The 56,936-nt window shown below is 64.1% G+C and carries 54 protein-coding genes (2 of these 54 cut by a window edge); 27 read left to right on the forward strand and 27 right to left on the reverse strand.

All coding sequences use genetic code 11. The features are described 5' to 3' along the window. Window positions 1-80 carry the end of a lactoylglutathione lyase gene (gloA, locus tag RO07_RS22000; protein ID WP_039405791.1) on the forward strand. Its footprint begins 322 nt before the window's first position, so only the last 80 of its 402 coding nucleotides appear in the window; its start codon lies off the left edge, out of view; its stop codon occupies window positions 78-80. A gap of 111 nt (window positions 81-191) precedes the next feature. Here the strand turns inward: gloA and RO07_RS26785 are convergent, their stop codons facing one another. Next, window positions 192-629: a rubredoxin gene (locus RO07_RS26785; RefSeq protein WP_072637230.1), complete on the reverse strand. Its 438-nt coding sequence runs from the start codon at window positions 627-629 to the stop codon at window positions 192-194. A 238-nt stretch (window positions 630-867) separates the two neighbouring features. Between RO07_RS26785 and RO07_RS22010 the strand changes: the two genes are divergently transcribed. Next, window positions 868-1,758, forward strand: a complete 891-nt coding sequence (locus RO07_RS22010; protein ID WP_039405794.1) for a DMT family transporter — start codon at window positions 868-870, stop codon at window positions 1,756-1,758. Here the strand turns inward: RO07_RS22010 and rsmA are convergent. The 4 genes from rsmA to RO07_RS22030 are packed head-to-tail and all read right to left on the reverse strand — an operon-like array spanning window position 1,733 to window position 7,355. Further along, window positions 1,733-2,575, reverse strand: a complete 843-nt coding sequence (rsmA, locus tag RO07_RS22015) for a 16S rRNA (adenine(1518)-N(6)/adenine(1519)-N(6))-dimethyltransferase RsmA (RefSeq protein ID WP_039405795.1) — start codon at window positions 2,573-2,575, stop codon at window positions 1,733-1,735. The genes RO07_RS22010 and rsmA overlap by 26 nt on opposite strands. Window positions 2,576-2,584: 9 nt before the next feature. Beyond that, window positions 2,585-3,643: a 4-hydroxythreonine-4-phosphate dehydrogenase PdxA gene (pdxA, locus tag RO07_RS22020; protein WP_039405798.1), complete on the reverse strand. Its 1,059-nt coding sequence runs from the start codon at window positions 3,641-3,643 to the stop codon at window positions 2,585-2,587. Between the two features lie 42 nt (window positions 3,644-3,685). Further along, the gene (locus tag RO07_RS22025; RefSeq protein WP_052266798.1) at window positions 3,686-5,053 is read right to left on the reverse strand and encodes a peptidylprolyl isomerase; all 1,368 of its coding nucleotides are present in this window, start codon (window positions 5,051-5,053) and stop codon (window positions 3,686-3,688) included. Then, entirely contained in the window at window positions 5,046-7,355 is a 2,310-nt protein-coding gene (locus RO07_RS22030; RefSeq protein ID WP_052266799.1) for an LPS-assembly protein LptD, read from the reverse strand. Before RO07_RS22030 ends, RO07_RS22025 begins: the two co-directional genes overlap by 8 nt. A 214-nt stretch (window positions 7,356-7,569) precedes the next feature. On the opposite strand from RO07_RS22030, the gene RO07_RS22035 reads away from it, so the two are divergent. From RO07_RS22035 to purH, 7 genes are all read left to right on the forward strand, one after another. After that, window positions 7,570-8,655: an aminoglycoside phosphotransferase family protein gene (locus RO07_RS22035; RefSeq protein WP_084072753.1), complete on the forward strand. Its 1,086-nt coding sequence runs from the start codon at window positions 7,570-7,572 to the stop codon at window positions 8,653-8,655. Between the two features lie 19 nt (window positions 8,656-8,674). Then, a complete protein-coding gene (gene murU / locus RO07_RS22040; protein WP_039413289.1) occupies window positions 8,675-9,418 on the forward strand; it encodes an N-acetylmuramate alpha-1-phosphate uridylyltransferase MurU in 744 nt (247 codons plus the stop codon). A gap of 51 nt (window positions 9,419-9,469) precedes the next feature. Continuing rightward, window positions 9,470-10,801, forward strand: coding sequence for an aminopeptidase P N-terminal domain-containing protein (locus tag RO07_RS22045; protein ID WP_039413291.1), 1,332 nt, complete (start codon window positions 9,470-9,472; stop codon window positions 10,799-10,801). Then, complete coding sequence (locus tag RO07_RS22050) at window positions 10,801-12,156, forward strand: UbiH/UbiF/VisC/COQ6 family ubiquinone biosynthesis hydroxylase (RefSeq protein WP_039405805.1); 1,356 nt, start codon at window positions 10,801-10,803, stop codon at window positions 12,154-12,156. The genes RO07_RS22045 and RO07_RS22050 overlap by 1 nt, the downstream gene beginning before the upstream one ends. Window positions 12,157-12,760: 604 nt before the next feature. Next, window positions 12,761-13,741, forward strand: a complete 981-nt coding sequence (gene dusB, locus RO07_RS22055) for a tRNA dihydrouridine synthase DusB (RefSeq protein WP_052266801.1) — start codon at window positions 12,761-12,763, stop codon at window positions 13,739-13,741. Next, on the forward strand, window positions 13,738-13,971 hold the full coding sequence (locus RO07_RS22060) for a Fis family transcriptional regulator (protein WP_039405807.1): 234 nt from the start codon (window positions 13,738-13,740) through the stop codon (window positions 13,969-13,971). The genes dusB and RO07_RS22060 overlap by 4 nt, the downstream gene beginning before the upstream one ends. A 148-nt stretch (window positions 13,972-14,119) precedes the next feature. Continuing rightward, window positions 14,120-15,685, forward strand: a complete 1,566-nt coding sequence (gene purH / locus RO07_RS22065; protein ID WP_039405810.1) for a bifunctional phosphoribosylaminoimidazolecarboxamide formyltransferase/IMP cyclohydrolase — start codon at window positions 14,120-14,122, stop codon at window positions 15,683-15,685. A gap of 205 nt (window positions 15,686-15,890) precedes the next feature. Here the strand turns inward: purH and RO07_RS22070 are convergent, their stop codons facing one another. The 7 genes from RO07_RS22070 to RO07_RS22100 form a co-directional block, all read right to left on the reverse strand. Beyond that, window positions 15,891-16,508, reverse strand: a complete 618-nt coding sequence (locus RO07_RS22070) for a HutD/Ves family protein (protein WP_039405812.1) — start codon at window positions 16,506-16,508, stop codon at window positions 15,891-15,893. Between the two features lie 13 nt (window positions 16,509-16,521). Continuing rightward, window positions 16,522-17,790, reverse strand: coding sequence for a glutamate-5-semialdehyde dehydrogenase (locus RO07_RS22075; protein ID WP_039405815.1), 1,269 nt, complete (start codon window positions 17,788-17,790; stop codon window positions 16,522-16,524). Between the two features lie 228 nt (window positions 17,791-18,018). Further along, a complete protein-coding gene (gene holA, locus RO07_RS22080; RefSeq protein WP_039405816.1) occupies window positions 18,019-19,098 on the reverse strand; it encodes a DNA polymerase III subunit delta in 1,080 nt (359 codons plus the stop codon). 9 nt (window positions 19,099-19,107) lie between these two features. Then, window positions 19,108-19,623, reverse strand: a complete 516-nt coding sequence (locus tag RO07_RS22085; protein ID WP_039405819.1) for an LPS-assembly lipoprotein LptE — start codon at window positions 19,621-19,623, stop codon at window positions 19,108-19,110. A gap of 94 nt (window positions 19,624-19,717) precedes the next feature. Further along, complete coding sequence (gene leuS, locus RO07_RS22090; protein ID WP_039405822.1) at window positions 19,718-22,312, reverse strand: leucine--tRNA ligase; 2,595 nt, start codon at window positions 22,310-22,312, stop codon at window positions 19,718-19,720. A 264-nt stretch (window positions 22,313-22,576) separates the two neighbouring features. Next, a complete protein-coding gene (dapB, locus tag RO07_RS22095; protein WP_039413296.1) occupies window positions 22,577-23,374 on the reverse strand; it encodes a 4-hydroxy-tetrahydrodipicolinate reductase in 798 nt (265 codons plus the stop codon). A gap of 31 nt (window positions 23,375-23,405) precedes the next feature. Then, the gene (locus tag RO07_RS22100; protein WP_072637130.1) at window positions 23,406-24,059 is read right to left on the reverse strand and encodes an outer membrane protein assembly factor BamE; all 654 of its coding nucleotides are present in this window, start codon (window positions 24,057-24,059) and stop codon (window positions 23,406-23,408) included. A 165-nt stretch (window positions 24,060-24,224) separates the two neighbouring features. On the opposite strand from RO07_RS22100, the gene fur reads away from it, so the two are divergent. Next, window positions 24,225-24,656, forward strand: a complete 432-nt coding sequence (gene fur, locus RO07_RS22105; protein ID WP_039405824.1) for a ferric iron uptake transcriptional regulator — start codon at window positions 24,225-24,227, stop codon at window positions 24,654-24,656. A 173-nt stretch (window positions 24,657-24,829) separates the two neighbouring features. Beyond that, on the forward strand, window positions 24,830-25,699 hold the full coding sequence (locus RO07_RS22110) for a Wzz/FepE/Etk N-terminal domain-containing protein (protein ID WP_084072756.1): 870 nt from the start codon (window positions 24,830-24,832) through the stop codon (window positions 25,697-25,699). A gap of 40 nt (window positions 25,700-25,739) precedes the next feature. Here RO07_RS22110 and RO07_RS22115 read toward each other — a convergent pair whose 3' ends face one another. From RO07_RS22115 to tkt, 3 genes are all read right to left on the reverse strand, one after another. Beyond that, the gene (locus tag RO07_RS22115; RefSeq protein ID WP_425325271.1) at window positions 25,740-26,519 is read right to left on the reverse strand and encodes an IS1595 family transposase; all 780 of its coding nucleotides are present in this window, start codon (window positions 26,517-26,519) and stop codon (window positions 25,740-25,742) included. Window positions 26,520-26,630: 111 nt separating this feature from the next. Continuing rightward, entirely contained in the window at window positions 26,631-27,641 is a 1,011-nt protein-coding gene (gene gap, locus RO07_RS22120) for a type I glyceraldehyde-3-phosphate dehydrogenase (RefSeq protein WP_039405834.1), read from the reverse strand. A 28-nt stretch (window positions 27,642-27,669) separates the two neighbouring features. Continuing rightward, window positions 27,670-29,682: a transketolase gene (gene tkt, locus RO07_RS22125; protein ID WP_052266802.1), complete on the reverse strand. Its 2,013-nt coding sequence runs from the start codon at window positions 29,680-29,682 to the stop codon at window positions 27,670-27,672. Window positions 29,683-29,741: 59 nt separating this feature from the next. Here tkt and RO07_RS22130 point away from each other — a divergent pair, with 59 nt between their 5' ends. The 4 genes from RO07_RS22130 (at window position 29,742) to RO07_RS22145 (ending at window position 32,916) form a co-directional block, all read left to right on the forward strand. Then, window positions 29,742-30,818 (forward strand): spermine/spermidine synthase domain-containing protein, encoded by a 1,077-nt coding sequence (locus RO07_RS22130; RefSeq protein WP_084072757.1) that lies wholly within the window; start codon window positions 29,742-29,744, stop codon window positions 30,816-30,818. Window positions 30,819-30,929: 111 nt separating this feature from the next. Continuing rightward, entirely contained in the window at window positions 30,930-31,358 is a 429-nt protein-coding gene (locus tag RO07_RS22135) for a VOC family protein (RefSeq protein WP_039405840.1), read from the forward strand. 126 nt (window positions 31,359-31,484) lie between these two features. After that, window positions 31,485-32,222: a 16S rRNA (uracil(1498)-N(3))-methyltransferase gene (locus RO07_RS22140; protein WP_039405843.1), complete on the forward strand. Its 738-nt coding sequence runs from the start codon at window positions 31,485-31,487 to the stop codon at window positions 32,220-32,222. A 49-nt stretch (window positions 32,223-32,271) separates the two neighbouring features. Continuing rightward, complete coding sequence (locus RO07_RS22145) at window positions 32,272-32,916, forward strand: YidB family protein (protein ID WP_039405846.1); 645 nt, start codon at window positions 32,272-32,274, stop codon at window positions 32,914-32,916. Between the two features lie 171 nt (window positions 32,917-33,087). On the opposite strand, the gene RO07_RS22150 is transcribed toward RO07_RS22145, so the two are convergent. From RO07_RS22150 to RO07_RS22160, 3 genes are all read right to left on the reverse strand, one after another. Next, window positions 33,088-33,594, reverse strand: coding sequence for a barstar family protein (locus RO07_RS22150; RefSeq protein ID WP_370749881.1), 507 nt, complete (start codon window positions 33,592-33,594; stop codon window positions 33,088-33,090). Window positions 33,595-33,643: 49 nt separating this feature from the next. Beyond that, complete coding sequence (locus RO07_RS22155) at window positions 33,644-34,045, reverse strand: guanyl-specific ribonuclease (RefSeq protein ID WP_115089027.1); 402 nt, start codon at window positions 34,043-34,045, stop codon at window positions 33,644-33,646. Between the two features lie 288 nt (window positions 34,046-34,333). Continuing rightward, on the reverse strand, window positions 34,334-36,637 hold the full coding sequence (locus RO07_RS22160) for an NADP-dependent malic enzyme (protein ID WP_039405853.1): 2,304 nt from the start codon (window positions 36,635-36,637) through the stop codon (window positions 34,334-34,336). Between the two features lie 399 nt (window positions 36,638-37,036). Here RO07_RS22160 and thiL point away from each other — a divergent pair, with 399 nt between their 5' ends. Genes thiL through RO07_RS22175 form a run of 3 tightly spaced genes read left to right on the forward strand, consistent with a single transcriptional unit; the run spans window position 37,037 to window position 39,090 of the window. Next, window positions 37,037-38,047 carry a thiamine-phosphate kinase gene (gene thiL, locus RO07_RS22165; protein ID WP_052266805.1) on the forward strand — a complete coding sequence of 337 codons (1,011 nt, stop codon included), beginning with the start codon at window positions 37,037-37,039 and terminating at the stop codon, window positions 38,045-38,047. Further along, entirely contained in the window at window positions 38,044-38,565 is a 522-nt protein-coding gene (locus RO07_RS22170) for a phosphatidylglycerophosphatase A family protein (RefSeq protein WP_039405855.1), read from the forward strand. The genes thiL and RO07_RS22170 overlap by 4 nt, the downstream gene beginning before the upstream one ends. 21 nt (window positions 38,566-38,586) lie before the next feature. Then, window positions 38,587-39,090, forward strand: a complete 504-nt coding sequence (locus RO07_RS22175; RefSeq protein ID WP_039405857.1) for a CinA family protein — start codon at window positions 38,587-38,589, stop codon at window positions 39,088-39,090. A 194-nt stretch (window positions 39,091-39,284) separates the two neighbouring features. Here RO07_RS22175 and pyrF read toward each other — a convergent pair whose 3' ends face one another. Together pyrF and corA are read right to left on the reverse strand one after the other, a co-directional pair. Then, window positions 39,285-40,097: an orotidine-5'-phosphate decarboxylase gene (gene pyrF, locus RO07_RS22180; RefSeq protein WP_039405859.1), complete on the reverse strand. Its 813-nt coding sequence runs from the start codon at window positions 40,095-40,097 to the stop codon at window positions 39,285-39,287. A gap of 137 nt (window positions 40,098-40,234) precedes the next feature. After that, a complete protein-coding gene (gene corA / locus RO07_RS22185) occupies window positions 40,235-41,197 on the reverse strand; it encodes a magnesium/cobalt transporter CorA (protein ID WP_039405861.1) in 963 nt (320 codons plus the stop codon). Window positions 41,198-41,481: 284 nt separating this feature from the next. Here corA and RO07_RS22190 point away from each other — a divergent pair, with 284 nt between their 5' ends. Beyond that, a complete protein-coding gene (locus tag RO07_RS22190; protein WP_039405864.1) occupies window positions 41,482-42,354 on the forward strand; it encodes a mechanosensitive ion channel family protein in 873 nt (290 codons plus the stop codon). A 149-nt stretch (window positions 42,355-42,503) separates the two neighbouring features. Here RO07_RS22190 and mtgA read toward each other — a convergent pair whose 3' ends face one another. The 7 genes from mtgA to mpl form a co-directional block, all read right to left on the reverse strand. After that, window positions 42,504-43,262: a monofunctional biosynthetic peptidoglycan transglycosylase gene (mtgA, locus tag RO07_RS22195; protein WP_039405867.1), complete on the reverse strand. Its 759-nt coding sequence runs from the start codon at window positions 43,260-43,262 to the stop codon at window positions 42,504-42,506. A gap of 9 nt (window positions 43,263-43,271) precedes the next feature. Continuing rightward, entirely contained in the window at window positions 43,272-44,144 is an 873-nt protein-coding gene (gene aroE / locus RO07_RS22200; protein ID WP_039405870.1) for a shikimate dehydrogenase, read from the reverse strand. Between the two features lie 126 nt (window positions 44,145-44,270). After that, a complete protein-coding gene (lpxO, locus tag RO07_RS22205) occupies window positions 44,271-45,167 on the reverse strand; it encodes a lipid A hydroxylase LpxO (RefSeq protein ID WP_039405873.1) in 897 nt (298 codons plus the stop codon). Window positions 45,168-45,294: 127 nt separating this feature from the next. Then, window positions 45,295-46,269, reverse strand: coding sequence for an energy transducer TonB (locus RO07_RS22210; RefSeq protein ID WP_237171322.1), 975 nt, complete (start codon window positions 46,267-46,269; stop codon window positions 45,295-45,297). Next, window positions 46,263-48,425, reverse strand: coding sequence for a ribonuclease catalytic domain-containing protein (locus RO07_RS22215; protein ID WP_039405877.1), 2,163 nt, complete (start codon window positions 48,423-48,425; stop codon window positions 46,263-46,265). Before RO07_RS22215 ends, RO07_RS22210 begins: the two co-directional genes overlap by 7 nt. A gap of 77 nt (window positions 48,426-48,502) precedes the next feature. Then, the gene (locus tag RO07_RS22220; protein WP_039405880.1) at window positions 48,503-49,114 is read right to left on the reverse strand and encodes a YqiA/YcfP family alpha/beta fold hydrolase; all 612 of its coding nucleotides are present in this window, start codon (window positions 49,112-49,114) and stop codon (window positions 48,503-48,505) included. A gap of 107 nt (window positions 49,115-49,221) precedes the next feature. After that, a complete protein-coding gene (gene mpl / locus RO07_RS22225) occupies window positions 49,222-50,604 on the reverse strand; it encodes a UDP-N-acetylmuramate:L-alanyl-gamma-D-glutamyl-meso-diaminopimelate ligase (protein ID WP_039405883.1) in 1,383 nt (460 codons plus the stop codon). 118 nt (window positions 50,605-50,722) lie between these two features. On the opposite strand from mpl, the gene RO07_RS22230 reads away from it, so the two are divergent. The 8 genes from RO07_RS22230 to tpx all read left to right on the forward strand — a co-directional run. After that, the gene (locus RO07_RS22230) at window positions 50,723-51,379 is read left to right on the forward strand and encodes a hypothetical protein (RefSeq protein WP_039413309.1); all 657 of its coding nucleotides are present in this window, start codon (window positions 50,723-50,725) and stop codon (window positions 51,377-51,379) included. A gap of 111 nt (window positions 51,380-51,490) precedes the next feature. Next, complete coding sequence (locus RO07_RS22235) at window positions 51,491-52,015, forward strand: TlpA family protein disulfide reductase (RefSeq protein WP_039405886.1); 525 nt, start codon at window positions 51,491-51,493, stop codon at window positions 52,013-52,015. A 167-nt stretch (window positions 52,016-52,182) separates the two neighbouring features. After that, entirely contained in the window at window positions 52,183-52,629 is a 447-nt protein-coding gene (gene aroQ / locus RO07_RS22240; protein ID WP_039405889.1) for a type II 3-dehydroquinate dehydratase, read from the forward strand. A gap of 69 nt (window positions 52,630-52,698) precedes the next feature. Further along, a complete protein-coding gene (gene accB, locus RO07_RS22245; RefSeq protein WP_039405892.1) occupies window positions 52,699-53,163 on the forward strand; it encodes an acetyl-CoA carboxylase biotin carboxyl carrier protein in 465 nt (154 codons plus the stop codon). Between the two features lie 87 nt (window positions 53,164-53,250). Then, window positions 53,251-54,612, forward strand: a complete 1,362-nt coding sequence (accC, locus tag RO07_RS22250) for an acetyl-CoA carboxylase biotin carboxylase subunit (RefSeq protein WP_039405896.1) — start codon at window positions 53,251-53,253, stop codon at window positions 54,610-54,612. 28 nt (window positions 54,613-54,640) lie between these two features. Then, on the forward strand, window positions 54,641-55,534 hold the full coding sequence (gene prmA, locus RO07_RS22255; RefSeq protein WP_039413312.1) for a 50S ribosomal protein L11 methyltransferase: 894 nt from the start codon (window positions 54,641-54,643) through the stop codon (window positions 55,532-55,534). 24 nt (window positions 55,535-55,558) lie between these two features. Continuing rightward, on the forward strand, window positions 55,559-56,686 hold the full coding sequence (locus tag RO07_RS22260; protein ID WP_039405899.1) for a DUF3426 domain-containing protein: 1,128 nt from the start codon (window positions 55,559-55,561) through the stop codon (window positions 56,684-56,686). 33 nt (window positions 56,687-56,719) lie between these two features. After that, window positions 56,720-56,936 carry the beginning of a thiol peroxidase gene (gene tpx / locus RO07_RS22265; protein ID WP_039405903.1) on the forward strand. The gene runs 284 nt beyond the window's last position, so 217 of the gene's 501 nt are visible here — the first part of the coding sequence; it begins with the start codon at window positions 56,720-56,722; its stop codon lies beyond the right edge, outside the window.

The raw sequence follows: 56,936 nt of genomic DNA on the forward strand, positions 1-56,936 counted from the left end.
CCGTCATCGCCTTCGTGGAAGACCCCGACGGCTACAAGATCGAACTGATCCAGAAACGCTCGGCCAAGGGCGATCTGTAAGCAAGGGCATGTCGTGGCGCCTCGCGCGCCGCATGGCCTCTTGCCTTGTGCCTCGCATCATATGCATCGTGGCATCGTGCCGGTCGCTTCCAAGCGGACCGGCGCGACACATCAGAACTCCACCATCGCGAAATCTTCCTTGCCCACGTCGCACAGCGGGCAACGCCAGTCCGCCGGCACATCCTCCCAGCGCGTTCCCGGCGCAATGCCGTCCTCGGGATAACCGGCCGCTTCATCGTAAATCCAGCCACAGATCACGCAGACCCATTGGCGCGACGCCACCTCGGCTCCCGCTGCGCTACTGCGCTTTTCGTCCTGCGCTGCCGACGCAACGACGCCGCTAGGTGCACCTGGGTCGAGCAACGTAAATACGAGCGGCGATTCGGTACCCGAAGCGTCGCGCCGCGGCGTATTGAGATGAGTTTGCAACGCGGCAAGCAGCGCCTGCGCTTCGTCGCGGGTGAGATCGATCCAGAACGGGTCGCCAGCCCCGTCGTTGAGCCTGGACGGAGAAAACTGGAGTTCGACGGCAGAGCCTTTCTTGTACATACGAAACGCGGAAATGAAGCTGTAGCGGCCGCCGCACGACGCAGCGGCCCGCGCCGAGCATTGTATCGGCGCCGTGGCGTGCAATAAATCGAGAAATCGGGGAGACATTGTGCCGCACGACGCAACAATGATTACCCCTGCCGTCCGCACCAGAATGACGCCGCTCAGGTCGGGATCGGAGACAATGTTCGGCACTCGCGCATCGTGCTCACGATGCATCGTTTTCCGAACGAACGCCATGACAACCACAACGCGCCAGATCGATGCCGCCGCACTCGCCACCATGGTGGCGCTGTGCGCCGTATGGGGCGGCCAGCAGGTCGCCATCAAACTCGCCGTGCCCGCGGTGCCGGCCGTGCTGCAGGCCGGCTTGCGCTCGGTCATCGCCACGGCGCTCGTCGGCGCCTGGATGTTATGGCGACGTCAGAAGCTGCTCACCGGCGAAGGCACGCTGCCGGCGGGCATTCTCGCCGGTGTGCTGTTCTCGGCGGAGTTTCTCTGCATCTTCGAAGGGCTCACGTACACGAGCGCATCGCGAATGGCGATCTTCGTGTACTCGGCCCCTTGCTTCACGGCCATCGGTCTGCACTGGACCGTGCCCAGCGAACGGTTGCGGACGACGCAGTGGTTCGGCATGGCGCTAGCGTTCTGCGGCATCGTCGTGGCGTTCTCCGACGGTGGCAGTACGAATCTCGCCACGACCTGGCCAGGCGATCTGCTGGGCATTCTGGCGGGTGCGTTGTGGGGGATGACGACGGTGGTGGTGCGCGCGTCGCGGCTGGCAACGGCCGCCCCGTCCAAGACACTGCTCTATCAGATTGCCGTGTCTGCCGTGCTGCTGAGCGCACTGGCGCTCGTAACGGGCAACGTGCACGTCGGCCCCATGACGTCGACGACCTGGTTGAGCCTCATCTACCAGTCCGTCGGCGTGGCGTTCGCGAGCTACCTGATCTGGTTCTGGCTGCTTACGCGCTACAGCGCCGCCCGGCTCGCGTCGTTCTCGTTCCTCAGCCCGCTGTTCGGCGTCACCTTCGGCGTGCTGGTGCTCGGCGAGTCGATCGGCTTGCGCTTCGTCGGCGCCGTCGTGCTGGTGTTCGTCGGAATCAGTCTTGTGAACCGGCGCCGCTGACCGCGCGGATCGCGCGTGCGAGGTTCACGTATTCGTCGACCGGCACGTCTTCGGCGCGACGGGTGAGGTCGAAGCCGAGCGCGTCGAAATCGACCCGGTCGCGATAGCTGTGCAACGTGTTGCGCAGCATCTTGCGACGCTGCGAGAAGGCTTGCGCAACCACCGCTTCGAAGACGTCGAGATCGACCTGCGGCAAGTCGGCCACCGCGCGAGGAATCATGCGCACCACGGCGGAATCGACTTTCGGCGGCGGATTGAACGCGTCGGGCGGCACGTCGAGCACCTTGTCCATCCAGTAACGGTACTGGAGCATGACCGACAACCGGCTATAGTTACTCGAGCCGGCGGGCGCCACCATGCGTTCGACCACTTCGTTCTGCAACATGAAGTGCTGGTCGCGTACGAGCGTCGCATAGCGCATCAGGTGGAACAGCAGTGGGCTCGAAATGTTGTACGGCAGGTTGCCGACGATGCGCAGGGGCGCTTCGTCGCGGCGATCGTCGGGCACCAGCGAGCCGAAATCGAAGTCGAGCGCATCGCCCGCATGCACGCTCACGCGTTCGCCGAACTTGCGCGTCAGGCGCGCGACCAGATCGCGATCGAGTTCGACCACGTGCAGATGCGAGAGCCACTCGGTGAGCGGCGTCGTGAGCGCGCCCAGGCCCGGGCCGATTTCGACCATCAGGTCATCGGTGCGCGGCGAGATGGCGCTCACGATCGCGTCGATCACGCCCATATCGACGAGAAAGTTCTGACCAAAACGTTTGCGCGCCACGTGGCCCTGTTGGACGCCCGTGCGCTTCGTTGCGCTACTCATGTGAATTCCTTAAGAACGCGGTGGACGCGTCGTCGTCGCGGCGGCGGTCGATTGTGCGTGTGTGGCGGCGTTGGCGGCCATTGTCGCCGCCGTGCGGAGCGCTTCGAGCAGGCTGCCGCTCTCGGCTTGCCCGGTCCCGGCGAGGTCGAGCGCCGTGCCGTGGTCCACCGACGTGCGGATGATCGGCAGGCCGAGCGTGATATTCACCCCCGCGCCGAAGCTCGCGTACTTGAGCACCGGCAGGCCCTGGTCGTGATACATCGCGAGCACCGCATCGGCGCCTTCGAGATGCCGCGGCTGGAACAGCGTATCGGCCGGGTACGGGCCGTGCGCGTCGATGCCCGCCGCGCAGGCGTCCGCCAGCGCCGGGGTGATGACGTCGATTTCCTCGCGGCCGAGATAGCCCGACTCTCCCGCGTGCGGATTCAGGCCCGTCACGAGAATGCGCGGGCGCGTCACGCCGAAATGACGCATCAGATCCTGATTCAGGATGACCAGCGTCTCGAGCAGTTCATCGCGGTGGATGGCGCCCGGAACCTGCGCGAGCGGCAGATGCGTCGTGGCGAGCGCCACGCGCAGCCCGCCGCCGGCGAGCATCATGACGACGCGCGGCGTGCCGGTGCGTTCGGCGAGATACTCGGTGTGTCCGGTGAAGGGCACGCCGCAATCGTTGATCGTGCTCTTTTGCAGCGGGGCCGTGACGATGGCGTCGTAGGCGCCGGCAAGCGCGCCGTCGATGGCGTCGTCGAGCAAGGCAAGCACATAGCGACCATTGGCGGCGTCGAGTCGCCCCGGCTGCGATGCGACCGCGAGCGGATGGTGCACGACGCGCACTCGGCCGCCAACCAGCAGATCCTGCCATGCGTCGCCCAACCCCATGGCCTGCGCGCGCGCGGCAAGCAGCGAGTCGTCGCCGAGGACGGCGAACCGGCACCGATCGAGGGAAGCGACGGCAGTGACCTCCGGCGAAGCAAGGCACTTCACGAGCGCCTGCACCGTCAACTCCGGCCCGACACCCGCCGGTTCACCCGTGGTGATGGCGAGGACGAAGGACCGGTCGGAAGTCATGCCTGAAAGGATGGGAGGTTGGCGATACGTCTCACGCAGCGCTTACTGCTGCGCGGTGTTCAGACGATAATCGACATAGGCGCTATCGCGCAATTGCTGCAACCAGTCGCGATACTGCTGTTCCGCCTTGCGGTTGCGCAGCTCCTGCATCGCCAGATTGCGCTCCTGGTCGCCCGAGACCTGCGATTCGCGATGACCCAGCACCTGGATCAGGTGGTAGCCGTACTCCGAGCGCACCGGATCGCTGATCTGGCCGTCCTTGAGTTCCGACATCGCGCGCTCGAACGCCGGCACCGTCTCGCCCGGCGAGATCCAGCCGAGATCGCCGCCCTGGGCGGCCGAGCCGTCCACCGAGTTCTTCCTGGCGAGATCGGCAAAGTCGGCCTTGCCCGCTTCGATCTGGGCCTTGAAGTCGGCAAGCTTCTGGCGCGCCTGGGCTTCGGACACGCCGTCGCCCACGCGAATCAGGATATGGCGGGCGTGAATCTGCGGCACCGTCATGCCCTGCTCGCCGCCCTGCTTGCGCGTCTCGACCAGTTTGATGACGTGGAAGCCGTTGTTGCTGCGCAGCACCTGCGGCACGAGCGTGCCGGGTTTCAGCGTCTTCACCTGGTTCAGATAGAGATCGGGAATACGTTCGGGGATGCGATAGCCCATGTCGCCACCGTTAGCGGCGTCGGACGCATCCGAATATTGCTTGGCCAGCGCCGCGAAATCGCCGCCGGCCTTCGCCTTGTCCAACGCTTCGTTGGCCTTCTTCTGTGCGGCCTCGACCTGCTCGGGCGTCGCACCGTCGGGCAGTTTCACGAGAATTTCGCTGATGCGGTACTCGTTTTCCGACGGCGCCGCCGAGGCGCCGCGCTGTGCGGCGAGGAACGCGTTGATTTCCGATTCGCTCACCTGGATCTGGCTATCGACTTCTCGGTCGCGCAGGCGCGCCAGAATGATCTGTTCGCGCACTTCCTTGCGGAACGCTTCCCAGGGCACACCGGCTTCCTTCAGTTGCGCCTTGTATTGATCGACGCTCAGGCGGTTGTCGGCGGCAATACGCTGCAGCGCCTGTTCGACGTCGGCATCCTTCACGACGATGCCGTCTTCCTTCGCCCGCTGGAGTTGCACCTGCGTGACGATCATCTGTTCGAGCGCCTGACGCTGCAGCGTGTCGGCGTCCGGAATCGAGCGCTTGGCGAGCGTGAGCTGATGCTTGGCCTCCTCGATACGCGCGTCCAGCTCCTTGCGGGTGATCACGCTGTCGTTGACCACGGCGACGATGGAATCGACCGGACGTGTCGACGACGCGGGCGCCCCGGCCGAGCTGGCGCTCACCGGTGCCGGCTGCGCTACCGCCACCCCGGCGACAAGACATAGGCCCGCCAGCAGCGAGGCACGCTTCACAAACATGTCATTCATAGTTGCTGAATCGAGAAGGAATCTGGTTCGTCGGCGGCGACTGGTAGCCTGGCACACCGATCTTGAAGGCTTCCGTGGCGCTGTTGCCCGACTTGGCCAAGCCCTTCAACTCCAACTGGCCGAAGAAGCGTGTCGTCGTCGTCGTGGCGTTGGTCGCATAGCGCTGAGCCCCGACCCGGAAGGCCCAGCAGTCGGCATCATACTCGAATCCTACCAGGGCATCGACGAACGTCTTGTCGCTGATGCTGTAGTTCAAACGGCTGACGATCCCTAAGCGAGGTGTGATCGGCCATTGCCCTGAAAGTTCGATCTGGTTGATCGGGCTGGTCGTCAGCACCGTCTGCCCGACGACGGGCGGCGGATTGCGCAGGTAACGGTAATACAGGTTCAATACGTGGCGTTCTCCGGGGCGCCACGTCACGCCGACGTCCGAACGCTTGAACTGCGAGGTGTTCGGGCTGTATTGAACGGCCGTGTTGAACGTGATGTTGCTGTAGAGCAGTGCAGAGCCACCAACCAGGAAGTCGGACACACCGACGTCTTCCGGCACACCACCAGGCATCGTCACGCGCGATTGCTGGATGTTGTAGCGCTGTGCGTACCAGACGCGGGCGCGCTCGATCCCCGACTCCGCATCGATCAGGCGGGAGGTCAGCGCCATCGTGACGCGGTTGGCGTCCTGAATGCGGTCGACACCGATGAACGAATTTTCGCTGAAAATTTCAGCGAGGTTAAAGTCGGACACCGCACTGTCGAAAATCGGAATCGAACTCTGGTTTCGATAAGGCGTGTAGACGTAGAACAGGCGCGGCTCCAACGTCTGTTTCATAGCCGATCCGAACAAACTGACCGGGCGCTCGAACGTCAGTCCGGTATCCAGGCTGATCGTCGGTACCGTGCGCGTGATCGACGATTGCATGGTCGAGTTGTTTGGGTAATCGACGTTGTACGAGGCGGCATTGAAGATCACCTTCGGCACAACGAAGTAGCCCGGCGTCAGGATCGGGTAGCTCAACGTCGGTTGTGCGTACAGTCGCTCACCATTCGGCTGACCGGTCCACGAGGCGATCTGGAACCGGTTGTACCGGACCGGCATCGTGAAGTCGAAGCCGTGGAAATCCAGCTTGCTGTACGAGGCCGACAGTTCCGGCACCGACTCGTATTGAGGCGAGCTTGGGGCCAGCGTTTGGTATTTCAGCACTCGAGCGAGGAACGACCAATTGCCGTAACTCCACGTCAATCCGGCTTCCCGGTTATACACGCGCTGCACGCCGGTCTGGAAATTGGTACTCGACCCAAAGTCGTCTGGATATGTGTCGTCAGACACCTTCGTAAAGTTGACGTAGGCATTGACGCCATAACCGAGGGACTGGCTATGCTGCCACGTAAACGTATAACGGGCGTCGCCCGTCACGCGATCCTTCGGCAGGTATTCGATATGGAACAACCCGCCGTAGGTCGGCTCCATATACCGGAAGTCGCCGTTGAGCATCACGCCGCGCTTCGTCAGGAAGCGCGGAGCAATCGTCAGATCGCGGTTCGGCGCAATGTTGAAATAGTACGGCGTCATCAGTTCGAAGCCGGTCCGAGTCGACTGCGAGAACGTGGGCGCCAGAAAGCCTGAACGCCGCTCGGTCGACGTCGGAAACGACAGGTACGGACTGGCGAAAATCGGCACCCCCTGAAAGAACAGGATGCCGTTATAGGCCGTACCTTCCTGCCGCTCCTGATCGAATTCGAACTCGGACGCCTTGATGTACCAGGCAGGCGTCTTGTCCTCGTCCGTACACGCACAGCCGGAATACGTGCCGCGCTGCAGCGTTACGACGTTGTTCGCCTCGATGTCGCCGCGCTCGGACTTGCCGCCGCCGCCCGACACGAGCTTGTAAGTCGGCGTAAGCATGTAACCGTCGCCGGCGCCCGTATACATATGAGCTTCGGGTCCGATGAACAGGTTGCCGCCCTGCGACAGGTGGGCATTGCCATGCGCCACGACCTCGTCCGTGTCCTGATCGTAGGTCAGACGGTCGCCCTTCACGAACGAACGGTACTTGCGCGCCTCGGCGTCGCCGTCGACCGTTGCGTCGACATTGGTCCGGCCGGTGAGATGCATGCCGCGCACGTACATCGGCACGTCCTCTCCCGCGCCGAGAGGGTTGTCGACGAGCGCTGGCACTGTGCGCAACACGAGGCCGTCGCTCTTGGCAATGTCGGGAGGAGGGGCTTCCTGCGCACCGGCGATCGAACACCACACTCCGGGGACGGAGAGCAGCAATGCCAGCGGCTTGCGCCGCGTGCGCATCAGGCGCCGCAGCGGAGAAACATCATTCGTATGGACTCGTTTATGCGGCATGTACGCAAACAGCGAGACAATCGAGGCGCCGCTTGCGGGCAGCCAATCCCGCCTGTCCGCGCGGCATTGCCGGGACATTCGGGACGGTCGATCGAGGTCGAGAAACGGGGCGTCGGGAAAACATGATCGGGTATTATATGGCAAGACGTTTACGGCCCCCATCATGACCGCACACCCCACCGTTCCCGCGAGTGTTTCCATCCCCTCCCACTCGCTCGCCGACTCCACCGATCCCCGCCTCCAAGCCCTCGCCACCTGGCTCTCCAGCGTGGCCGAACCGTTCGCGCTGGACATGGCGCAGTGGGCCCCGGCCTCGAGCGACGCGAGCTTCCGGCGCTATTTCCGCATCGGTAGCCACGATCCCGTGCACCCGAGCCTGATCGTGATGGACGCCCCGCCGCCGCAGGAAGACTGCCGCCCGTTCGTGCATGTCGCGCAGTTGCTCGACGAAGCGGGTCTGCAAGCGCCCAAGGTACTGGCGGAGGATCTCGCACAGGGCTTCCTGCTGCTCACCGACCTCGGCAACCGCACCTATCTCGACATGCTCGACGACGACAACGCCCGCGAGCTCATGCGCGCGGCCGTCGATGCGCTCGTCGTCTGGCAGAAGAGCTCCCGCCCGGACGTCTTGCCGGCCTATGACTCGGCGCTGCTCAAACGTGAGCTCGACCTGTTCCCGGACTGGTACGTGGGCAAGCACCTGAAGGTGGAATTGAACGTGGAACAACGCGCCACGCTCGAGCGCATCAACCAGTTGCTCATCGACAATGCGCTCGCGCAGCCGAAGGTGTTCGTGCACCGCGACTACATGCCGCGCAACCTGATGCCGGGCCTGCCCGGCACTCCCGGACCAGGCATCCTAGACTTTCAGGACGCCGTCTATGGGCCACTTACGTACGACGTCATCTCGCTCGTGCGCGATGCTTTCCTCAGCTGGGACGAAGAGCGCGAGCTCGACTGGCTCGTGTACTACTGGGAACGGGCGCGCAAGGCCGGTCTGCCGGTCGACGCGGATTTCGGCGAGTTCTACCGTCAGGCCGAATGGATGGGCCTGCAGCGCCACCTGAAGGTGCTCGGCATCTTCGCGCGCATCAATTACCGCGACGGCAAGCCGCGCTACCTTGCCGATACGCCGCGCTTCCTGCGCTACGCGCGCAAGGTCGCCGACCGCTACACGCCACTGCGCCCCCTCGCGCAACTGCTCGACACACTGACCGGCGAGCAGGCCAGTGTCGGCTACACGTTCTGAGGCACGCCGCATGAGTACCATGAAGGCGATGATCTTCGCCGCGGGACGCGGCGAACGCATGCGTCCGCTCACGGACGTCACGCCCAAGCCGTTGCTGCCCGTCGCCGGCAAGCCCATCGTGGTCTGGCAGATCGAGGCACTTGCGCGCGCCGGTTTCACGGATATCGTCATCAATCACGCGTGGCTTGGCGCGCAGATCGAAGCCGCGCTCGGCGACGGCAGCGCGTTCGGCGTACGGCTCGCCTACTCGGCCGAGAACGAAGCGCTGGAGACGGCGGGCGGCATCGTCCAGGCGCGTCCGCTGCTCGAGGGCGCCGGCAACGTGTTCCTGGCCGTCTCGGGCGACATCTTCACGGCGTTCGACTATGCCGCGCTGCACACGAGCGCCGAGCGTCTGGCTGCCCAACCGGCGCCCGGCATGCACCTGGTGATGGTGCCGAACCCGCCGTTTCACCCGACAGGCGACTTCGCGCTCGACGCCTCGGGCCATCTGCATCTGCCTGACGCCGCCCCACCCGGCAGCACGGCGCTCACGTTCGGCAACATCGCGCTGTACGACCTGCGCCTGTTCGATGGCATCGCCCCCGGCACGCGCATGGCGCTCACGCCGCTGTATCGCCGCGCGATTTCCCAGCAGCACGCGAGCGGCGAGCGTTTCGACGGCCTTTGGGAGAACGTTGGCACGCCGGCGCAACTCGACGCACTGAACGCCACCGTCCTGGCGAGCGCACGCCCCCGCGCATCAGCACGTCCCCGGCAGTAGAATCGCTTCAATACACCAAAATCGACCGAATCGACCGAAATGGAGCCCGCGATGTCCGAGTCCCCGTACCGTGTCCGCCGAGAGCGAGTCATCGAACAGATGCGCAAAGCCGGCGGCGGCGTCGCCATCGTCCCCACGGCACCGGAAGTGCCGCGCAACCGGGACAGCGACTACCCGTACCGTCACGACAGTTATTTCTATTACCTGTCGGGGTTCACGGAGCCTGAAGCGGTGGTGGTCCTCGACAGCCGCACCGGCCACTCGATCCTGTTCTGTCGCGCGAAGAACGAAGAACGGGAAATCTGGGACGGCTATCGCTTCGGCCCGGAAGCCGCGCGCGAGGCTTTCGGCTTCGACGCCGCCTATCCGATCGACGAGCTCGACACGCGCATGCCGCAACTGCTGGCCGACGCCCCGGCGCTGTACTACGCTCTCGGCGCCTCGGCGCAGCAGGACCGTCAGGTACGTCAATGGCTCAACGCCGTGCGTGCGCAAAGCCGCTCGGGCGTGTCGGCGCCTTCCGCCGCGCGTGACGTCCGCGCGATTCTCGACGAGTTGCGTCTCGTGAAGGATCAGAGCGAACTCGACATCATGGCGCGCGCCGGCAAGATTTCGGCTAACGCCCACGTGCGCGCGATGAGAGCTTCTCGCCCGGGGCTGCGCGAATACCATCTCGAAGCGGAACTGCTGTATGAGTTTCGTCGCAACGGCTCGCAGTTTCCCGCCTACGGTTCGATCGTCGCGACCGGCGCCAACGCGACGGTGCTGCACTACCGCGCGGGCGACGCCGAGTTGCGCGATGGCGACCTCTGCCTGATCGACGCGGCTTGCGAGCTCGACGGCTACGCGTCGGACATCACGCGCACGTTCCCGGTGAACGGCAAGTTCACGCCGGCGCAACGCGAGCTTTACGACATCGTGCTCGCTTCGCAGCAGGCCGCCATCGACGCCACGCATGCCGGCGTGCGATTCGACACGCCGCACGAAGCCGCCGTACGCGTGCTCGCGCAAGGCATGCTCGACACGGGGCTGCTCAAACGCGACACCGCCGGCACGCTGGACGACGTGATCGCCAGCAAGGCGTACAGCCGGTTCTACATGCACCGCACGGGTCACTGGATCGGCATGGACGTGCACGATGCCGGCGAATATCGCGAGGACGGGCCGAACGGCGAGCGTCCGTGGCGCACGCTCGCCGCGAACATGGTCATGACGATCGAGCCGGGCATTTACGTGCGTCCGGCGCCCGACATCGACGAACGCTACTGGAACATCGGCATCCGGATCGAGGACGACGCGGTCGTCACCGCCGCCGGCTGCAGGTTGCTCACACGCGACGTACCGGTGGATGCCAACGAAATCGAAGCATTGATGCGCGGCTGATGACCGACACGCAGGCTCCCGCTCCCGCCGCCGCCCTCGCGACCCGCGCCGCGCCGGCCCGCCGCTTCGACGTGGCGATCGTCGGCGCAGGCCCGGTCGGCACGACGCTGGCCTTGCTGCTGGCGCAACGCGCCCCGCAATTGCGCATTGCGCTGGTGGACGCGCGCGGCCCGCAGGCGGGCTACGACGATCCGCGCACCCTGGCGCTCTCGCATGGCAGCCGCGAGATCCTCGCGCGCGCCGGTGTCTGGTCGCACGCGAGCCCGGGGCTCGAGAGCACGCCGATCGGCCACATTCACGTCTCGCAGGCGTGCCGTTTCGGCAGCACGGAGATCGACGCCGCCGAGCATCGCGTACCGGCGCTCGGTTATGTGGTGCGCTACGGCGCGCTGATGCGTGCGCTGGACGCCGCGATGACTCGCGTCGCTCCCCGTTTCGAGCACGCGCCGTCCGCACCGGTGCCGCCCCAGGACCACGCCGCCGGCCTGCATCACTTCCGCCCTTATCGCGCCATCGCGCTTCGCCAGGACACGCATGGCGTCACGCTCACGCTCGGCGCGTCGTCGGACGATCATGCGCAGACGCTGCACGCCACGCTGGCGGTCAATGCGGAAGGCGGGCTCTTCGAGAGTCAGCAGGCACGCCCGCGTGCGCGCGACTACGGTCAGACGGCCCTCGTGGGCTTCGTCACGTGCGAGCGCGCCCGTCCTGGCTGGGCATGGGAACGCTTCACCCCCGGCGGCCCGCTCGCGCTCCTGCCGCAAGAACACGGTTACGCGCTGGTCTGGTGCTGTTCGCATGAGGAAGCGAAGCGTCGTCGCGAACTCGGCGACATCGAGTTCCTCGACGAACTGCACGCGGCCTTCGGCGATCGCATGGGGCGCTTCACGTCGGTCAGCGCACGCGCGGGGTTTCCACTCGGTCTGAACGCGCTCGGCAATATTGTCGACGGCCGCATCGCCGCCATCGGCAACGCCGCTCAGACACTGCATCCCGTGGCAGGGCAAGGCCTCAACCTGGGCTTGCGCGATGCGTTCGATCTGGCCGACACGCTGGCGCAGCACGCACGCGCGGCGGCACGGTCCGCTGTGGCGGGTGCGGCGAGCACAGAGGGTAGGGTGGAGACGGCTGACGCGGTGGGCGTTCCCGGTCCCGCAGCACTCGCCGCCTTCGCTCGACGTCGACGCGCCGATCGCGGCCTCACGATTCGCATCACGGACCTGCTGCCCCGTGTCTTCGGCGTCGACGCCACGCCCGTCGCCCTCCTGCGCGGTATGGCGCTGGCCAGCCTCGACCTCGTGCCCCCACTCAAAACCGCCTTCGCCCGGCAGATGATGTTCGGCCAGCGCGGCTGACAGCGCGGTCGAATTTCGCTGCGTTGGCTTTCGGTGGCTTCAGTGGCTTCAGCGGCTTCGGTCGATTCCACCATATCCACCACTTCGGCGCTTCTGGTTCGCTCCCGCCGCTCCACCACGCCAACTCGGCACAATCCCCGGCGCCGAGCCTGTTCATCGCTGCCGCCTGCCCCGGCAACCACTCCCACTTCAACCCGCCCCGCCCTCTCTCACCCCCAGGGCCGCGGGGATCAGCGCTACCCTGTCTAGGCTCCACCTGAAAGTCGCTACGACAGGGCAGCGGTAATCCCCGCCCATCAAACGCCCCCCCCACCATCGCGCCACGGGACGCATACCCTTCGCTCCATTCCCTCCATCCCGTTGCTGGCGCGCTGCTTTCTACTCGGCTGGTCCCGTCCCCACGTCCCAACGCTGACCCACCACTCGCGGCCCAACCGCCGTCCGACGCCAACGCCCCCGCGCCTTGCCGTGCCAGCGATTTTTTGCTCATTTTTTAGGCGACGGGGGCAGGTTTTCGCAGTAAAATACAAACTTTTTCCCGGCTTTTCCCTTCATCGTGCGTATTGGCTCCCACGAACTCCGCAATAACCTGTTCGTCGCCCCCATGGCGGGTGTGACGGATCGGCCGTTCCGCCAGTTGTGCAAACGACTCGGCGCGGGCTATGCCGTCTCGGAGATGGTGGCGTCGAACGCACAACTCTGGAAAAGCGAGAAAACGATGCGCCGCGCCAACCACGCCGGCGAAGTCGCCCCGATCGCCGTGCAAATCGCCGGCGCCGATCCGGTCATGATGGCCGAGGCCGCCCGCTACAACGTCGAACGCGGCGCACAGATCATCGACATCAACATGGGCTGCCCGGCCAAGAAGGTCTGCAACGTCGCCGCCGGCTCCGCCCTTCTGCAGAACGAACCGCTCGTCGCCCGCATCGTGTCCGCCGTGGTCGGCGCCGTGGGCGACGTGGTGCCCGTCACGCTCAAGATCCGCACGGGCTGGGACCGCGAACACAGGAATGCCCTGACGGTGGCCCGCATCGCCGAGGACTGCGGCATCAGCATGCTTACGGTCCACGGCCGCACGCGCGCCGATCTGTATCACGGCGACGCCGAGTACGAGACGATCGCCGCCGTCAAGGCCGCCGCGGGCATTCCGGTGGTCGCCAACGGCGACATCACCTCGGCACGGAAGGCGAAGCATGTGCTGGAGGTGACGGGCGCGGACGCGATCATGATCGGCCGCGCCGCACAGGGCAGGCCGTGGCTCTTCCGCGACATCGAATTGTTTCTCGCGACGGGCGAAATCGCACTGCCGCCGCGCGTCGACGAGATCCAGCAGATCATGAACGAACACCTCGAAGACCATTACGAGTTTTACGGGGAGTACACCGGTGTGCGGACCGCGCGCAAACATATCGCGTGGTATTCGCGCGGCCTGCCGGGAGCAGCCACGTTCCGCCAGCGTATGAATACGCTCGACACCACGCAGGAACAGTTGGCCGCGGTCAACGAGTTTTTCGAACAGCAGAAGGTGCACTCGGACCGCCTCTGCTATGAACAAGAATTGCCGAGGGAGCTATTAGCTGCATGAGCAAAACAAACATAGAACAATGCGTGCGCGACAGTCTGGATTCGTATTTCCGCGATCTGGACGGCGAAAAGCCGAACCATGTCTACGATATGATCGTTTCCGTCGTTGAAAAACCGCTGCTCGAGTTCGTGCTCGGCAAGGCAGACGGTAACCAGTCGCTCGCCGCCGATTATCTGGGGATCAACCGCAACACGCTGCGCAAGAAGTTGCAGCAGCACGGCCTGCTCTAGCCGCTGCGCCGGGGAACGGACGGTCATCGCGAATCACGCGCAGCCGCCCGTCCGCCCCGCCGCGAGATGCGTTACAGCCGAGTCCGTCGCATGGCACCCGTCCCATTCGCCCAACCGCACTGTTTTTGCCGTTTCACTACCGCCCGTCATGATTAAGCAAGCTCTCATTTCCGTCTCCGACAAGACCGGCATCGTCGACTTCGCAAAGTCGCTCGCTGCGCAAGGCGTGTCGATTCTCTCCACCGGCGGCACCGCCAAGCTGCTGGCCGACGCCGGCCTGAAGGTGACCGAAGTGGCCGACTACACCGGTTTTCCGGAAATGCTCGACGGGCGCGTGAAGACGCTGCATCCGAAGGTGCACGGCGGCATTCTCGCCCGCCGCGACCTGCCCGAGCACATGGCCGCGCTCGACAAGCACGACATTCCGACCATCGATCTGCTGGTCGTGAACCTCTACCCGTTCGTGCAGACGATCGCCAAGGACGACTGCTCGCTGGAAGACGCCATCGAGAACATCGACATCGGCGGCCCCACGATGCTGCGCTCGGCCGCAAAGAACCATCGCGACGTGACGGTCATCGTCGACCCCGCCGACTACGCCGTGGTGCTCGACGAAATGAAGGCGAACGCCAACACGGTCGGCTACGCCACGAACTTCCGTCTCGCCACGAAGGTCTTTGCGCACACCGCCCAATACGACGGCGCGATCACGAACTACCTCACAAGCCTGGGCGAGTCGCTGCGCCACGACGAGCGCGCCGCGTACCCAACCACGCTGAACCTGGCGTACACGAAGGTACAGGACATGCGATACGGCGAGAACCCGCACCAGAGCGCCGCCTTCTATCGCGACATCGCCGCACCGGCCGGCTCGCTCGCGAACTATCGGCAGCTCCAGGGCAAGGAACTGTCGTACAACAACATCGCCGACGCCGACGCCGCCTGGGAATGCGTGAAGACGTTCGACGCCCCCGCCTGCGTAATCATCAAGCACGCGAACCCGTGCGGCGTGGCCGTGGCCGCGTCGCCGGCCGAAGCCTACGGGAAAGCGTTCCAGACGGACCCGACGTCGGCCTTCGGCGGCATCATCGCGTTCAACCGCGAAGTCGACGAAGCCGCCGCGCAAGCCGTTGCCAAGCAATTCGTGGAAGTGCTGCTCGCCCCATCGTTTACCGACGCGGCCAAGCAGGTGTTCGCCGCCAAGCAGAACGTGCGTCTGCTCGAGGTGCCGCTGGGCGATGGCGTGAACCAATACGACTTCAAGCGCGTCGGCGGCGGCCTGCTCGTCCAGTCGCCCGACGCGAAGAACGTGGCCCCGCATGAGTTGCGTGTGGTCACCAAGCGTCACCCGACGCCGAAGGAAATGGAAGACCTGCTGTTCGCATGGCGCGTGGCGAAGTACGTGAAGTCGAACGCCATCGTGTTCTGCGCCGGCGGCATGACGCTGGGCGTGGGCGCCGGCCAGATGAGCCGCGTCGACTCAGCGCGCATCGCCAGCATCAAGGCGCAGAATGCCGGCCTGTCGCTGAACGGCTCGGCCGTGGCGTCGGACGCCTTCTTCCCGTTCCGTGACGGTCTGGACGTGGTGGTCGACGCCGGCGCGACCTGCGTGATTCACCCGGGTGGCTCGATGCGCGACGACGAAGTCATCGCTGCCGCCGATGAACGCAACGTCGCCATGTTGATGACGGGCACGCGTCACTTCCGTCACTAAGCCTCGCCGGGACGGCGCTGAACGCGCCGTCTGACGCCATCTACATGCAAAAAAGGACACCTCGGTGTCCTTTTTCTTTGCCTTGCGATGCGTCGGCGTCAAAAACGATGCCGTATCAGCCTATCGCCCAGCCCGGGAGACGCCACTCCGCGAGTTCGCATCATGGCGCGAAGCCCACAAGCGAGGGCTGCGAGGGCTGCGAGGGCTAACGGCGCAACATCGTCGTAAGGAAGACGTCCGCCACGTTCCCGCTGGCACGCAACTCGCAAGACGCCAAGCTGCCTTCGGGATCGATACGAAGTCCATGCCCGGCCGGCACGTTCATGCGATGGCCATCGCCCGCCGTCACTTTCACTTCACCATGCGTGCAGTAGAGAAATGCGACGGCGTCCGACTGCGCAGGCAGCACCCACGGCAGCGGCTGCCCTTCAAGGCGGTGCTGCGCGAGCGTGTGCTGCCAGCCGTCGCGCCGGGTCATGACGTTGAAATCGTCGATGGGCACGCCTTCGATTTCAAGCACCGGGGTACTGCTGACTGCCAGTTCGCCGCCGAACGCATAGGGTGGCGTGTGCGTGCCGAGCGTGACGCCCGGACGTCCCTCGACCTCGAGGGCAAGCGTGCCGCCGCGCACGATCGCGAGCGATCGGTCGATTCCCGGGAACACGGAGAACGGCCCTGGTGCCGCCACGGTGGCGGTGCTGATGCGCCAGTCGAAGCCGTCCTCGCCGGCGCGGCGGGCGACGGCCAACTCGGTGGTAACGCCCTGACCGTTCTTCCACGGCATTTTCAGAAAATCGGCCGGGCCGAGCAGTTGATGTTTCATGGGAGCGCCGGGCTTACTTGCGAACTTCGCCGTGTCCGAACACGACGTACTTCAGGCTCGTGAGGCCTTCGAGCCCCACCGGGCCGCGAGCATGCAGCTTGTCGTTCGAGATGCCGATCTCGGCGCCCAGACCGAACTCGAAACCATCGGCAAAGCGCGTGCTCGCGTTGATCATCACGCTGGCCGAATCGACTTCGCGCAGGAATTGCATCGCAGCGCTGTAGTCCTCGCTGACGATGGCATCGGTGTGATGCGAACCATAGCGATTGATGTGTTCGATGGCCGCGGCCAGACCGTCGACGATTCTGATCGCCAGCACCGGCGCCAGATATTCGGTCGACCAGTCGCCTTCCGTTGCGGCCACGACGCCGGTCACGCCGGCCTCGGCCAGCACCGCTACCGTGCGCTCACAACCGCGCAACTCGACCTGTTTGCCCTGGAACATGCGCGCAATGGCAGGCAACTGACCGACGGCCTGCTGGTCGACGAGCAGTGTCTCCATCGTGTTGCAGGTGCCGTAGCGATGCGTCTTGGCGTTCTCGCAGATCGCCAGCGCCTTCGCCGGGTCGGCACGACCGTCGACGTAAACATGGCAGATGCCGTCGAGATGCTTGATCATCGGCACGCGGGCGTCCTGCATCAGACGCGCAATCAGACTCTTGCCGCCGCGCGGCACGATCACGTCGACGTAGTCCGTCATCGTGATGAGTTCGCCGACCGCCGCGCGATCGGGCGTGCTTACGACCTGCACCGCATCGCCCGGCAGGTCACTGGCCGCCAGCGCTTCGGCGATGAGGGAGGCAAGCGCCGTGTTGCTTTCGATGGCTTCCGAACCGCCGCGCAGGATGGTCGCGTTGCCGGACTTCAGGCACAGCGCCGCAGCGTCGATGGTGACGTTCGGACGCGACTCGTAGATGATGCCGATGACGCCCAGCGGCACTCGCATCTGACCCACCTGGATACCGCTCGGCCGCACACGCACATTGCCGATCTCGCCGATGGGATCGGACAGGCCGGCGATCTGGCGCAGGCCTTCCACCATCGTGCGCAGTGCTTTGTCGGATAGCGTCAGACGGTCGATGAAAGCGGCATCCTGACCGTTGGCGCGAGCGCGCTCCAGATCGCGGCGGTTCACTTCCTGCAACTTCGCGCCGTCGCGCTCGATCGCGTCGGCAATGGCAAGCAGGGCCCGGTTCTTGGCTGCGGTGTCGGCGCGCGCCATCGCGCGCGAAGCTTCACGGGCACGCTGGCCCAGTGATTGCATGTAGGCTTTGATATCCATATCGTCGGTTCGGCCGTTTCTTTTCGGCGGATCGTTCGGTACGCATCCGCCCGGCGTTCGGTTGGCTGTCGATGTCGGCGCGTTTCCCGATGTTCGCAAAGACGTCGCACGAAGTCTCGCCGGTCATGCGACAGATTGTCCTTCAATTGCGGGAGTTCTGCTGGCGCGGCTCCCGCGCCCCGGGAGGCATGGCGCCGGGTTGCCGGCGTTGGCAGGTTCGGGCGCGGTCTACGCGTGCACTGGGCGAGCTGCACGCTCGGAGCGCGCCATCGGCGGTCGCTCGCCCACGAGCAGCAGGCCGAGTTGCAGCATACCGTCCCATGGATCGCCCGGCAGGCCCTCGGCACGCAGTCCCTTGACTTGCCGATCCAGCCGTGCGGCAAGTTGCAACGCCTGAGCGAGCAGGATCGGATTGACGCGATTCGCGGCCTGCTCCATCAATCGCTCACGCGGCCCCCACACGCGATACTCGCGCAGCAGCATCGCCAGCGGTTTACCGGCGGCCATCCCGCGCGTGATCTTGGCCAGCGTGCGAACTTCCTCGGTCAGCGCCCACAACACGAGCGGCGCCGCTTCGCCCTCGCCGCGCAGCCCGTCGAGCATCCGCACGAGACGTGCGGCATCGCCGGCCAGCACCGCTTCGCTGAGCTTGAAGACGTCGTAACGCGCCACGTTGAGCACGGCATCCTGCACCTGGTCGAACGTGAGAACGCCCTCCGGATACAACAGTCCGAGCTTCTGAATTTCCTGATGCGCCGCGAGCAGGTTGCCTTCCACGCGATCGGCGATGAACTGCAACACGCGGCGGCCCGGTTCGCCTGCCTCGATGCGTTGTCCCTGTGCGGCGAGACGTTGTGCGACCCAGTCGGGCAGACGGTTGCGATCGACCGGGTCGACCTTGACGGTGACGCCCGCGCGGTCGAGCGCCGCGAACCATTCGGACTTGGTCGCCGTGGCGTCGAGGCGCGGCAGCGTGACGATGGTCAGCACGTCGCCGCTGGCGGCGTCGGCATGCGCCTTGAGCGCCGCCCCGCCATCCTTGCCGGGCTTGCCGCCAGGAATACGCAATTCGATGAGCTTGCGGTCGCCGAACAGCGACATCGACTGCCCCGCGTTCGCGAGCGCGCCCCAGTCGAAGCTGCGTTCGACGCTGAGCACGTCGCGCTCGGTAAAGCCGCCCGCACGCGCCGCCGCGCGCACGCGATCCACCGCCTCCTGCACGAGCAGGCTCTCGTCGCCGTGGATCGTGTAGATCGGCGAGAGGGTCTTGGCGAGGTGCGCATCGAGCGCGTCGGGACGCAGTTGCATGAGCGTGCTTTACAGTTCCGGCTTCTTCTCCGGCATGGACTTCACGGCTTCCATGCGGCGAATGATCTGGTCGACGGCATCCTTCTGCATGTCACGGCTAAGCAACGCGGCTTCCGTGTCACGTGCGGTGGACTCGCTGTCGCTGTACGGCAGGTTGCGCGTGAGACGGATAGTGCTCGCCGGAATGATGGGCGTCCCGTCCGGCGTCACTAGCTGAAAGGTGTAGACATTGCGCATCTCGTACTCGCGCGCCTGGCCGTTCGCATCGAGACTCACCGCCGCACGTGAAGATGTGGCACTCAGAATCTCGAGACGCGCATCCGCGTCCTTGGGCTCGGGCACGACGACCGTGCCCTTGCTGCCGTAGCGGATATAGCGCGAAATGTCGGTCACCATCTGGCCGCCGCCCGAGATATACAGCCGCTTGAACGCGTACTCGCTCGCGCCCCGCAACTGGAAGCCGCATGCGGACAGCGCAAGCGCGCAGCCCAGCAGCGCAATCCAGCCGAAGATCCTGCGCGTCATACCGACGCCTAGTTGCCCGGATATCATTTGCACGTGATGTGCCCTCTTGTCACCAACGTCACCAATTCATCGGTCGACGGCCTTCTGCGCCGCCTCAGACCACCACGTTCACAAGACGGCCCGGCACGACGATGACCTTTTTCACCGGCTTGCCTTCGCCAAACTTGGTCGTCATCTCGTGCGCGAGCGCCGCTTGCTCGATGGCCTCGCGCGACGCATCCTTCGCGACACGGATCGCACCACGCACCTTGCCCGCCACTTGCAGCACGAGTTCGATCTCGTCCTGCACCAGCGCCGCCTCGTCGACTTCCGGCCACGCCGCATCAAGCAGATCGCCAAACTGTGCGGCGTAGCCAAGCTCCACCCACAGGCCATGCGTGATGTGCGGCACGACCGGATACAGCACGCGCAACAGGATGCCGTAGCACTCGCGCAGCGCACCGGCGCCGGCCGTGCCCTTGTCGCTCTCGATGGCGTTGAGCATCTTCATCGCCGCCGACACCACCGTGTTGTACTGCACGCGCTGGTAATCGTAATTGGCTTGTTTGAGCACACTGTGAATCTCGCGGCGCAGCGCCTGAGCCGCCGGATTCGCGGCGTCGATGGCGACGTCCGCCTGACGCAGCAACGCCGCGTGAGATTGGCCGAAGCCCCACAGACGTCGCAGGAAACGGCTCGCGCCCTCCACACCGGCGCCCGACCATTCGAGCTGCTGCTCGGGCGGCGCGGCAAACATCACGAACAGACGTGCCGTATCGGCGCCATACTGATCGATCAGCGATTGCGGATCCACGCCATTATTCTTCGACTTCGACATCTTCTCGATGCCACCGAGCGCCACCGGTGCGCCGTCGGCCTTCGCGGTGGCGGCGACCGGGCGACCCTTGTCGTCGAACTGCACCTGCACGTCGAGCGGGTTGAACCAGGTCTTCTTGCCCGAGGCATCCTCGCGGAAGTACGTTTCGTTGAGCACCATGCCCTGCGTGAGCAGATTCTGCGCAGGCTCCTTGAAGCTCAACAATCCGAGGTCGCGCATGACCTTCGTCCAGAAACGCGAGTACAGCAGGTGCAGAATCGCATGCTCGATGCCGCCGATGTATTGGTCCATCGGCATCCAGTAATCGGTACGCTCGTCGACCATCTTGTCGGCGTCCGGGCAGGCGTAGCGCGAGAAGTACCACGACGAATCCACGAAGGTGTCCATCGTGTCCGTTTCGCGACGGGCCGGCTTGCCGCACTTCGGGCAATCGCACTTGAGGAACGCCTCGGACTTCGCCAGCGGGTTGCCCGTGCCGTCCGGCACGAGGTCTTCGGGCAGCACGACCGGCAGGTCTTTCTCGGGCACCGGCACGGCGCCGCACGACTCGCAATGGATGATCGGGATCGGCGTGCCCCAATAACGCTGACGCGAAATGCCCCAGTCGCGAAGGCGGAACGTGACCTGCTTGTCGCCCACGCCCCGCGCCTTGAGATCGGCAGCGATGGCCTCGACGGCCGCCGAGAAATTCAGGCCATCATACTTGCCGCTGTTGACGAGCGAGCCCGTCTCCTTGTCGCCGTACCATGCCTGCCAGGCTTCGGTGGAATACGTCTCGCCCGGCACGGCCACGACCTGCCTGATCGGCAGCCCGTACTTGCGCGCGAACGCAAAATCGCGCTCGTCGTGTGCCGGCACGCCCATCACAGCGCCTTCGCCGTATCCCATCAGCACGTAGTTGCCGATCCACACCTCGACCTTGTCGCCGGTGAGCGGATGCGTGACGAAGAAGCCCGTGGGCATGCCCTTCTTTTCCATCGTGGCGATGTCGGCCTCGGCCACGCCGCCCTGCTTGCATTCGGTGATGAACGCCTGCAGGTCCGGACGGTCGGCCGCCAGACGCGCGGCAAGCGGATGCTCGGCCGCGATCGCGCAAAACGTCACGCCCATGATCGTGTCGGCGCGCGTGGTAAACACGCGCAGCAGCTTGCGCTCGCCGTCGAGTTCGTACGGGAAGCCGAAGTTCACGCCGAAGCTCTTGCCGATCCAGTTCTGCTGCATCACCTTGACGCGCTCGGGCCAGCCGAGCTCGTCCAGATCACCGAGCAATTCGTCGGCATATTCGGTGATGCGCATGTAGTACATCGGGATTTCACGCTTCTCGACAAGCGCGCCCGAGCGCCAGCCGCGGCCGTCGATCACCTGCTCGTTCGCGAGCACGGTCTGATCGATCGGATCCCAGTTCACCGTGCCCGTCTTGAGGTAGGCGATGCCCTTCTCGAGCATCTTCAGGAACAGCCATTGATTCCAGCGGTAATACTCCGGCTTGCAGGTGGCGACTTCACGCGACCAGTCGATCGCCAGGCCCATCGCCTGCATCTGCTTCTTCATGTACGCGATGTTGTCGTACGTCCACTTGGCCGGCGGCACACCGTTGGCCATGGCGGCGTTCTCCGCCGGCATGCCGAACGCGTCCCAGCCCATCGGCATGAGCACGTTGTAGCCGCGCATGCGCATCTGACGGTACATCACGTCATTGATGGTGTAGTTGCGCACGTGGCCCATATGCAGCTTGCCCGACGGATACGGCAGCATCGAGACGCAATAGAATTTCTGTTTGTCCGCGCGCTCGGTGGTCTTGTAGGCATCGATCGCCTGCCAGTGAGACTGGGCGGAGGCTTCGACGTCAGCGGGAACGTATTTTTCTTGCATGATGGGTCGGCGAATAGGATTCGGCTCGGATTCGGCCTCGCGGGTGTGGCAAAAACTGCGCGACACGCAGAATTTCGGGGCAGATCCGGGAAAAACGATGATTATAACGCCGCCGTGGGCGGATTCGGCGTGGCGGCGACGGGGATTCGGCCTCGTGGTTCCTGCTCCACCTGCTGGCGATCGAGGAAGATTCGCGCCGCGAGAGGACCACGGCCGGCAGATGCCGGAGGCTGCGCTGGTGCAGCTTCCGGCATCCGTATGCGATCAGCGCAGGCCCAGCACGTCCTGCATATCGAACAGGCCGGTCTTGCGCTGTGCGAGGAACCGCGCGGCACGCAACGAACCCTGCGCATAGGACAGGCGGCTCGACGACTTGTGGGTGATCTCGATGCGCTCGCCGATACCGGCGAACAGCACCGTGTGATCGCCGACGATATCGCCACCGCGCACGGTTGCAAAACCGATGGTGGACGGATCGCGCTCGCCGGTCACGCCTTCGCGGCCGTAGACGGCACACGCCTTCAGATCGCGGCCCAGCGCTTCGGCCACGACTTCGCCCATGCGCAGCGCGGTACCCGACGGCGCATCGACCTTGTGGCGGTGATGCGCTTCGATGATCTCGATGTCGTAGCCGGTGTTCAGGATCTTCGCGGCGATTTCGAGCAGCTTGAACGTGGCGTTCACACCCACGCTCATGTTTGGAGCGAATACGATCGCCACACGCTCGGCGCCCTTGGCCAAACGCGCCTTGTCGTCTTCCGACAGCCCCGTCGTACCGATGATCATCTTCACGCCATGCCTTTCGGCGGCAGCCAGATGTGCAAGCGTGCCCTCCGGGCGAGTGAAGTCGATGAGGTATTCGGCGTTGGCAAGCGCGGCGTCGAGATCGTCGGTGATCTTCACACCGGTGTCGCGGCCAAGAAAGGCGCCGGCATCGACGCCGAGCGCCGGGCTGCCTTCGCGGTCGAGTGCCCCGACCAGCTCGGCGTCATCAGTTGCCAACACGGTCTCGATCAGCATCCGCCCCATACGGCCGGAAGCGCCCGCAATCGCAATCTTCATCATGGTGAGTCTTTGGTCGTCTTCCAACAGCTTACTTCGGCGCCGAGAACAGGCCACCACCCGAGGTCATGCGCGGCGATGGGACAAGCCCGGTGCCGGTGGTCGCGGCACTGCCGCTCGGGCTGCTGCTGGCAGCGGGCGTAGCCGCCGGCACGCCGGCGTTCGGCGACACGGCGGTCGGAGCCGCCGCTGCCGCGTCGGGCGACGGTGCAGTGGCCTCGGCGGCGGCGGCACTGGCCGTCGACGGCGCCGGGGCTTCCGTCTTTACGGTCTTGCCCTTCTGGCCATCGATTTCCCGGACCAGTTGATATTCCGTCGGCAGGTTCTCGCCGCCTTCCCAGCGGCTCAGCGAATCGCCATCGAAATACACTTTCAGGTGACGCTCCTGCACTACCGACGCGTTGCCGCGCTTGAAGTAGAAGACGTAATCCCAGCGGTTCGCGTGGAACAGATCGGTGAGCAGCGGCGTGCCAAGCAACTGACGCACCTGATCGCGGGTCATGCCGGCCTGAAGCTGCTCGTAGGCCTCTTTCGATACGAAGTTGCCCTGGACGATGTTGATGCGATACGGCGTGACCACGCCGATCACCTTGTCGGTCATGCTGTCGTACGTCGAGCAACCGGCCAGCGCCAGGAGTGCTGCCGCCGCAAAGACGGGGAGCGGAAGGGAGAGATAACGACGCAAATCTGACTCGCTTTCAAAAAAATCGAAATTGATCCGGCACGCCCGGCGCGCCGCCACATCGCCCCTGTTGACGGCAGAAACCGTCCCGTTTGCCCCGGTTTGCACCCGGACAAGGCAAAAAGGCATTATTATTGGGGCTGTATTGTACTCTAGGGACGTAGAGCGATGCCTAATCCCGCCGATTTGAAAAATATCGGACTGAAAGCCACGCTTCCGCGCCTCAAGATTCTGGAGATCTTCCAGAACAGCAAGGTGCGTCATCTGACTGCTGAAGACGTTTACCGGCATCTGCTTGGGGAAAATCACGACATCGGTCTGGCCACGGTCTACCGTGTGCTGACGCAATTCGAGCAAGCCGGGCTATTGTCGCGCAGCAACTTTGAATCCGGCAAGGCCGTTTTCGAACTGAACGAAGGGCAACACCACGATCACCTCGTCTGCCTGGACTGCGGCCGTGTCGAAGAGTTCGTCGACGTCGAAATCGAGCGCCGCCAGAAACTGATCGCCAAGGAGCGCGGCTTCGTACTCCAGGAGCACTCGCTCGCCATGTATGGCAATTGCACCAAGGATCCGTGCCCGCATCGTCAGAAAAATTAAAAGATGTTTGCCTGGAATGTTTCCCTTTGGGGAGCCATTCCAAGACTATTCCCCACAGATAAGCGATAGCGGAACTGAACAGTGTCCGCATCGTCTACAATGCACGCCGCAAAATGAGTATGGCGGTGTGACGATTGTCCGCTGCACGACCGTATCGAGGTTTAAGCTCTCCTATGACTAGCGAAAAATCGCCTGACGCCGCACAGATGGATGCCGATGAAATTTCATTGGCGGATATCTTCGCATTTTTTCAAAAGAATCTGAAAGTCATTGCCGCACTTGCAGTGCTCGGTGCGATCCTTGGCGTCGGGACGACGTTCGTCTTGCAGAAGCAATGGGAAGGCAAGGTAACGTTACAGGTCGGGCGCGCAGCAGGTTCACCGGTCGCGGGACCGGACGGGCCATTGATCGAATCACTGCAGCAAACGGTTGGGCGCATCCAACTGAGCGCCTTCAGGGACAATGTCGCATCCGAGGTACTACCTCAGTTGCGCGGTAACACGGATGAACTGCGCAAGAGCGTCGTGTGGAAGGCTCTCAAGGCGCGTACGATCCAAGGCACGGCCTACGTCGAAATCGTGGCGCGCGGAACGTCGCCGGATGAAGCACGGCAAACTCTTAACGCAGCAGCACATCTGATCCAGACCGAGCACGCTGCAATCCTGGAACGCGCCCGCGCACTCCCCAAGCAGCAGCTCAGCGTCATTGACGCCGCCATTGAGGCAAACACCAAGGCACAGGAACAGTTGAGCAAAGCCTTGGTAAATTCAAAGAACACTGATTCCGTGATGGCATTGAGCGCACTGCAAAGCAGTCGGACGGAGCGCGCCTCGCTGAACGAGAGCCGCTTCCGCGCCGCCCAAATGCTGGCGCCGGATCAATCGTACAACACCCGAATCATCAGCGACATTCAGGTCGACGACCAGGGACCCGCATTCCCGCGGAAGTCCTTCTTTGGTGCGGGTGGTCTGATACTCGGTGTTATTCTGGGCATTCTGATCGGGCTCATTCGCAAGACACGTTCAGAACGCGTGGCAAGCTAAATCGCGAACATTCGCCGCGCGTCAAAACAAAAGGTAATTCCTACCCAGACCGGACCAAAATGGGTTGAATTTCAAGGGTAGGAGTTGCCTGCATAAGCTTACGCAGCAAGGGTGTCAGGTCCTCATCTCGGTGGTTGAATCGGTAGCACGTTTCAGCCAAATAAAGATGGAAGAATTTGCTGGGTACGCCGCGGTACGGATAGAGCCAATTCTTGGCGTAGCTCCAGAAGCCTTCGATGCCGTTGATATGGTCCCTGCCAACTGGCTTGCCCTTCTCCTTGCGCACCACGACATGCCCGCCTCGTAACCTCAAGGTGGCATAGGCCTGCCAAGCATCGGTGTAGTACAGCGAACCCTCGCGGGTGTGAGCTTGGATCTGCTCCATGATGGCAGCTTGGTCGTGCTGGGCAATCGGCGCGGCCTTCACTTCGCCGTTGCGTTTCACAATGCCGAAGACCACCACCTTGCCCGCAGCCCCCCAGCCCCGTTTGCCGTGCCGAGCCCCGCCAAACGTGGTTTCGTCGCATTCCAGGGCTCCGGCGAACGGCTCACGCAACTGCTCCTGCTGAGCCATGCAGGCACGGACTAGCCGGTAGAAACGCTCGCGCGATTTGGCGCTGACCGACCGATCAAAACGCTGCCGATACACCGGCACTCCCAGTACAAACAACTCCAGCAAGCGCGTCTTCTCGCGACTGCTCAGACGCACCGAATCCCAAACAGAGGTCCAACTGAATCGCTTGCCGCAGGCACGGCACTTGAGCCGTCCATCGGACAGTTTGTAGGGCCTGCTCGCGGAACACTCAGGACATCGTTTCATCGTCGGACCAGGGTAACTCTGGTCCGGTTTGGGTGGGAATTACCAAACAAAAAGCCGCTGTCTCACAACAGCGGCTTTTTTCGCATCAGCGACTGAGTGTCGCTGCGGCGCTTACTTGGCCGACATCAGCGCGACGGTCGTGTCGAGCATGCGGTTCGAGAAGCCCCACTCGTTGTCGTACCACGAGTTCACCTTCACCAGACGACCCGACACCTTGGTCAGCGTGCCGTCGAAGTTCGACGACGCCGGGTTGTGGTTGAAGTCGATCGACACCAGCGGCGCCGTGTTGTACGTGGCGATGGCCTTCAGCGGACCTTCGGCGGCTTCTTTCAGGATCGCGTTGACTTCGTCCACCGTCGTATCGCGTTTGGCAACGAACGACAGGTCAACGATCGACACGTTGATCGTCGGAACACGGATGGCATAGCCGTCCAGCTTGCCGTTCAATTCCGGCAGCACCAGACCGACGGCCGAAGCCGCGCCCGTCTTCGTCGGGATCATGCTCATCGTGGCCGAACGGGCGCGACGCAGGTCTTCGTGATAGACGTCAGTCAACACCTGGTCGTTCGTGTAAGCGTGAACGGTGGTCATCAGACCCGTTTCCAGACCGATCTTCTCGTGCAGCGGCTTGACGAGCGGTGCCAGGCAGTTCGTGGTGCACGAAGCGTTCGAGATGACCGTGTCGGTCGACTTGAGCACGCCTTCGTTCACGCCGAACACGATCGTGGCGTCCACATCCTTGCCGCCCGGGGCCGAGATGATGACCTTCTTGGCGCCGCCCTTCAGGTGCGCACTGGCCTTTTCCTTCGACGTGAAGAAGCCCGTGCACTCGAGCACGACGTCCACACCCAGCTCGCCCCACGGCAGTTCCGCCGGATTGCGGTTGGCCAGCACGCGGATCTTGTCGCCGTTGACGATCATGAAATCGCCGTCGACCGACACCGTGCCCGGGAACTTGCCGTGGGCCGTGTCGTATTGCGTCAGGTGAGCGTTCGTCTGCGCATTGCCGAGATCGTTGATGGCGACGATTTCGATGTCGTGCTTCTTGCCACCTTCGTAGTGGGCACGCAGAACGTTGCGGCCGATACGGCCATAGCCGTTGATAGCGACGCGAATGGTCATGGGGGTTTCTCCGTAAGGTCTAACGAAATCAGCCAAGCACGGACTTGACCGTCGCGACCACGTGGTCGACGGTGAAGCCGAAGTGTTTGAACAGCACGCCGGCCGGAGCCGACTCGCCGAAGGTGTCGATGCCGACCACGCGGCCTTCCAGGCCGACGTACTTGTGCCAGAACGCCGTCACACCGGCTTCGATCGCCACTCGCGGCACGCCGCGCGGCAGCACGCTCTCGCGATAAGCCTCGTCCTGGCGATCGAACACATTGGTCGACGGCATGGACACGACACGCGCCGCGATCCCCTCGGCAGCCAGAACTTCGGCGCCCTTGAGGGCCAGATCCATTTCCGAACCGGTCGCGATCAGCACAACTTGCGGTTTCGCAACGTCGCGCAGCACGTAGCCGCCTCGGCGAATGTCCGCGATCTGCGCATCGTCACGCGAGACGAACGGCAGGTTCTGGCGGCTGAGAACGAGGCTCGACGGACCGTCGTGACGCTCCACGGCTGCAACCCAGGCCGCTGCGGTTTCCGTCGTATCGCACGGACGCCATACGTCCATCTGCGGAATCAGGCGCAGGCTCGACACATGCTCGATGGACTGGTGCGTCGGGCCGTCTTCGCCCAGGCCGATCGAGTCGTGCGTGAACACGAAGATCGAGCGCAGCTTCATGAGCGCCGCCATACGCAGCGCATTTCGGCTGTAGTCGGAGAACGTCAGGAACGTACCACCGAACGGAATGTAACCGCCGTGCAGCGCAATACCATTCATGATGGCGCTCATGCCGAACTCGCGCACACCGTAGTTGATGTGGTTGCCGAACTGCACGCCCTCGGCGTTCGCTCGCACGGCCTTGCTGGCCTTCCAGTTCGTGAGGTTCGAGCCGGTCAGGTCGGCCGAACCGCCGAGGAACTCGGGCAGCACCGCGGCAAGACCTTCGATGGCGAGTTGCGACGCCTTGCGCGTGGCCACTGTCTCCGCCTTTTCGTTGGTCCTGGCGATCAGAGCCGCCGCGGCCAACTTGAAGTCGCCCGGCAGTTCACCCTTCATGCGGCGCTCGAACTCGGTGGCTTCGGTCGGGAACTGACTGCGATATGCGGCAAAACGCTCGTTCCACTGCGCTTCAGCCTGTTGACCCGCGGCCTTCGCATCCCATGCCGCGTAGACTTCGGCCGGCACTTCGAACGGGGGCAGTTTCCAGCCCAGTGCGGCGCGCGTGGCGGCGATTTCGTCGGCCCCCAGCGGCGCGCCATGCACGTCGTGACCGCCTTGCTTGTTCGGTGCGCCCTTGCCGATCAGCGTCTTGCAGCAGATGAGCGTCGGACGATCCGACGTCTTGGCCTTCGCGATGGCGGCGTCGACGGCATCGGCGTCATGGCCGTCAATGCCGCGAATCACGTTCCAGCCGTAAGCTTCGAAACGCTTCGGCGTGTCGTCGGCGAACCAGTACTCCACGTCGCCATCGATCGAAATGCCGTTGTCGTCGTAAAGTGCGATGAGCTTGTTCAGACGCAGCGTCCCCGCAAGCGAGCAGGCTTCGTGCGAGATGCCTTCCATCAGGCAACCGTCGCCGAGGAAGGCGTACGTGTAGTGATCGACGATCTTGTTGCCCGGGCGGTTGAATTCCTTGGCCAGCAACGCTTCCGCAAGCGCGAAGCCCACGGCGTTGGTGATGCCCTGGCCCAGCGGGCCGGTGGTCGTCTCGACGCCCGGCGTGATACCCACTTCGGGGTGCCCCGGTGTCTTGCTGTGCAATTGACGGAAGTGCTTGAGTTCTTCGATCGGCAGATCGTAGCCTGTCAGATGCAGCAGCGAATAGATGAGCATCGAGCCATGGCCGTTCGACAGCACGAAGCGATCGCGATCGGGCCAATGCGGATTGACGGGGTTGTGCTTGAGGTGACGCCCCCAGAGCGCGACCGCGATATCGGCCATGCCCATCGGCGCGCCAGGGTGACCGGAGTTGGCCTGTTGGACCGCGTCCATGGAGAGGACGCGAATGGCGGAGGCCATCAGCGCAGCCGTTGCAGGAGAGGAGTTCGTCATGGTGACCAGCCGGAAGAGCGGGCGTGCCCCGTTGCCGCGAGCTGCCGCGCGAAATTCAAATGCGGGAAAAGACCAAGATTTTACCAGATGCGGCACTCGCCCGTGTCGTTTGTACCGAATTTCCCCAGCCCACGGGAACGTGGAATCATGCGGAGAAGTGGCCCGTTCGCCACGAATTAGAGGAAGTTGCCTTGCCAATGCCAGCCAAACGCGACGTCACTCCAAAGGATTCCGGCAACACGCCGCCGAACCCACCACGGTCTTTCAATGCCCCGCTTGGGCCAGCGGCGACCTACACGTTCAGCGGACGCACAGTGTTCGCCACGACGTCGAATCATCAGCGGATCGAAGTCGTCGATCTGCCCGCATTCGGCCCGCTCGGCCGCGCCTACCGGCTCGACGATCGCTTCATGGCATCGCTCGCCGACGGCCACATCTGCCACGAACTCATGACCCATCCGTTGTTGCTCGCGCACGGCGCGGCGCAGCGCGTGCTCATCCTGGGCGGCGGCGATGGCGGCTCGGCGCGCGAAGCGCTGCGCCACCCCGGCGTGCGCGAGGTCGTGGTCGCCGAGCTCGATGCGCAGGTGCCCGCGACGATCCTGCAGTACCTGCCCGCCATGGCAGACGGTGCGTTCGACGATCCGCGCACCACCCTTGTCATCGGTGACGCTCGCCATCTGGTCGACGCCGCCCTCTCTCGCAATGAATATTTCGACGCCGTGATCTTCGACCTGACGGAAGCCGACGGCAACGCCGCAACGCTGCACGACGCGCCGTTCTTCGCGAAGATCCGGCAATTACTCGGCCCGCGAGGCGGGCTCGCCCTGCAACTCGGTTCGCCCTGGTTTCAGGGTGAGCAGGTGCGGCGCGTGCTCGGCGCCCTGCGCAGTGTCTTCCGGCACGTGCGACCGATTACCGCGTACGTGCCGCTGTACGGCACGCAATGGGCTCTTGCGTACGCAAGCGATGCCATCGACATCCGCGACGCCCTCGGCACCGTGCCGCCAGTGGCCGCGCCGGTCCTGCGGGAGCTGCGTCACTACGCGCCCCACAGGCACGCCGCGCTGTTCGACATCGCGCCTGAACTTGCGCCCGTGCTCGGAGAAAACGACGTTACGACGTCGGCAGGATGACACGCAACGGATGAAGCGTTCACGCGTTCCTTGTATATTGGGGGCGAGTCATGACCGTCGACCTGCGATCGTCAACACGCTGCGGGGCGACGGACTTAACGGAGCCGAGCCATGTCCGATCCCCGCCCATCCCATGTGCCGTGGTTGACGCCTTATCTGACCGTACGCGACGCCAAAGCGGCGGCGGCATTCTACGAGCAGGCATTCGGCTTCACCGTACATGACATGGTGGACGACGACGGTGCCGTCATGCACGTCGAAATGTACTACCAAGGGCAACTGATCCTGATGTTCGCCCCCGAGGGCGCATTTGGCAGCACCGCACGTTCACCACACTCGTCCGGCATAGAGGCTCCGCAGAGCTTCTATGTCTATACGGAAGACGTCGACGCGCTCTATGCACGGGCCACGGCGGGAGGGGCAAAAGGCCTGATGCCGCCGAGCGACCAGTTCTGGGGTGACCGATTCTGTCAGTTGGAAGATCCCGACGGCTATCGCTGGGGATTCGCGCGCCCGGTCACGCCTCTCACGCCCAGGTAACGGCCCCATCCCTCGCGGTGGTCGTTCGCGGCCGTGCCGAGCACGCCGTGTACCACACACTGCGGTATGCTTCGATCCCCGGCGACGCCCTACCGCCACCGTTTGCGCTTAACGTCCTCCACTTCTATGCCACGTTTTTTCATCGACGCGCCACTGCACGCCGGCGCCCTGCTCGATCTTCCGGAAGCCGTCGTCCGGCATGTGCAGGTCCTGCGCCTGAAGGCCGGCGATCCCCTCACGTTCTTCAACGGCATGGGCGGCGAGTTTCCCGCGGTGCTCACGAGCCTGGAGAAGCGCCATGCCGTCGCCCAACTCGGCGGGCATGATCCCCGCGAAGCGGAAACGCCGTACCGGATCACGTTGGCACAGGGCATCGCGGGCGGCGACAAGATGGACTGGCTCATCGAGAAAGCGATCGAGCTGGGCGTTGCCGACATTCAGCCGCTCGCCACGGAACGTTCCGTCATTCGGCTTGACGGGGAAAGAGCGGCGAAACGCGTTGCGCATTGGCAGGCGCTGGCACAGGCCGCGTGCGAACAATGCGGCCGAAATCGCGTGCCGCGCATCCTGCCTATCCGCCCCATCGCCACGTGGCTGCGGGACCAGGACACGGTTACGAGTTATGCGTGGCGTGTGCTATTGTCACCTAGAGCAGACGAAGGCTTCGACACGCTGCCCCCGCAAGCGCCTTCGCAGCCCGGCGTGCTGCTCTTCGGCCCGGAGGGCGGGCTGGCACCTCAGGAGGAAACCCTCGCTCGGGAAGCCGGATTTACGGCGATTCGTCTGGGCGGGCGTATCCTGCGGACGGAAACGGCGGGCATGGCGGTACTCGCTGCATTGGCCGCGCGCTGGGGCGGTTGGTAAGCACGGATGATCAGGAAAACGGCCTCACAAGCCTAAAGGAGTAATCGTCATGGGTATCCTCGATTCCATTCTCGGTGGCGCCGTCGCTAACCCGGCGGGCGGCAACAGCGGCGGCGGCAACACGAGAATGTTGCTGTTGATGGGCTTGCTGGCGATGATCGCCAGTCGCTCGGGCAGCGCCCAAGGCCAGGACGGCGAAGGCGGCGGACTGCTCGGATCGCTGGGCGGCGCACTCGGCGGTATGCTGGGCGGCGGGGCTGCGGCCGGCGGAGCCGGCGCCGGTGGCTTGGGCGGCCTGTTGGGCGGTTTGCTGGGCGGCGCACAATCCCCGCAGACTGGTGCGGGCGCGCCGGCCACCTCGCCGGGCGACTTGATCGGCGCCCTTGGCGGCCTCGGCGGTCTGACGCAGGTACTGGAAAGCGGCGGCTTGGGCGACGCGGTGCGTTCCTGGGTCGGCACGGGTGCCAATCAAGCGGTTTCTGCCGATCAGGTAACGCAGGCACTCGGCCCCGGTGGCCAACTGCAGCAGTTGGCGAATACGGCAGGCGTGAGTCAGGACGAAGCGGCCCAGCAGTTGTCGTCGCTCCTTCCGGAAGTCGTCAATCACCTCACGCCGAACGGCGACGTGCCGCAAGGGCAACTCGATCTCGCGAGCCTCGCCCAGCATTTTCTCGGCGAACGGACCGGCACGTAAGCCCGACCTCTACCGAAACGAAAAAGGTCCGCTTGGCGGACCTTTTTTCTTGGTGGCGGACGTCGTGATAGGGAACCGGAGCCGGCTCCGATCGCCTTCTGCCGTCAACTCGCAGCGAATCCGCCGCGATCTGGCACGAAGCGATATTCAATGGATATTCAATGCCGCGCCTTACGCAAACGAATAAAAGACGCGGAACGAAACCCGGCGCTCGGCCCAGAACTCAGCGGCATCGCGGAAAACGTCCAGCAGCGTTTCACGCCCGTCCTTGTCGAACTTCGTCACGACGGGCAGCCCTTCGAGCACGACGACGAATCCTGGCTGCGGGCCGCAGTGGCTGACCAGATCGGTCAGGCAATCGTGCAAAGCGTCGTAGTTCTTTCCGAAATGCTTGGGGAAAAGGAACGATGTCGCGATCGTCTCCAGCACCTCGGCCTTGCTCTGCGCCTGCGAACAATTGGCGTACAGGAAATGCTGTCCGAGTCGCTCGGCCTCCGCGGCCAGTTCCGGCACGCGGAATGCACGGATCGACTGCACGATATTCGGCCTGACGGTCTTGAAAAGACTCATATCTCCCTCTTCCGATAAGGCATGGCGGCGGCCAGCCCGCGCTACAGCATGCAGGCCCAGCACCTGCTTGAACAAGTTGCCCTCGCCCGCACCGAATGGATCTGCCATAAGATCTTTCCCGCGTTCCTGTGCGAAAACCGGCTCACTCATACTGCTGTCATTCCCTTATGCGTCTAAAGCTGTTGTAGTGATCTTGGGTGTAGTAACACGGATCGACCACGCGTTGGTTGCCGCCACAGATGATGCGCCTGGCGCCCCTATTGTGGGCACCGGGAGTCGGCACCGTATATTCATGGTAATAGCCGCGCGGCATTTTGGGCAGGCGCTTTTCGTAGTTCCCGAACACGATGCCATCCTTGGCATAAGGGAACGGCCCACCCTGAGCAATCAGCGTCAGCGTACGCTGCGCTTCGCGGGGCAACTCGGCAACGGTGACCGTTGCCGTCTGATCCGTGACGAATGGCGCGGTTTCGCGCGCCACGACATTGCCCGCCAGAATGACGCTACTCGCCGCCGTCACTGCCACGATGCCCCGGTGAAGCCAACGTGCCATTGTCATAGCTAGCTTGTCGCCCGGCGCGGCTTTGCGCTGCAGGCTCGTTCTGGTGGGTGAAGCCGTAAGATTATCGCTATTGCTCGAGAGAATCAATGTCGGCTTACATTTTGCAACCAAACCGCTCGATAAAACCATGAAAAGACAACGTTTTTCATGACAGTAAGCACCCACATGAGCATATACGACGCAGAAATTGCGACGCTCCAATAGCGAAACGCCGCCCCCATTAGGGCGGCGTTTTGTCGCTAACGTGCGCCGAACAGCGGCGAACCGCCACAGCCGTTCGTCGGATCAGTGAACCTCTTGTTGCGCCGCCGCATCGGCCACCACGAGGGCGGCCATGTTGATGATGCGGCGCACCGTGGCCGACTCGGTCAGGATATGCACCGGCTTGGCCGCGCCGAGCAGAATCGGACCGATCGCCACGTTGTTACCGGCCGCCGTCTTGAGCAGGTTGTAGGCAATGTTCGCGGCATCGATGTTCGGCATCACCAGCAAGTTGGCGGCGCCGGTAAGCGTCGAATCCGGCATGATGCGTGCACGCAGTTCCGGGTCGAGCGCGCAGTCGCCATGCATTTCGCCGTCCACTTCCAACTCGGGCGCGCGATCCTGCAGGATCGCCAGCGTTTCGCGCATCTTGCGCGCGCAATTCGCGTCACTCGTGCCGAAGTTCGAGTGCGAGAGCAGCGCCACCTTCGGGTGAATCCCGAAACGGCGGATTTCTTCCGCCGCCATCAACGTGATTTCGGCCAGATCTTCCGCGCTGGGATCCTGGTTGATATGGGTATCGACGAGGAATATCTGACGATTCGGCAGAATCAGCGCATTCATCGCGCCGTAGACATGCCCTCCGGCCCGTTTGCCGATCACGCGGTCGATGAAGTGCAGGTGACGCCCCGGCGTCGAGACCGTGCCGCAGATCATGCCGTCCGCCTCGCCCTTGCGCACCAGCATGGCGGCGATCAGCGTCGTGCGGCGGCGCATTTCGACGCGCGCGTACGAGGCGGTCACCCCCTTGCGGTTGGTCAGCTGATGATAGGTCTCCCAGTAATCGCGGTAGCGTTCGTCGTGCTCCGGGTTGACGATGGTGAAATCGACACCCGGCGTGAGACGCAAACCGTATTGCTGGACGCGATGTTCGATGACTGCCGGGCGGCCGACCAGAATCGGCGTTGCCACGCGCTCGTCGACCAGCACTTGCACGGCACGCAGCACACGCTCTTCCTCGCCCTCGGCGAACGCGATGCGCTTCCTTTCGGCGGGCAAGCTGCGCGCCACCGAGAACAATGGCTTCATCAGACCGCCGCTGTGATACACGAATTGCTGCAGCGACTGGCTGTAGGCGTCGACATCCGCGAGCGGACGCGTGGCCACGCCGGCGGCCATCGCCGCTTCCGCCACCGCGGTGGCGACCTTGACCAGCAGACGCGGATCGAACGGCTTCGGAATCAGGTATTCCGGGCCGAACGAGAGATTCTTGATGCCGTAGGCCGACGCAACGATGTCGCTTTGCTCCTGACGCGCCAGTTCCGCCAGCGCGTTCACGGCGGCGATTTCCATCGAGCGCGTGATCGTCGTGGCGCCGACGTCGATCGCACCGCGGAAGATGAACGGAAAGCACAGGACGTTGTTGACCTGGTTCGGATAGTCGGTGCGGCCGGTCGCCATCACGCAATCAGGACGGACTTCCTTCGCCAGCTCCGGCGTGATTTCCGGATTCGGATTCGCCAGCGCAAAGATCAGCGGCTTGTCGGCCATGGTCTTGACCATTTCCGGCTTGAGCACGCCCGCCGCCGACAGACCAAGGAAAACATCGGCGCCGCCGATCACATCGGCCAGGCCGCGCGCTTCGGTTTTCTGTGCAAAGCGGATCTTCTCCGGATCCATCAGTTCGGTACGGCCTTCGTACACCACGCCGGCCAGATCCGTCACCCAGATGTTCTCAATGGGCAGTCCCATGTCCACCAGCAGATCCAGGCACGCGAGCGCGGCAGCGCCGGCCCCGGACGTGACCAGCTTCACGGACTGGATATCCTTGCCCACGACCTTCAGACCGTTGATGAGCGCCGCGGCGACCACGATGGCCGTGCCGTGCTGATCGTCATGGAAGACCGGAATCTTCATGCGTTCGCGCAGCTTGCGCTCGACGATGAAACACTCCGGCGCCTTGATGTCTTCGAGGTTGATCGCGCCGAAGGTCGGTTCGAGCGCCGCGATGATGTCGACCAGCTTCTCCGGGTCCTTCTCGTCGATCTCGATATCGAACACGTCGATATTGGCGAACTTCTTGAACAGCACGCCCTTGCCTTCCATCACCGGTTTCGACGCGAGCGGGCCGATGTCGCCCAGGCCCAGCACCGCCGTGCCGTTCGAGATCACGCCGACCAGATTGCCACGCGCGGTATAGCGCGAAGCATTGAGCGGGTTCACGACGATCTCCTCGCACGCCGCCGCGACGCCCGGCGAGTATGCCAACGCCAGATCGCGCTGATTGAGCAACTGCTTGGTCGGCGCGATGGCGATTTTGCCGGGCGTGGGGAATTCGTGATACTCGAGCGCAGCTTCGCGCAGTTTCGGATCGATCGGCGTGGGCATGTGGAAAAGCTCTTGGCAAACGGGAATGGGCAAAATTTCAGTGCGAATTGTAGCCCCATTTATTCACGTCATTTATGCAAAAAACGGATAAGGGCTCCACCCGCTCCGTGCCGATCGTCGTCAAAAAATCGCGCAAATTCAACGTTGCATTGCACCATGAGGCCACTTTTCAGTCTATTGGCGAAACAACGCTCAGGTGTTGTCCGAATCCCCGATAATCCGTCATCCGATTTCGTTGCCCGACGTGGTTTCTCGCTTGGGCAAAGCGCCCCACCCTCTTAGAATAGGATTTCGTGCTGCACGATACTGCGGCCCTTTCATTCATTGCCGGCGCCGGCATCCATCGTTGCACCAGTTTCGTGCATCGCTGTGTCCTGGCCAGCAACCGAGCCTTCGCTCATGACTACGCCCTCTTCGCCGCCCTCGCCGCCTTCGCCACTCTCCGAGTTTTCGCTGATCGACCGCTTCTTCGCCCATGCCACGCGCCCGACCGAACACGTGGCACTCGGCATCGGCGACGACTGTGCATTGCTGCAGCCCGGCGCCGGCGAGCAATTGGCGATTTCGACGGACATGCTCGTGGAGGGACGACACTTCTTCCCGGATGCCGATCCGCGCGCACTCGGCCACAAGACGCTTGCCGTCAATCTGTCGGACCTGGCGGCGATGGGGGCGAAGCCGATCGGGTTCACGCTGGCAGTTGCGCTCCCCGACAGCGATCCCGCGTGGCTCGGTCCCTTCGCCGAAGGCCTGGCGGCACTGGCCGATCGGTACGCGTGCCCGCTCGTCGGCGGCGACACCACGCGCGGTCCGCGCAATCTGTGTGTGACGATTTTCGGCAGTGTACCCGGCGAGCAGGCGCTGCGACGCGATGCGGCGCGGCCCGGCGACGACATCTGGGTGTCCGGCGAACTGGGGGACGCACGGCTCGCACTCGGTGCGATGCGCGGCGAATGGCCACTGACGGGAGACGACCTCGCGCAGGCGCGGCGTGCGATGGATCTGCCCGAGCCGCAGATCGTGCTCGGCCTCGCGCTGCGTGGCGTGGCGCGTGCTGCGCTCGATGTCTCGGACGGCCTCCTCGGCGACCTCGGACACATTCTCGAGCGCTCGGGCGTCGGGGCGCGAGTGAATGTCGACGCCCTGCCGCGCTCGGAATTGCTGGCGCGGCAAGCACCGGAGATACAGCGCCTCTGCACGCTGGCGGGCGGCGACGATTACCAATTGTGCTTCTGTGCCGACAGCGCACAACGCGAGCGTATCGAAGCCATCGGCCACGAACTCGGCCTGCGCGTGACGCGTATCGGTACAATATCGGTTCCCGACGCTCGTCAGCAGTTGCTGCAACTTCAAGACAATACCGGCGCGAGCGTCGCTGCCGATTTCAAAAGTTTCGACCATTTCCAATGAGCACTGATCAACCGGCCGCGGTCAATCCGGGCAGCGGTCCGCGCCGGCCGACCTCGCGGTTCCTGCTATCGCACCCCGCGCATCTGTTTTCTCTCGGATTCGGCACCGGCTTGTCGTCCTTCGCCCCGGGCACCGTTGGCACGTTATTCGGCTGGGCATCGTATCTAGTGCTCAATCTGTATCTGACGGTCAGCGGCTGGGGCGTGCTGATCGCGGCCTCCGTGGTCGGCGGCGTCTGGATCTGCGGCTATACCGCCCGCAAGCTCGGCACGCAGGATCCGAGCGCCGTGGTGTGGGACGAAATCGTCGCCTTCTGGATCGTGCTGCTGCTGATTACGCCGGCGAGCTTCGTCGGTCAGTTGGTGGCTTTCGTGCTTTTCCGTTTCTTCGATGCCGTGAAGCCGCCGCCGATCCGTTACTTCGACCGCACCGTGAAGGGCGGGCTGGGCATCATGCTCGACGATCTCGTTGCGGCGTTCTGCACGCTGCTCGTCATCGCGCTGTGGCGCTCGATCTGATCTTTTTGAAGGTGTCGTCCCGTGGTTTCCGAACAAAATCTCCTGACCCAACTCTCGGTGAAGGTTGGCAATCGTTTGCGTGACGAACGGTTGATGCTCGCAACCGCCGAGTCGTGCACCGGTGGCCTGGTCGCCACGGCGATCACCGATATTTCGGGCAGCAGCAACTGGTTCGAGCGCGGCTTCGTGACGTACTCGAATCAAGCCAAGACTGAAATGATCGGCGTGCCGCCCGAGTTGATCGACAGGCACGGTGCGGTGAGCGAACCCGTCGCGCGTGCCATGGCCGAGGGCGCACTGCTCAACAGCCGCGCGCAGATTTCGGTGTCGATCACCGGCGTTGCCGGCCCTGGAGGCGGCACGGCGGACAAGCCCGTGGGGATGGTCTGCTTTGGGTGGAGCAATCGCGTGACCACCATTGTCGAGACCAGACACTTCAAGGGCGATCGCACGCAAGTGCGCAGTCAGGCTGCGCAACACGCCCTGCGCGGCGTCATCGAACTGCTGGACAGGGCGGAGGGCTGACTCGTCGCGGCGCTGCGTCGAAGCGTTCGCCGCCCCGCTTCTGCCACCTTGCTTCCCTCGCCTTGTTTCGTGGCTCCGCTCCCGCTGATCTCGACACTGCCTCTGCGGCCTTGGAAGATTGGCGCGCTCATCACGGCCGCGCCTGGCGTCACCTGTCGGATAGCGTCAATACACCGAAGCGCCGCGGAATCGGCTTAACGATAGGCGTTGATGCTGTCGCGCGTCTTCTGTGCGGCCGTGGCGGCCGCGGCTGCAAATTGTTCGTCGCGACCGGCGTAGATGATGGCGCGCGACGAGTTGATCATCATGCCCGTGCCGTTACCGGTGCGGCCAGCCTTCACGGTCGCCTCGACGTCGCCGCCCTGCGCCCCCACCCCCGGGATCAACAGCGGCATGTCGCCGACGATGCCGCGTACCGTGGCGATTTCCGCCGGGAACGTCGCACCGACCACCAAGCCGATCTGGCCGCTGGTATTCCAGGGTCCCGATGCGAGGCGCGCAACCGTCTGGTACAACGGCTTGCCGTCGACGTCGAGAAACTGCAGATCGCTGCCGCCCGGATTCGACGTGCGGCACAGCACGATCACCCCCTTGTCGGCATGCGCCAGGTACGGCTCCAGCGAATCGAATCCCATGTAAGGATTGACCGTCACGGCGTCGGCGCGGTAGCGCTCGAACGCCTCACGCGCGTACTGCTCGGCGGTGCTGCCGATGTCGCCGCGCTTGGCGTCCAGAATCACCGGCAGGCCCGGATGGTCGGCGTGAATATGGGCAATCAGGCGCTCGAGCTGATCTTCGGCGCGATGCGCCGCAAAGTAGGCAATTTGCGGCTTGAACGCGCACGCGTATGGTGCGGTGGCATCGACGATCTGGCGACAGAACTCGAAAATCGCCTCCGGCTTGCCTTGCAGGTGAGCGGGAATGCGCGACCGCTCGGGATCGAGACCCACACAGAGCAGCGAATTGTTGCGCGTCCAGGCCGCGTTGAGAGCTTCGGTGAATGTCATGACGGTGTTCCAGCGGGGTTCCGCGACGGTGAACCGACGCAGCGTGATTTGGGCGGGTGCGACCCCGCAAGGCCGTCATTTTACCTGCTCGGCGGTCGCGGGACCGCCGCCGCCGCACCGAAGTCCTCGGACAGCGCTCAGTCGAGCCAGCCGCGATGCCGGAAATACAGGAACGGCGCGATGGCCGAGAGAATCATCAACCCGACGGCGAACGGATAGCCCGCTTCCCACTGCAACTCCGGCATCATCTGGAAATTCATGCCGTAGATACTGGCGATAAGCGTGGGCGGAAGAAACGCGACCGCGGCCACCGAGAAGATCTTGATGATCTTGTTCTGGTTGATGTTGATGAAGCCGATGGTGGCGTCCATCAGAAAGTTGATCTTGTCGAACAGATACGCCGTGTGATTGTCGAGCGACTCGATGTCGCGCAGGATCTGCTTGCCTTCCTGGTACTGCTCGTCCTTGAGCATGCGCGCGCGCATCAAAAACGACACGGCACGACGCGTGTCCATCACGTTACGGCGAATGCGCCCGTTCAAGTCCTCTTCGGCCGCAATGCTCTCGAGCGCCTTGGCCGCATCCGCATCGCTGAGGTTCTTGCCGAGCACACGCTTGCTCACCCCTTCCAGCGCCGCGTAGACCCCTTCGAGCGAGTCGGCCGAATACTCGGCGTCGGTCGAATAGAGGTCGAGCAACACATCCATCGCATCGCGCACCGAACCGGGGCGAATACGCGCACGCATACGCACGAGGCGGAACACCGGCAGGTCTTCGTCGTGGATGGAAATCAGCAGATCCTTAAGCACCACGAACGCGACCGGCACGTTGCGCGATTGCTCTTCGTCGTCGAGCAGGAAGTCGGTGCGGATGTGCAGCACGCCGCCATCGTCCTCGTAATAGCGCGCCGATGCCTCGATATCGGTCACTTCGTCGCGCGACGGCAGCTTGACCCCATAGGCCTCCTCGACCCAACGGCGCTCCTCCTCCGATTCACTGTGCAAATCGACCCAGACCGGTGACACACTGGTCAGGTCGCTAGGTTGGTCACAACTCACCTGTTGCAGGCGGCCATGGTGGATGACGAAGGCATTGATCAAACGAGGTTCTCCCTGCTACGCGGCGACGCCAAGTGTAGCAGCCGCGCCACAGTCACGCCAATGGTGGCATACCGGGAGCCCCGCCCTGCGCATCGCGTCCCGTCTCCCCCGTGGACTGCCCTTGTCGGCCAAGGTCGGAAACTCACGTAGGAGTATTCCCAAAATCAATGGATTCCGCACCATCGATTGCGAACGGTGGCAAGCTGCGCAGAACCAAATCTACGCACTTCGCGTCAACGTTGATATCGCCGCCGTCGGGCGTGCATGAACAGGGAGAAGTTCAAATGACAGAAGTGACGGCCCCGCTCGTGTCCTTCGACACCGTGATGGGATTCCTCGCCGCCAACGCGGTGCGCTACGGCCTCTCGTTCGTGCAGGCCGTGCTGATTCTGCTGATCGGCTTCTGGATCGCATCGCGCCTCGCGCGCGTCATGCACAAAACGCTCAGCCGCTCGCCACACTTCGACGCCACGCTCAAGCCACTGATCGAGTCGATCGTGCTGTGGGCGGTACGCGGCGTTACGGTGATTGCGGTGCTCGCACAGTTCGGCGTGCAGACGACGAGCATCATCGCCGTACTTGGCGCCGCGGGCCTGGCCATCGGCCTCGCGTTGCAGGGCACGCTGCAGAACATTGCCGCCGGTACGATGCTGCTCGTCCTGCGCCCTTTCCGTAACGGCGACTACATCACGGCCGGCTCGGCGGTGGCGGGCACCGTCGAGGAGATCGGGTTGTTCACGACCTCGCTGACCAACGCCGACGGCATTTATGTTTGCGTGCCGAACAACCAGATCTGGGGACAACCGATCACGAACTTCAGTCGCAATGCCACGCGTCGCATGGAGATCACCGTGGGTGTTTCGCTCGACGACGATCTCGACGCCGCCATGAACGCCCTGCGCTCGCACGTGGCCGGCGACAAACGCGTTCTCGACACGCCGGCACCCGAGGTCATGGTCAAGCAGGTGAGCGACAGCGCCGTGATCGTGAACGTGCGTGTGTGGTCGCTACGGGAGAACTACTGGAGCCTGTACTGGGATATGCAACGCAGCGTGAAGGAAACGGTCGAGGGCGTGGGCTGCTCGCTGCCGTACCCGACGCGCACCGTCATGCACGTGCCGCCGCCCCCCGTTCCGGAGACATCGCAGCGCCACTGACGCCGGTCACGCGGCGCAGCCTCACGAAGTTCGTCTACCAGGCCGCCACGTGGCGCAGAACACGGGGTTGGCACGTTGGGCGGTGCGATCGATATCGACCGCCCTTTTTTCTTGTATTGTCGATTTCCTGTGCTGCCTGTTTCTCGCGCCTATTGCGGTAACTCGGCGGCGCCCATGCGTCGTGCAATGACGCCGGCACGTTGCGAAAGATAGGGTGAGTTTCGATGCGTATCGAAGTAGCGCGGGCGCGGCAGCATCACCGCCAGCCGTGCGGCCTGCCACGGGGAGAGCTTTGATGCAGGAATGCCGTAGTAATAGCGCGCGGCCGCCTCGGCGCCGAAGACCCCTTCGCCCCATTCGACCGAATTCAGATAGATCTCGAAGATCCGCTGCTTATCCATCCAGAATTCGAGCATCCACGTGATGCTCAACTCCTCGACCTTGCGTAAATAGCTCTTCTCGCTGGAGAGAAACAGGTTTTTCGCCAGCTGCTGCGAGATGGTCGAGCCGCCCGCGACGATGCGTCCCTTTTTCTGATTCTTCTCCCACGCGCCGAGCATCGCGTCGATCTCGTAGCCGTCGTGATTGACGAAGTTCGCGTCTTCACTGGCGATGATCGCCCGTTTGAGATTGCGCGAAATCTGGTCATATGGCACCCACTCGTGCTTGAGCACCGCCTTCGGATCGGACTCATGCAGACGCGCTTGCGCAGCACGCATGAAGGCCGTGGACTGCGGATTGAACCTGACCCACCAGCCGATCTGCAGGAAATAGTAGAGCTGGGTGGCAAGCACTCCCGCGACCAGCAGCGTGACCACATAGGCGGCCCAATGCCACGGTCCCCAGCGACGCTTGCGCGACTTGGGGGACGTGGAGGACGTACGCGAAGCTCGACGCGTGGCAGCCATCGACGGGTGTCAGCCTTTGGCGGTAAGTCGCGCACGCAGCGCCGCGCGCACGACGTCGGTGGACGGCCGCACGCCACGCCACACGGCGAACGCTTCGGCCGCCTGCTCGACGAGCATGCCGAGCCCGTCGGCGGCCCTCCCCGCACCGGCCGACAGCGCGTGCGTCATGAATACCGTCGGCTGGGCACCGTACATCATGTCGTAGGCGAGCGATCCCGCCGCATAGACACCGGCGGGCAGCGGCGGCACATCGCCCTGCAGACTGCCGGCCGTCGCATTGATGACGACGTCGAACCCCGCAGGCACGACATCCCAGCCGCCGCCTGTGAGCGATACGCCGTGACGCGCTGCCGCATCATGAAAACGCGCGACCAGTTCGTCGGCACGCGCGGCCGTGCGATTGGCGACGAACAGCGCCGCCGGACGCGCCTCGATCAACGGCAGCATCGCCCCGCGCGACGCCCCACCTGCCCCGAGCAGCAACACGCGGCGGCCGGCGAGCGACACGCCGAGCGGACCTTCGATATCGCGGACGAGACCGACGCCGTCGGTGTTGTCTCCGGTGACGCCCTGCGCATCGAACACCAGCGTGTTGACTGCGCCGGCGGCCTGCGCGCGCTCCGTGAGGCGATCGGCGAGCGCGTGCGCCTCGAGCTTGAACGGAACGGTGACGTTCGCGCCGCGCGCGCCGTTGGCGATGAAGTCGCGCACGGTGGCCGCGAACGCGTCGAGAGGTGAGAGCAGGCGCTCATACGTGAGGTGCTGCCCCGTCTCTCGCGCAAACTCCGCGTGAATGAACGGCGACTGGCTATGTTCGACAGGATGGCCGATCACGGCGTAGCGATCGGCAGGCGGTTCCCCGGCAGGCGTTTGGTTCGTCATCGTCGTCAAAGACGCGGCGCCTGGCTTTCGCTCAGGCGCCGCATTCAAATGTGTCTCGAATCATCCGGCGTCAAGGATGAGGCTTCGGAAAACCTTCCCCTCCGGCCGATATTCCCAAGGCGTCGATCACCAGAAAATCCACAGCGCAATGCCGCCGAACAACGCCCACTTCACCGCATAGTACACGTAGCGGTTCCACGCCTTGAGGCGCTTGCCGACGATGCGGATCGAGTAAATATACTTGAACGCCTTGTTCAGCCCGCCGGTGCGGTCGCCGGCATCGTTGGGCGAGGCCGCGGCACCGACGAGATGACGGCCGAGCCAATGATTCACGGCTTGCGTCCAGCGGTACTTCATCGGGCGCTCGACGTCACAGAACAGAATGATCCGATTCTGACCGCTCTGGTTTTCGGCGTAGTGGATATACGTCTCGTCGAAGACCACGGCTTTGCCATCGCGCCAGCTGTATCGCTGACCGTCGACGTCGATGTAGCAGCGATCGTCGTTCGGCGTCACGAGACCCAGGTGATAACGCAGCGACCCGGCGAACGGATCGCGGTGGCGCACGAGGCGGCTGCCGTGCGGCAGTTCGGCAAACATCGCCGCCTTGATCGCCGGGATCTTGCTCACGAGTTCGGTCGTCACCGGGCACAGCGCGTATGCCGAAGGGTGCGCCTTGTCGTACCACTTCAGGTAAAAGCGCTTCCAGCCGCTCTTGAAAAACGAATTGAAGCCGACATCGTCGTACTTGTCGGACGCTTTGATGCGGCTCGCATCGAGCAAGGCAACCGCTTCGGTACGAATCGCTTCCCAGTTCTGCCGCAACGGCTCGAGCTCAGGAAAGTTGTCGGTCTTCAGATACGGTGTCGTCGGCACACGCGAGAACGCGTACATGAACACGTTCAGCGGTGCCAGGAACGTCGAGTGATCGGACAGTTGCCGGAAAAACTTGTGGCGCACCTTGCCTCGCAGATGCACATACAGCGCGCAGGCGGCAATGATTGCCAGTACAACCCATTTCATGGCAGTGCACTTCCAGTTACAGTAAAACCCCGTAATTATAGAAATTTTTGGAAAGACTTACCGACCAGCCCCCAATGCTGACGGCTGACATCACACACCAACGGACGCGAACGCGTCCGATCGCCGTCTATCGCGGCAATTCCGTGACCGCGGCGGCCGACGTCGGCGAAGCCAGCGTTTCGGCCTGCACGCCCTGTCGCGTGAAGGTCATGCGCGTGACGATTTCGAGAATGTCGTAGCGCTGCTTCATCTCTGGGGAAAAGTCGCCGAACGGCGCGCTCGCCTGCACGATCGCCACCGCACGGCGATCCAGATCGCGGTTGCCGGAACCGCGCGTCACCTCCACGCCGGCAACATTCCAGCCGTCCTTGTGATAGCCGAGCCCGCCACGTTGGTTGACGTTGAGCGTAACGATCAACTCGCCGTAGAGGCGTTCGTTGCCGACCTGCGGGAAGTGTTCCGTACCGTAGCGCTCGACCCGATGCCGCAGAGCGTCGAAATATCGGGCATAGGCCACTTCCCGGGTGTTGGCCGTGACTTGACCGCGCTTGGGGCGGGTCTGATAGGCGCGCAACTGCTTGTCGATTTCCGCCTGCAACCGCGCAATCTGCTGGTCGACGTTCCGTTCGTCCAGTCCGTGACCGCGTTGCGCGGCATCGGCCCGGTTGCGCTGGGCCTCGGGCGCTGCCGCATACTGGCTGCGCAGTTGGGTGAGCAACTTCTCCTGCATCGCCTCCAGATCGCTGACGTTACGCTGCATCTGCGCGACCGGAGCACCGTCGCGTTCGACCTCGCGCGACGGCAACGACGAGGTGGCGCGTTCGCCGTCGTGCTCGCCGCCACCCACCAGATTGGCCTGCGCGAGGGCAGTCGCCTTCTCGGGCGCGTGGGACGACTTGGCGTTGACGAGCACGACCTCCAGCGGCGTATCCGCGCTGTGCAGACGAAAACTGTCGGGTGCGACGAAATGCACCGCCAGCGCGAGCAGGTGCACGATGGCCGAAAACACCAGTCCCGTGGCGAGCGGATGCTCGCGCATGAGCCGCCAGCCGCGACGACGCGCCGCGGCTGTGGCGCCGGAGGCCAATGCAGGTTTCAGCACGCGGCGTTTGTCGACGTATCGCGCGGCTGCGCGGCCATCAGCGCGGCCGCCAGCGGCGATGCGTCGGCGGCATCGGGAACATCGGACGCGGCGGCGGCATCGCGACCATCGCCGTCACCGCTACCGGTTCCATCATTGCCGTCGTTGCCTTCGCTACCGTCGCCCCCCTCGGTATTGCTGCCGCCTTCCTCGCCGTTCTGGCCTTCGCCGCCATCGCCCTCACCGCCCTCACCTTCGTCATCGTCGTCGGCCAACGCGGTCTGCCCCGTGCCGAGAACCTGCGCGATGCGCACCGAAATGCCGAGCGTGACGACGTCGAGCGACAGGATATCGAGCATGATCTGCGTGCCGCGCGCATGCGGGCCGAGACCCGGCACGATCAGCGTGAGTGGAATCTCGTTCAGCCGCACCGTGTCGCCCTTGAGCACGCTCGCCTGCACCTGCGAACGGTTCTCCTGGAGCAGCCAGCGCAGGCACCAGTAGCGCTCCATGCGGCTCTGATGCTCCGCGTAGGCGGCATAGGCGGCTTCGAAGCTCGACACCGTAGCGTAGAGATCGGCGTCCTTGGGCTTGAACGGCGCCGCGAGCTTCGCCGTCACGCCGTGGCGCACGCATGCGAGCAGTTGCCACTGGTTGACCAGATCGACGTAACGGCGCAGCGGCGACGTGCTCCACGCGTACTGCTCAACACCGAGCCCTTCATGCGGCGCCGGCGACGTCTGCATGCGCGTGCGATTCACGCCGTAGGCGCGCTGCGCACGGTAGATGCCGGGCACACCGCACTCGGCGAGCAATCGTCCCCAACGGCTGTTCGCGAGAATTGCCATCTCCGCGACGATCAGATCGAGCGGCGCGCCCCGCATGCGCTGCTTGATCTCGACGCGCTCGCCATCGACATAGAAGTTGAAGTCGGTCTTGTTCTGGACTTCCGGACGCAGGCCATAGCCGACCCGCGCCGCCTGACGCTTGTCGTACAGCGACTGTGCGAACGGCCACAGCAGACGGAGTTCTTCCTTGTGCGGATAGTCGCCGCTGCCGTCGGCCAGTGTCTCGGCCGTGATGATCGAGTCGAGCTCGTTGTGTCGAAGGTTCGCGGAAATGGGCACGAGTTCGGCGCGCGTTTCGGTGGCGACGATCTCGTATGTGTCCGCCTTGACGACCACATAGAGCGACAGCGCCGGGCGCGCACCGCCCTCGGCGAGCGTGTAGGCCTCCACCACGGCGTCGGGCAGCATCGTGATCTTCTCGCCCGGTGCGTACACGGTGGACAGCCGTACGCGGGCGATCTCGTCGATGGCGTCGCCGCGCGCGATGCCGAGCGCCGGCGCCGCGATGTGGATCCCCACGCGCATGAGACCGTCCGGCAGCAATTGCACCGACAACGCGTCGTCGATTTCGGTGGTCGTCGAATCGTCGATGGAGAATGCCTGCACGTCGGCCAGCGGAAGCGCTTCGGTCGGTACCGGCGGCACCCCGACGTCCGGGAAGCCGGTACCGCGCGGGAAGTACTCGTAGAGGAACGCCGCCTCGTGATAAGCACGCGGCGACGAAATGCCGCCACAGGCGAGCATCACTTCGGCGTGCGTCTTGCCGAGCGCAATCGCGGCGGCGTCGAGCGCCTTCCATTCGATCGCGTTCTTGTCCGGACGGAACAGCAGGGCCAACTCCTTGCCGCGCAAGGCGTCCGGCAGCGTGCCCGCGATCAGTTGATCGGCGTAGCTTGCCTGCAGCTCGGCCTGCTGTTGCTTGCGGGCAAGACCTGCGAGCGCCGCCTGCAACTGCTCCTGCGGCGCACGCTGATATTGACCGCGGCCCTTGCGGCGGAAGTAGATCGGGGAAGCTTGCAGCGCCAGCGCCAGGCCAGCCTGTTGCGCCGCGCTCGCGCCTTCGCCGAAGTATTCGGCGGCGAGCGCCGGGAAGGGAAATTCTTCGGCGGGCGCGCACTCCCACAGGAAACTCATGTCGATTTCCTGGGCCGCGGCCTGGGCCTGCGCGATCAGCTCGGCGGGCGTGGGCGATTCGAAGCGCAACAGCACGTCGCGTCCCTTGATCTTGCTGCGACGCCCGCCAGGCAGTTCCACCTGATACGACTCGCCCTGCTGCGACAACACCGTGCCGGCCTTGAAGCCGCCGGATTCCTCAAAAAAAATATTCATGAAACAGCCATCGATCGCAATAGGCGATATTGTAGCCCGCCAATGTGTGGCGGTTTAAGGCAGAACGGGCAAACGCGTCATTCGCCGGCGAACGGTCCCGCCGCGCCGGGCGCGGGAGGCACGTCGACGCCGGCAAAGCGCAATACGTCGTCCATGTAATTGGCGAAATCGGAAATCCCGTGGTCGCTCCCCTCGATCAGCGTCAGTTTTGCGCCGGGAAACTTCGCCACCATGTCGCGATAGTCGAGCGTCTGGTCTCCGGTCGCGGCCACGAGGTAATAGCGCTCGGGACGCGTGATCCGCTCCACATCGATCATGCGCAGTTCGTCGAGATGTCGCGGCTCCACGACGATCGTGCCGCCGCCGTGCCACATCGGCTGCTCGCCGAGCCACTTGCCCAGGTCGTCGTACGGACGCGTGGCGGGATTGAGAAGCACCGCGCGGCAACCCAGCTTTTCTGCGAGATACGTTGCGTAATAGCCGCCCAGCGAACTGCCGACGATGGTGAGCTCGTCGGCGCTCACGCCGGTGAGCAGGCGCTGCGCGTCGACGACCGCCGCCAGCGGCGAGGGCGGCAGTTGCGGACAGGCCCACTGGTGGCCGAGCCCGAGCCGATGCATGCGGGCCGCCATCAACTGCGCCTTGAAGGAACGCGGCGACGAACGGAAGCCGTGCAAATAGAGAATCATGAAGCCTCCGGAAGAACATTGTCGGCCGGCGCGTACGCCAGCCACGCGCGAGTCGCGCGGGTACCGCGCCAGTGTCGCTCGAGGGGTTCGAGCGCGCTCGGGTTCACTCAGGCACGCGCCGTCAGCGCGTCGAGCAGCTTCTGGTGAATGCCGCCGAAGCCGCCGTTACTCATCACCACGATCTGGTCGCCGGGTTGTGCCGCCGCACTCACGGCCCGCACGAGACCGTCGATCTCGCTGAACGCCTGGGCACGCGCGCCCAGCGGCGCCAGCGCTTCGGCGAGATTCCAGCCGAGCGCATCCTTGCCCGACGGTGCGCCATAGCCGAAGACGAGATCGGCGTCGGCCAGGCTCGCGGGCAGTTGCGCTTTCATCACGCCGAGCTTCATCGTGTTCGATCGCGGCTCGAGCACCGCCAGGATCCGCGCGCCGCCCGCCCGGCGTCGCAGGCCGGCGAGCGTCGTCTGGATAGCGGTCGGGTGGTGGGCAAAGTCGTCGTAGACGGTCACGCCGTCGGCCACCCCGCGCACTTCCATGCGCCGTTTGACGTTCTGGAACTTGCCCAGCGAAGCCGCCGCCTGCTCCGCCGGCACGCCGACGTGGCGGGCGGCGGCGATGGCCGCGAGCGCGTTCATCCGGTTGTGTTCGCCCTGCAGCGCCCACTTCACCTCGCCGGCGGCCGCCTGACCGTGGTGGACCCAGAACGCTTCCTGCCCGGAGGCGAGCGAATCGTTGGCCTGCGCGACGTGCCAGCCGTCAGCCACACCGAACCGCTCCACCTCGCTCCAGCAACCGCGGGCCAGCACGCGCTCCAGCGCCCCTTCGCGGCCATTGACGATCAGACGGCCCTGCCCGGGAACGGTGCGCACCAAATGATGGAATTGGGTTTCGATCGCATTCAGATCGGGGAAGATGTCGGCGTGATCGAACTCCAGATTGTTCAGAACCGCCGTACGCGGACGGTAGTGGACGAACTTCGAGCGCTTGTCGAAGAACGCCGTGTCGTACTCATCGGCCTCGATCACGAAGAAGTCGCTGTCGGTGAGCCGCGCCGAAATGCCGAAGTTCATCGGCACGCCGCCGACGAGAAAGCCCGGCTGGTAACCGGCGTCCTCCAGAATCCACGTCAGCATCGACGTCGTGGTCGTCTTGCCGTGCGTGCCGGCCACCGCCAGGACCCACTTTTTCGACAGTACGTGCTCACCAAGCCACTGCGGACCGGAGGTGTAAGGCAGATTCCGATTCAGTATCTCTTCCATCAACGCGTTGCCGCGCGACACGACGTTCCCGATCACGAACAGATCGGGCTTGAGTGAGACCTGATCGGCGTCGAAGCCCTCGATCAGGCGAATGCCTTGCGCCTCGAGCTGGGTGCTCATCGGCGGATAGACGTTGGCATCGCAACCCGTGACGGTGTGACCGGCCTGACGCGCGAGGACTGCCAGACCGCCCATGAACGTGCCGCAGATACCAAGAATATGAATATGCATGGATGGGGAGCGTGGTGAGAACGGGTCGGACCCGTACGGGAATCGGGGTAGTGCAAAGCCAAGGGCTCCATTGTACCTGCGGCGAGCCGGGCAACGCCTTTCGGGTATCATCGACGACATGACACGCAAATCCTGGAACGACGCCCAGCGCCTGCGCGAAGAAATTGCGCTGGCGGCCGCCCGCCTCATCGCCGAGGAGGGCGCCGACTACGCTACCGCCAAGCGCAAGGCGGCGAAGCAGATCACGGGCGAGAACCGGGTTGCGGGTGAATTGCTGCCGGATAACGACCAGATCGAAGCCGAAGTGCGGGAATACGTGCAGACGTTCCTTTCCGACACCCAACCGGCCGAGCTGGCCTACCTGCGTGATGTCGCGTTGACGGTCATGACCGAACTCGCCCGCTACCGGCCGTACATCACCGGCGCTGTATACAATGGCACGGCCACGGCGCTATCCGATATCTATCTGCAGGCTTTCTGCGACAACCCGAAGGAAGTCGCCATCGATCTGCTCAATCGCGGCATCGATTACGAAGTCTCCGAAACCCGCCATTTCAATGGCCGGGGCACGGTCGAGACGTTGAGTTTCCTGTGGCGCACCCGCGGTCAGCGCGGTGAGCCGGCCGGCATCCATCTGTCGCTCTACGCGCTCGACGACATGCGCGGCGCGCTCAAGGCAACCGACGGAAATGGGCGAACAGTCCGCACGGACGCCGAGGGCCTGCGCGCGCTCATCGCGGAAACAGAGACCTCGCAGGCCGCGCACAGCGGTTGACATGCGCGCGGATCGCGGCAAGATGGCCTTCATTCGCCACCATTTCTCCGCAATTCGTCGTCGCTTTTCGTTTACCGTACTCTCCGAACTCTTTCGCCTATCTTCATCATCATGGCAAAACGCATTGCGATTCTCTTGATTCTCGCGCTGGTGGGATCGGGGACGGGCTTCTGGTTCGGCCACCGGAATCAGCAGTCGAACGACGCCGCCAACGCCGCGGTCGCGCAGTTACTCGCCACTCGGCTGCCCGACCTGGAGGGCAACGAGCAGGCCGTCTCGCAATGGCGGGGCAAGACGCTCGTCGTGAACTTCTGGGCGCCGTGGTGCGGACCCTGTGTGGAAGAAATGCCGGATCTGCAGGCGCTGGCGACGGAATATGGCAGCAAAAACGTCCAATTCGTCGGGATCGGCATCGATACAGCGCAGAACATGATCGCTTTCGAGCGGAAGGTGAAAGTCGACTATCCGCTGCTGGTCGCAGGTTACGCGGGCACCGATCTGGCGCGCGCCCTCGGCAACAAGGCCGGCGCGTTGCCCTTTACCGTGATCGTCGACACTCGGGGGCGCGTGCATTACGAAAAACTCGGCCGGATCACGTCGGACGAGGTCCGCACGGCCCTCAAGCCGCTGATCTGACCCTATCGGTATCGAGAGCCGCAGCGCGCGTGTTCAGCCGGTCCGTCGCCTGACATCGTGGGAAGCCCCGCCAAGCTTAAGCGGAGCGGGACTGTTTTTCACCCCACTGGACAAAATCGACCAACTGGCGTTTAATTGCGCCCAATTTCGTGAATTTTGATTCGCCGATGCCTCACCGCATTCTCGTGCTCCATGGCCCAAACCTGAACCTGCTCGGTACTCGCGAGCCGGAAGTGTACGGTCGCACGACGCTGGCCGACATCGACCAGGCGCTGGATACGGAGGCCAAGGCGGCCGGCGCGGAAGTGGTGACATTCCAGAGCAATCACGAAGGTGCGCTCGTTGACCGGATTCAGGCGGCGCGCGGTGAGTCGATCGACTTCATCGTCATCAATCCGGCGGCTTACACCCATACCAGCGTGGCCATCCGCGACGCGCTGGCCGGTGTCGGCATCCCGTTCGTCGAGGTCCATCTCTCGAACGTTCATGCGCGCGAAGCCTTCCGGCATCACTCGTACTTTTCCGATATCGCGCAAGGTGTGATCTGCGGCCTGGGCTGGCGCGGCTACGTCTACGCACTCGATTTTGCCCTGCGGCGCCTCGCCGGCGGGTAGTCCTTTCATCCCCTATCTCCCCTCGCGGGGCGCTGCCCCGCGTCGATACAGAATCAAGGAGCTTCCTTCATGGATTTGCGCAAACTCAAGACGTTGATCGACCTCGTGGCCGAATCGGGTATTTCCGAGCTCGAAGTCACCGAAGGCGAAGGCAAGGTCCGCATCGTCAAGGCGCCGCCCCAGGTGATCGCCGCGCCGATGCAGATGGCCATGCCGGCCGCCGCGCCGCAGGTCGCCGCGCAAGCTCCTGTCGCGGCCGCCGCTGCGCCGGCCGCGCCCGCCGCCCCGGCACAGCCGCAGGGTCACGTCGTGACGTCGCCGATGGTCGGCACGTTCTATCGTGCACCGTCGCCGGGCGCCGATGCGTTCGTGCAAGTCGGCGACTCGGTCAAGGAAGGCCAGACGCTGTGCATCATCGAAGCGATGAAGCTGCTCAACGAGATCGAGTCGGACAAGGCAGGCGTGATCAAGGAAATCCTCGTCGAGAACGGTCAGGCCGTGGAATACGGTCAACCGCTGTTCGTGATCGGCTAATGCCGGTTGTCGGACGCCGGGGCTGCCACGCGACAGCGCGCGGCGTCCGGCCCCGCTCCTCTCCCCTTACGGGCAGGACTGCACATAATGTTTGAAAAAATCCTCATCGCCAACCGCGGCGAAATCGCTCTGCGCATTCAGCGCGCGTGCCGTGAGATGGGCATCAAGACCGTTGTCGTCTACTCCGAAGCCGACAAGGACGCGAAGTACGTGAAGCTCGCCGACGAGTCGGTCTGTATCGGCCCGGCGCCCTCGGCCCAGAGTTACCTCAATATGCCGGCGCTCATCAGCGCGGCGGAAGTCACCGACGCCCAGGCCATCCACCCCGGCTACGGCTTTCTTTCGGAAAACGCCGACTTCGCCGAGCGCGTCGAGCAATCGGGCTTCACTTTCATCGGCCCGCGTCCCGACACTATCCGCCTGATGGGCGACAAGGTCTCGGCCAAGCAGACCATGATCAAGACCGGCGTGCCGTGCGTGCCGGGTTCGGAAGGCGCGTTGCCCGACGATCCGAAGGAGATCGTGCGCATTGCACGCCAGATCGGCTATCCGGTGATCATCAAGGCCGCAGGCGGCGGCGGCGGTCGCGGCATGCGCGTGGTGCACACCGAAGCCGCGCTGGTGAACGCCGTCAACATGACGCGTGAAGAGGCCGGCCGTGCTTTCGGCAACCCGGAAGTCTATATGGAGAAGTTCCTCGAGAACCCGCGCCATATCGAAATCCAGGTGCTCGCCGACAAGCACAAGAACGCCGTCTGGCTGGGCGAGCGCGACTGCTCGATGCAGCGTCGTCACCAGAAGGTGATCGAAGAGGCGACCGCGCCGCTGATTCCGCGCCGTCTGATCGAGCGCATCGGCGACCGTTGCGCCGACGCTTGCAAGAAGATGGGCTACGTGGGCGCCGGTACGTTCGAATTCCTGTACGAGAACGGCGAGTTCTACTTCATCGAGATGAACACCCGCGTGCAGGTCGAACACCCGGTCACGGAAATGATCACCGGCATCGACATCGTGCAGGAACAGATCCGCATCGCGGCTGGTGAAAAGCTTGCCTACCGTCAGCGCGACATCCAGTTCCAGGGTCACGCCATCGAGTGCCGCATCAACGCCGAAGATCCGTTCAAGTTCACGCCGTCGCCGGGGCGCATCACGTCCTGGCACATGCCGGGCGGCCCCGGCATTCGCGTCGACTCGCACGCCTACAACGGCTACTTCGTGCCGCCCAACTACGATTCGATGATCGGCAAGCTGATCGCCTACGGTGCAACGCGCGAGCAGGCCATCCGCCGCATGCGCGTGGCGCTGTCGGAAATCGTGATCGAAGGTATCCAGACGAACATCCCGCTGCACCGGGAACTGATGCTCGACGCCAAGTTCGTCGAAGGCGGCACGAGCATTCACTATCTGGAACACAAGCTGGCGCAGAAGTCTGCCGTCGGCGGCAATTAAGCATCAATTGAAGCAGGAACCGCTCGCCATGTATCGCGAAATCGTCGTTGAAGTTGCCCGCGCCCAAGCCGAGGCCCTGTCGGACGCCCTGCTCGATCTGGGCGTGCTGTCGGTGTCCGTGGAGGACGCGGACGCCGACACGCCCGACGAGCAACCGATGTTCGGCGAGCCGGGCCTCACCCCGAAGGACACCGCGTGGCAACGCTCGCGCGTGGTGGCCCTCGTGGGCGAGGACCAGGACGCCGCCGTGCTGCTCGCGGCGGCCGTCAACGAGCTCGGCCTCGGCGAGTCGCCGGCGTTTGCGCTGCGCGACGTCGAGGAGCAGGACTGGGTGCGTCTGACGCAATCGCAGTTCGAGCCGATGCAGATCGGCCAGCGCATCTGGGTCGTGCCATCCTGGCACGACGCGCCGGATGCCGACGCCCTGGTGCTCGAGCTCGATCCGGGTCTGGCGTTCGGCACCGGCAGCCACCCGACCACGCGTCTTTGCATGGAATGGCTCGAGCAGCACGTGCAGCCCGGACAGTCGTTGCTCGACTATGGCTGCGGCTCGGGCATTCTGGCCATTCTGGCTCGCAAGTGCGGCGCGGATCCTGTCGTCGGCATCGATATCGACCCGCAGGCGGTCGAATCGGCCCGCTACAACAGCGAACGCAATCACGCACCGGTCGAATACGGGCTGCCCGACGATCTGCGTGACGGTCAATTCGATATCGTGGTCGCGAACATCCTGTCGAATCCCCTCAAGCTGCTCGCGTCGATGTTGACGTCGCGCGTAGCGCCGGGGGGACGGCTCGCGCTGTCGGGCGTGCTGGAGCGACAGGCCGACGAAGTGATCGCGGCCTACGCGCCCTATATGAAGATGTCGGTCTGGCGCGCTCACGACGGCTGGGTCTGCCTGCACGGGCAGGCCGCCAGCTGAGCCGACGACGACGCGACGACTCCCATGAACCAGTCCTCGCGCGTTCTCGCCACTCGCTGCCCCCACTGTCATACCGTCTTTCGCGTCGTCGGGGATCAACTCAAGCTGCGCGACGGCCTCGTGCGCTGCGGCCACTGTCACGAAGTGTTCGACGGGCGCGCCTATCTGTGCGAGCCGCCGAACGATGAGGCTGGCTCCCCGGCCGCGGGCATCCAGCCAGCAGCGGAAGTTGCACGCAACACGCCAGCAAGCGTTGCAAACGCCGTCGACGCCGGCAATCTCGCACAAACTGCCGACGCCACCCCCGCCCCGGCGGTCGCGTCCCGGACCGCGGACAACACCGACACGTCGGTCGCTTCGACACAAGGCGCCAGTTCCGGCGGCGAGAAGCGGCCGATTCCGGAAATGCTCACGCCCACGGCCATTGCCGCGCTGCTCGGTACGCCCGACGAAAGCCGCGCTCAGATGCAGCACGGCCCAGGTCGCTATCTCGACGACGATCCCGCCGCGCTGGACGCTCCCACATCCGCGCCGGCTCACACCACGGCACAGACGTCGTCCGGCAGCGCCGAACGCGCTGGGCGCCCGCGCGCCGCGCGCGTGGTCTGGCGCGTGCTGCTCACGCTGACGATCGTGGGCCTGCTTGCGCAATGGGCGTGGCTCGAGCGCGCGGGGCTCGTCGACCGCATTCCGGCATTGCGCGGCGTATTCGCGGCAGTGGGCCGTCCGCTGCACGTGACGGTGGCGCCGCCCCGTCAGCCGGACATGATCCAGATTTCGAGCGTCACGCTCGTGACCGATGAACCGGGCGCGAGCGACGCGATGGTCGGCGCGACGGCCGATACGGCATCGGGTGTGAGCGTCGCAAGCGACGTTTCGTCCTCACCCGGCGACACCGTGCCGATGACGCTCACCGTCTTCATTCGCAATCAGGCCGATTACACGCTCGCCTGGCCGTCGCTCGAGCTGACGCTGTCGGACATCGACGGCAAGCCGGTCGTGCGACGGGTTTTCGGCGCCGACGACTACGTCACCGATGCCTCGTTGCGCGATGCTGGGATGGCGCCACGCAACGAGCGCACGATTCGGTTACGATTGTCGGCGCAGGCTGCGCTAGCCAGTAACTATCGGGTGCTCGCGTTCTATCCTTGAAACGCGATGCCACACTCAACCTAGGAGATATCGATGTCCCAAGTCACGCTCGGGGGCAACCCCATCGAAGTTGACGGCCAGTTCCCGCAGAAGGGGCAGACCGCACCGGCCTTCAAGCTGGTCAACGCCAAGCTGCAGGACGTCTCGCTCGACGACTTCGCCGGCAAGCGCAAGATCCTCAACATTGTGCCGAGCCTCGACACGCCGACCTGCGCTACGTCTACCCGCAAGTTCAACGAAGCAGCCAGCA

Origin of the sequence: Pandoraea pulmonicola, from assembly GCF_000815105.2 — a bacterium.
In the GTDB taxonomy this organism is placed as follows: Bacteria; Pseudomonadota; Gammaproteobacteria; order Burkholderiales; family Burkholderiaceae; genus Pandoraea; species Pandoraea pulmonicola.

Bases quoted from the DNA above. Each gene is read 5' to 3' on its own strand.
- mtgA (WP_039405867.1), bottom strand. From the start codon at position 43,262: ATGGCTGCCACGCGTCGAGCTTCGCGTACGTCCTCCACGTCCCCCAAG.
- RO07_RS22160 (WP_039405853.1), bottom strand. From the start codon at position 36,637: ATGCCCACGCCGATCGATCCGAAACTGCGCGAAGCTGCGCTCGAGTAT.
- accC (WP_039405896.1), top strand. From the start codon at position 53,251: ATGTTTGAAAAAATCCTCATCGCCAACCGCGGCGAAATCGCTCTGCGC.
- RO07_RS22010 (WP_039405794.1), top strand. From the start codon at position 868: ATGACAACCACAACGCGCCAGATCGATGCCGCCGCACTCGCCACCATG.
- RO07_RS26785 (WP_072637230.1), bottom strand. From the start codon at position 629: ATGTACAAGAAAGGCTCTGCCGTCGAACTCCAGTTTTCTCCGTCCAGG.
- RO07_RS22130 (WP_084072757.1), top strand. From the start codon at position 29,742: ATGCGGGAAAAGACCAAGATTTTACCAGATGCGGCACTCGCCCGTGTC.
- RO07_RS22035 (WP_084072753.1), top strand. From the start codon at position 7,570: ATGACCGCACACCCCACCGTTCCCGCGAGTGTTTCCATCCCCTCCCAC.
- RO07_RS22230 (WP_039413309.1), top strand. From the start codon at position 50,723: ATGACACGCAAATCCTGGAACGACGCCCAGCGCCTGCGCGAAGAAATT.
- RO07_RS22145 (WP_039405846.1), top strand. From the start codon at position 32,272: ATGGGTATCCTCGATTCCATTCTCGGTGGCGCCGTCGCTAACCCGGCG.
- prmA (WP_039413312.1), top strand. From the start codon at position 54,641: ATGTATCGCGAAATCGTCGTTGAAGTTGCCCGCGCCCAAGCCGAGGCC.
- aroQ (WP_039405889.1), top strand. From the start codon at position 52,183: ATGCCTCACCGCATTCTCGTGCTCCATGGCCCAAACCTGAACCTGCTC.
- dapB (WP_039413296.1), bottom strand. From the start codon at position 23,374: ATGAAGATTGCGATTGCGGGCGCTTCCGGCCGTATGGGGCGGATGCTG.
- accB (WP_039405892.1), top strand. From the start codon at position 52,699: ATGGATTTGCGCAAACTCAAGACGTTGATCGACCTCGTGGCCGAATCG.
- rsmA (WP_039405795.1), bottom strand. From the start codon at position 2,575: ATGAGTAGCGCAACGAAGCGCACGGGCGTCCAACAGGGCCACGTGGCG.
- RO07_RS22060 (WP_039405807.1), top strand. From the start codon at position 13,738: ATGAGCAAAACAAACATAGAACAATGCGTGCGCGACAGTCTGGATTCG.
- RO07_RS22115 (WP_425325271.1), bottom strand. From the start codon at position 26,519: ATGAAACGATGTCCTGAGTGTTCCGCGAGCAGGCCCTACAAACTGTCC.
- lpxO (WP_039405873.1), bottom strand. From the start codon at position 45,167: ATGAAATGGGTTGTACTGGCAATCATTGCCGCCTGCGCGCTGTATGTG.
- purH (WP_039405810.1), top strand. From the start codon at position 14,120: ATGATTAAGCAAGCTCTCATTTCCGTCTCCGACAAGACCGGCATCGTC.
- RO07_RS22135 (WP_039405840.1), top strand. From the start codon at position 30,930: ATGTCCGATCCCCGCCCATCCCATGTGCCGTGGTTGACGCCTTATCTG.
- RO07_RS22215 (WP_039405877.1), bottom strand. From the start codon at position 48,425: ATGAATATTTTTTTTGAGGAATCCGGCGGCTTCAAGGCCGGCACGGTG.
- RO07_RS22085 (WP_039405819.1), bottom strand. From the start codon at position 19,623: ATGACGCGCAGGATCTTCGGCTGGATTGCGCTGCTGGGCTGCGCGCTT.
- RO07_RS22110 (WP_084072756.1), top strand. From the start codon at position 24,830: ATGACTAGCGAAAAATCGCCTGACGCCGCACAGATGGATGCCGATGAA.
- RO07_RS22155 (WP_115089027.1), bottom strand. From the start codon at position 34,045: ATGACAATGGCACGTTGGCTTCACCGGGGCATCGTGGCAGTGACGGCG.
- RO07_RS22260 (WP_039405899.1), top strand. From the start codon at position 55,559: ATGAACCAGTCCTCGCGCGTTCTCGCCACTCGCTGCCCCCACTGTCAT.
- gap (WP_039405834.1), bottom strand. From the start codon at position 27,641: ATGACCATTCGCGTCGCTATCAACGGCTATGGCCGTATCGGCCGCAAC.
- RO07_RS22045 (WP_039413291.1), top strand. From the start codon at position 9,470: ATGTCCGAGTCCCCGTACCGTGTCCGCCGAGAGCGAGTCATCGAACAG.
- RO07_RS22075 (WP_039405815.1), bottom strand. From the start codon at position 17,790: ATGGATATCAAAGCCTACATGCAATCACTGGGCCAGCGTGCCCGTGAA.
- RO07_RS22170 (WP_039405855.1), top strand. From the start codon at position 38,044: ATGAGCACTGATCAACCGGCCGCGGTCAATCCGGGCAGCGGTCCGCGC.
- pdxA (WP_039405798.1), bottom strand. From the start codon at position 3,643: ATGACTTCCGACCGGTCCTTCGTCCTCGCCATCACCACGGGTGAACCG.
- RO07_RS22050 (WP_039405805.1), top strand. From the start codon at position 10,801: ATGACCGACACGCAGGCTCCCGCTCCCGCCGCCGCCCTCGCGACCCGC.
- tkt (WP_052266802.1), bottom strand. From the start codon at position 29,682: ATGACGAACTCCTCTCCTGCAACGGCTGCGCTGATGGCCTCCGCCATT.
- mpl (WP_039405883.1), bottom strand. From the start codon at position 50,604: ATGCATATTCATATTCTTGGTATCTGCGGCACGTTCATGGGCGGTCTG.
- murU (WP_039413289.1), top strand. From the start codon at position 8,675: ATGAAGGCGATGATCTTCGCCGCGGGACGCGGCGAACGCATGCGTCCG.
- pyrF (WP_039405859.1), bottom strand. From the start codon at position 40,097: ATGACATTCACCGAAGCTCTCAACGCGGCCTGGACGCGCAACAATTCG.
- RO07_RS22190 (WP_039405864.1), top strand. From the start codon at position 41,482: ATGACAGAAGTGACGGCCCCGCTCGTGTCCTTCGACACCGTGATGGGA.
- holA (WP_039405816.1), bottom strand. From the start codon at position 19,098: ATGCAACTGCGTCCCGACGCGCTCGATGCGCACCTCGCCAAGACCCTC.
- RO07_RS22070 (WP_039405812.1), bottom strand. From the start codon at position 16,508: ATGAAACATCAACTGCTCGGCCCGGCCGATTTTCTGAAAATGCCGTGG.
- fur (WP_039405824.1), top strand. From the start codon at position 24,225: ATGCCTAATCCCGCCGATTTGAAAAATATCGGACTGAAAGCCACGCTT.
- RO07_RS22150 (WP_370749881.1), bottom strand. From the start codon at position 33,594: ATGGCAGATCCATTCGGTGCGGGCGAGGGCAACTTGTTCAAGCAGGTG.
- dusB (WP_052266801.1), top strand. From the start codon at position 12,761: ATGGCGGGTGTGACGGATCGGCCGTTCCGCCAGTTGTGCAAACGACTC.
- RO07_RS22235 (WP_039405886.1), top strand. From the start codon at position 51,491: ATGGCAAAACGCATTGCGATTCTCTTGATTCTCGCGCTGGTGGGATCG.
- RO07_RS22030 (WP_052266799.1), bottom strand. From the start codon at position 7,355: ATGCGCACGCGGCGCAAGCCGCTGGCATTGCTGCTCTCCGTCCCCGGA.
- RO07_RS22220 (WP_039405880.1), bottom strand. From the start codon at position 49,114: ATGATTCTCTATTTGCACGGCTTCCGTTCGTCGCCGCGTTCCTTCAAG.
- thiL (WP_052266805.1), top strand. From the start codon at position 37,037: ATGACTACGCCCTCTTCGCCGCCCTCGCCGCCTTCGCCACTCTCCGAG.
- RO07_RS22140 (WP_039405843.1), top strand. From the start codon at position 31,485: ATGCCACGTTTTTTCATCGACGCGCCACTGCACGCCGGCGCCCTGCTC.
- aroE (WP_039405870.1), bottom strand. From the start codon at position 44,144: ATGACGAACCAAACGCCTGCCGGGGAACCGCCTGCCGATCGCTACGCC.
- leuS (WP_039405822.1), bottom strand. From the start codon at position 22,312: ATGCAAGAAAAATACGTTCCCGCTGACGTCGAAGCCTCCGCCCAGTCT.
- RO07_RS22025 (WP_052266798.1), bottom strand. From the start codon at position 5,053: ATGAATGACATGTTTGTGAAGCGTGCCTCGCTGCTGGCGGGCCTATGT.